At 73.8% G+C, this 41,142-nt stretch carries 38 protein-coding genes and 1 pseudogene; 20 read left to right on the top strand and 19 right to left on the bottom strand.

From position 1 onward, the window contains the following. Positions 1-307: 307 nt before the first annotated feature. Positions 308-1,351, bottom strand: coding sequence for a glutathione S-transferase family protein (locus OO54_RS35120; protein ID WP_033210768.1), 1,044 nt, complete (start codon positions 1,349-1,351; stop codon positions 308-310). A gap of 99 nt (positions 1,352-1,450) precedes the next feature. After that, positions 1,451-2,011: a SixA phosphatase family protein gene (locus OO54_RS35115; protein ID WP_051787558.1), complete on the bottom strand. Its 561-nt coding sequence runs from the start codon at positions 2,009-2,011 to the stop codon at positions 1,451-1,453. 445 nt (positions 2,012-2,456) lie between these two features. Here OO54_RS35115 and OO54_RS35110 point away from each other — a divergent pair, with 445 nt between their 5' ends. After that, positions 2,457-3,788: a DUF1254 domain-containing protein gene (locus OO54_RS35110; protein WP_033210765.1), complete on the top strand. Its 1,332-nt coding sequence runs from the start codon at positions 2,457-2,459 to the stop codon at positions 3,786-3,788. A gap of 75 nt (positions 3,789-3,863) precedes the next feature. On the opposite strand, the gene OO54_RS35105 is transcribed toward OO54_RS35110, so the two are convergent. Then, complete coding sequence (locus OO54_RS35105; protein ID WP_017240750.1) at positions 3,864-4,085, bottom strand: helix-turn-helix domain-containing protein; 222 nt, start codon at positions 4,083-4,085, stop codon at positions 3,864-3,866. Beyond that, positions 4,085-4,555: a DUF2975 domain-containing protein gene (locus OO54_RS35100; RefSeq protein WP_033210762.1), complete on the bottom strand. Its 471-nt coding sequence runs from the start codon at positions 4,553-4,555 to the stop codon at positions 4,085-4,087. Before OO54_RS35100 ends, OO54_RS35105 begins: the two co-directional genes overlap by 1 nt. A gap of 420 nt (positions 4,556-4,975) precedes the next feature. On the opposite strand from OO54_RS35100, the gene OO54_RS48900 reads away from it, so the two are divergent. The 5 genes from OO54_RS48900 (at position 4,976) to OO54_RS35075 (ending at position 11,644) form a co-directional block, all read left to right on the top strand. Next, positions 4,976-5,209 carry a hypothetical protein gene (locus OO54_RS48900; protein ID WP_157856561.1) on the top strand — a complete coding sequence of 78 codons (234 nt, stop codon included), beginning with the start codon at positions 4,976-4,978 and terminating at the stop codon, positions 5,207-5,209. A 238-nt stretch (positions 5,210-5,447) separates the two neighbouring features. Beyond that, positions 5,448-6,842: a hypothetical protein gene (locus OO54_RS35090; RefSeq protein ID WP_157856560.1), complete on the top strand. Its 1,395-nt coding sequence runs from the start codon at positions 5,448-5,450 to the stop codon at positions 6,840-6,842. Continuing rightward, positions 6,835-9,534, top strand: a complete 2,700-nt coding sequence (locus OO54_RS35085; protein ID WP_033210757.1) for a hypothetical protein — start codon at positions 6,835-6,837, stop codon at positions 9,532-9,534. Before OO54_RS35090 ends, OO54_RS35085 begins: the two co-directional genes overlap by 8 nt. A 3-nt stretch (positions 9,535-9,537) precedes the next feature. Next, a complete protein-coding gene (locus tag OO54_RS35080) occupies positions 9,538-10,926 on the top strand; it encodes an MFS transporter (RefSeq protein ID WP_342450946.1) in 1,389 nt (462 codons plus the stop codon). A 181-nt stretch (positions 10,927-11,107) separates the two neighbouring features. Beyond that, positions 11,108-11,644, top strand: a complete 537-nt coding sequence (locus tag OO54_RS35075; protein ID WP_078905508.1) for a TetR/AcrR family transcriptional regulator — start codon at positions 11,108-11,110, stop codon at positions 11,642-11,644. A 26-nt stretch (positions 11,645-11,670) separates the two neighbouring features. On the opposite strand, the gene OO54_RS35070 is transcribed toward OO54_RS35075, so the two are convergent. Further along, entirely contained in the window at positions 11,671-11,952 is a 282-nt protein-coding gene (locus tag OO54_RS35070; protein WP_033210749.1) for a hypothetical protein, read from the bottom strand. 216 nt (positions 11,953-12,168) lie between these two features. Between OO54_RS35070 and OO54_RS35065 the strand changes: the two genes are divergently transcribed. Next, positions 12,169-13,140: an acetylxylan esterase gene (locus tag OO54_RS35065; RefSeq protein ID WP_033210746.1), complete on the top strand. Its 972-nt coding sequence runs from the start codon at positions 12,169-12,171 to the stop codon at positions 13,138-13,140. Between the two features lie 156 nt (positions 13,141-13,296). Here OO54_RS35065 and opcA read toward each other — a convergent pair whose 3' ends face one another. Further along, on the bottom strand, positions 13,297-14,211 hold the full coding sequence (opcA, locus tag OO54_RS35060; RefSeq protein WP_033210743.1) for a glucose-6-phosphate dehydrogenase assembly protein OpcA: 915 nt from the start codon (positions 14,209-14,211) through the stop codon (positions 13,297-13,299). Between the two features lie 85 nt (positions 14,212-14,296). After that, entirely contained in the window at positions 14,297-14,848 is a 552-nt protein-coding gene (locus tag OO54_RS35055; RefSeq protein WP_033210741.1) for a DoxX family membrane protein, read from the bottom strand. 171 nt (positions 14,849-15,019) lie between these two features. Here OO54_RS35055 and OO54_RS35050 point away from each other — a divergent pair, with 171 nt between their 5' ends. The 3 genes from OO54_RS35050 (at position 15,020) to OO54_RS35040 (ending at position 17,684) form a co-directional block, all read left to right on the top strand. Then, positions 15,020-16,396 (top strand): dipeptidase, encoded by a 1,377-nt coding sequence (locus tag OO54_RS35050; protein ID WP_033210739.1) that lies wholly within the window; start codon positions 15,020-15,022, stop codon positions 16,394-16,396. A 51-nt stretch (positions 16,397-16,447) separates the two neighbouring features. Beyond that, positions 16,448-17,062, top strand: a complete 615-nt coding sequence (locus tag OO54_RS35045) for an HdeD family acid-resistance protein (protein ID WP_033210736.1) — start codon at positions 16,448-16,450, stop codon at positions 17,060-17,062. Positions 17,063-17,261: 199 nt separating this feature from the next. Beyond that, positions 17,262-17,684, top strand: a complete 423-nt coding sequence (locus OO54_RS35040) for a DUF350 domain-containing protein (RefSeq protein ID WP_017240762.1) — start codon at positions 17,262-17,264, stop codon at positions 17,682-17,684. 40 nt (positions 17,685-17,724) lie between these two features. Here OO54_RS35040 and OO54_RS35035 read toward each other — a convergent pair whose 3' ends face one another. Together OO54_RS35035 and OO54_RS35030 are read right to left on the bottom strand one after the other, a co-directional pair. After that, the gene (locus tag OO54_RS35035) at positions 17,725-18,219 is read right to left on the bottom strand and encodes a hypothetical protein (protein WP_033210732.1); all 495 of its coding nucleotides are present in this window, start codon (positions 18,217-18,219) and stop codon (positions 17,725-17,727) included. Then, positions 18,216-19,649, bottom strand: coding sequence for a WGR domain-containing protein (locus OO54_RS35030; RefSeq protein WP_033210781.1), 1,434 nt, complete (start codon positions 19,647-19,649; stop codon positions 18,216-18,218). Before OO54_RS35030 ends, OO54_RS35035 begins: the two co-directional genes overlap by 4 nt. A gap of 184 nt (positions 19,650-19,833) precedes the next feature. Between OO54_RS35030 and OO54_RS35025 the strand changes: the two genes are divergently transcribed. Then, entirely contained in the window at positions 19,834-20,838 is a 1,005-nt protein-coding gene (locus tag OO54_RS35025; protein WP_051787552.1) for an SPFH domain-containing protein, read from the top strand. Between the two features lie 8 nt (positions 20,839-20,846). Beyond that, entirely contained in the window at positions 20,847-21,995 is a 1,149-nt protein-coding gene (locus OO54_RS48425) for a M23 family metallopeptidase (protein ID WP_051787549.1), read from the top strand. A gap of 13 nt (positions 21,996-22,008) precedes the next feature. On the opposite strand, the gene OO54_RS35015 is transcribed toward OO54_RS48425, so the two are convergent. The 4 genes from OO54_RS35015 to OO54_RS35000 all read right to left on the bottom strand — a co-directional run bounded on the left by OO54_RS35015 (position 22,009) and on the right by OO54_RS35000 (position 26,550). Continuing rightward, positions 22,009-22,881, bottom strand: a complete 873-nt coding sequence (locus OO54_RS35015) for an alpha/beta fold hydrolase (protein ID WP_033210730.1) — start codon at positions 22,879-22,881, stop codon at positions 22,009-22,011. 125 nt (positions 22,882-23,006) lie between these two features. Next, the gene (locus tag OO54_RS35010; protein ID WP_017240766.1) at positions 23,007-23,714 is read right to left on the bottom strand and encodes an ABC transporter ATP-binding protein; all 708 of its coding nucleotides are present in this window, start codon (positions 23,712-23,714) and stop codon (positions 23,007-23,009) included. 81 nt (positions 23,715-23,795) lie between these two features. Further along, a complete protein-coding gene (locus OO54_RS35005; protein WP_033210728.1) occupies positions 23,796-25,265 on the bottom strand; it encodes an ABC transporter permease in 1,470 nt (489 codons plus the stop codon). 76 nt (positions 25,266-25,341) lie between these two features. Then, positions 25,342-26,550, bottom strand: coding sequence for an ROK family transcriptional regulator (locus OO54_RS35000; RefSeq protein WP_033210726.1), 1,209 nt, complete (start codon positions 26,548-26,550; stop codon positions 25,342-25,344). A gap of 80 nt (positions 26,551-26,630) precedes the next feature. Between OO54_RS35000 and OO54_RS34995 the strand changes: the two genes are divergently transcribed. Beyond that, positions 26,631-27,203 (top strand): winged helix-turn-helix transcriptional regulator, encoded by a 573-nt coding sequence (locus OO54_RS34995; protein WP_033210723.1) that lies wholly within the window; start codon positions 26,631-26,633, stop codon positions 27,201-27,203. Further along, positions 27,200-28,126 (top strand): ketopantoate reductase family protein, encoded by a 927-nt coding sequence (locus OO54_RS34990; RefSeq protein WP_033210721.1) that lies wholly within the window; start codon positions 27,200-27,202, stop codon positions 28,124-28,126. The genes OO54_RS34995 and OO54_RS34990 overlap by 4 nt, the downstream gene beginning before the upstream one ends. A 100-nt stretch (positions 28,127-28,226) precedes the next feature. On the opposite strand, the gene OO54_RS34985 is transcribed toward OO54_RS34990, so the two are convergent. From OO54_RS34985 to OO54_RS34970, 4 genes are all read right to left on the bottom strand, one after another. Further along, complete coding sequence (locus tag OO54_RS34985; RefSeq protein ID WP_051787547.1) at positions 28,227-29,480, bottom strand: serine hydrolase domain-containing protein; 1,254 nt, start codon at positions 29,478-29,480, stop codon at positions 28,227-28,229. A gap of 204 nt (positions 29,481-29,684) precedes the next feature. After that, positions 29,685-29,915, bottom strand: a complete 231-nt coding sequence (locus OO54_RS34980; protein ID WP_033210719.1) for a hypothetical protein — start codon at positions 29,913-29,915, stop codon at positions 29,685-29,687. Between the two features lie 81 nt (positions 29,916-29,996). Further along, complete coding sequence (locus OO54_RS34975; protein ID WP_033210716.1) at positions 29,997-30,554, bottom strand: hypothetical protein; 558 nt, start codon at positions 30,552-30,554, stop codon at positions 29,997-29,999. A gap of 134 nt (positions 30,555-30,688) precedes the next feature. Continuing rightward, a complete protein-coding gene (locus OO54_RS34970; protein WP_033210714.1) occupies positions 30,689-32,443 on the bottom strand; it encodes an FGGY family carbohydrate kinase in 1,755 nt (584 codons plus the stop codon). 111 nt (positions 32,444-32,554) lie between these two features. On the opposite strand from OO54_RS34970, the gene xylA reads away from it, so the two are divergent. Further along, positions 32,555-33,724, top strand: coding sequence for a xylose isomerase (xylA, locus tag OO54_RS34965; RefSeq protein ID WP_033210712.1), 1,170 nt, complete (start codon positions 32,555-32,557; stop codon positions 33,722-33,724). A gap of 60 nt (positions 33,725-33,784) precedes the next feature. Here the strand turns inward: xylA and OO54_RS34960 are convergent, their stop codons facing one another. Then, on the bottom strand, positions 33,785-34,849 hold the full coding sequence (locus OO54_RS34960) for a LacI family DNA-binding transcriptional regulator (RefSeq protein ID WP_051787545.1): 1,065 nt from the start codon (positions 34,847-34,849) through the stop codon (positions 33,785-33,787). Positions 34,850-34,943: 94 nt separating this feature from the next. Further along, positions 34,944-35,264, bottom strand: a complete 321-nt coding sequence (locus tag OO54_RS34955) for an L-rhamnose mutarotase (RefSeq protein WP_033210710.1) — start codon at positions 35,262-35,264, stop codon at positions 34,944-34,946. 159 nt (positions 35,265-35,423) lie between these two features. On the opposite strand from OO54_RS34955, the gene rhaI reads away from it, so the two are divergent. From rhaI to OO54_RS34930, 5 genes and pseudogenes are all read left to right on the top strand, one after another. Then, positions 35,424-36,590 carry an L-rhamnose isomerase gene (gene rhaI, locus OO54_RS34950; protein ID WP_033210771.1) on the top strand — a complete coding sequence of 389 codons (1,167 nt, stop codon included), beginning with the start codon at positions 35,424-35,426 and terminating at the stop codon, positions 36,588-36,590. A gap of 44 nt (positions 36,591-36,634) precedes the next feature. Further along, positions 36,635-38,680 carry a bifunctional rhamnulose-1-phosphate aldolase/short-chain dehydrogenase gene (locus tag OO54_RS34945; protein WP_033210708.1) on the top strand — a complete coding sequence of 682 codons (2,046 nt, stop codon included), beginning with the start codon at positions 36,635-36,637 and terminating at the stop codon, positions 38,678-38,680. Continuing rightward, positions 38,677-40,167 (top strand): rhamnulokinase, encoded by a 1,491-nt coding sequence (locus tag OO54_RS34940; RefSeq protein WP_033210706.1) that lies wholly within the window; start codon positions 38,677-38,679, stop codon positions 40,165-40,167. The genes OO54_RS34945 and OO54_RS34940 overlap by 4 nt, the downstream gene beginning before the upstream one ends. Beyond that, the gene (locus OO54_RS34935; RefSeq protein WP_033210705.1) at positions 40,167-40,883 is read left to right on the top strand and encodes a (Fe-S)-binding protein; all 717 of its coding nucleotides are present in this window, start codon (positions 40,167-40,169) and stop codon (positions 40,881-40,883) included. The genes OO54_RS34940 and OO54_RS34935 overlap by 1 nt, the downstream gene beginning before the upstream one ends. A gap of 71 nt (positions 40,884-40,954) precedes the next feature. Further along, positions 40,955-41,142, top strand: a pseudogene (locus tag OO54_RS34930) ((4Fe-4S)-binding protein); the annotation flags it as partial.

Below are 41,142 nucleotides of genomic sequence, written 5' to 3'. Positions count from 1 at the left end.
TCCTTATCCGACAGGATCAACTCGGCCTTCGGCCGCCCCGTACGTGCCATAGGGCAAGCCTATACATCTGAACAGAATTCCTGACTCAGAAGACTAGGGCCTGTCTGACAATTCGCGTCGGATCAGGCCGGGTCGTTCGGTGCATGCGATCGGCGTGCGGCCGGGGCGCCCTCGTAGCGGAGCTACTGGGGCGTTTCGGCCGTGCGGCGAGCGTGCGTGCCGGGCGGGCCGGACCCGACAGGAATCGTCAGACAGGCCCCAGGCCCTGATCCGCCGGACAGGCCCTAGGGCTGACCGGGGCCCGGAGCTACGTGGCCGACCTGCGGCAGCGGGGTCCGGTGGCATCGAGATCCGTATCGGATTCCGGGCCGAGCGGCGGCACGCGCTCGGCCGGGGGCGGCGGCCCGGGCGGGGTGCCGTCGCCGAAGGGCCGGCCGCCGAGTTCCTCCCGGTGGTGCGGCGCGAGCCAGGCGCGGACGTCCGGGCCCCGGGGGACGATCCCGGTCGGATTGATGTCGTGATGGACGACGTAGTAGTGCGCCTTGATCTGCGCGAAGTCGATCGTGTCCCCGAAGCCGGACGTCTGGAACAGGTCCCGCGCGTAGGCCCAGAGGGCCGGCAGTTCGCTCAGCTTGTGCCGGTTGCACTTGAAGTGGCCGTGGTAGACGGCGTCGAAGCGCACGAGGGTCGGGAACAGGCGGACGTCGGCCTCGGTGAGGGTGTCGCCGACCAGATAGCGCCGGCGTCCGAGCCGCTCCTCCAGCCAGTCCAGTCGTTCCCACAGCCTTCGGTACGCCCGGTCGTACGCCGCCTGGGAACCGGCGAAGCCGCACTGGTAGACGCCGTTGTTGACGTCCCGGTACACCTTGCCGGCCACGTCGTCGATCTCGTCGCGCCACCTCTCCGGATACAGCTCCGGCGCCCCGTCCCGCTGATGGGCCGTCCACTCGCCGCCCAGGTCGAGCGTGATCCGCTCGAAGTCGTTGGTCACCACCCGGCCGGTCGGGACGTCGACGATCGCGGGCACGGTGATGCCCTTCGAGTAGCCGGGTGAGCGCGCCACGTACGCCTCCCTCAGCCACTCGATCCCGAGGACCGGATCCCGGCCTCCGGGGTCGAGGTGGAAGCACCAGCTCCGCTCGTCGTGCAGGGGTCCGGCGATCCCCATCGGGAGCACGCCCTCCAGTCCCATCAGACGGCGAACGATCGCGCTCCGGTTCGCCCACGGGCAGGCCCGGGCGATGATCAGGCGGTAACGCCCGGGCTCCACCGGATAACCGTCCCGTCCGTCGGCCGTGATCCGGGTCGTGATGTACGCACGGTCGCGCTCGTACGAGCCGTCACCGGTCATCGTTCCGCACCCTCCTCCTCGTGTGCGGGGCTCTCGCCCGCCACGGCACCGCCCACCCGTCGACGGAACCGGCCGGACCGCCCCTCCGGGCCGGCGGGATCAGTCGGCCGGTGACCAGCAGGCGATCACCCTTCCACTGTCGGGAGACAGCCGCTCCCAGCCGCCGGGCACCTCGATCACCACCACTCCCGAGGTCGGGAAACCCGCCCTCACCCGCTCCAGCAGGTCAGGAGGGCCGCTCCCGCACAGGCCGACGGCCAGCTCGTGGATCCCCGGGTTGTGCCCGACGAGGGCCACGGCACGAAGGCCCGGGCCCCGCTCCGCCAGTACGGAGACCAGCTTGCTCGGCGGCGCGTTGTAGAGGCGGTCGTCATAGACGACGGGCGGCGGGTCGTCCAGCGCGGGGGCCGCGAGCCGCCAGGTCTGACGGGTCCTGCGCGACGGAGAGCAGAGCACGAAGTCGGGCCTGGGACCGGACTCCGCGAGCCAGTGGCCGGTCCGGGGCGCGTCGCCCCTCCCCCGCTTGCTCAGCTCGCGGTCGAAGTCGTCGATCCGCCGGTCCTTGCGCACGGCCTTCGCGTGGCGCACCAGCAGCAGGCGGACCCCGTCGGCGCCGTCACCGCCCGGTGACGCCCGCCGGGATCCGTACTCCAGGGACATGGCGTCTCCTTCCCCGCGCGTACCGCTCCGGGTCGTTCCGGAAGCTGCGCCTACCCCGTCTCGGTGGCCGCACGCACCGGCGCGGCGGCGCCGCGCCCCGCCGGTGGCCCCGGCCGGCCGGACGGACGAGCGCGGCCGGCACCGGTGCGACGCCGTCCTCCGCGGCGAGGCCGTCGGCCGACGCGCGGGCGGCGTGCGAGCGCGGGCGGCGTGCGAGCCGTCCCGCGCCGCCCGGCGCAGGGCGTCGGCCAAGGACCCGGACGTCAAAGCGGGCGGGCTGGTGGTCCCCCACCGCCTCGAAGGCGAGGCCTGCCGCCCGGAGGGCGAGGCCGAGGTACACGGGCCCGCCGCCCGCAACCCGTTCGGCGGACCCGCCGGGCGGCGGAGGGGCCGGGCTCATAGCGTCGGGCCCGAACGGGGGTCGTCCACACACCTGGAGTAGCCGATGACGGATGAGTCGATGGAGAAGCTGGCCACGGAGGCATGGCTGTACGGGTATCCGCTGGTCACGGCAGCCGTGACGAAGGGCAACATGACGGCGGTCCCGGCGCGGGACGACGCGCGTCGGAAGGCCCCGGTCAACCAGTTCTGCTACATGCGCACCACCCCGGACTCCTCCTTCACCGAGGTCGTCTCGCCGAACGCCGACACCCTGTACTCCAGCGCCTGGCTCGACCTGTCCGACCAGCCCCTGGTGCTGACCCTGCCCGAGTTCGGTGAACGGTTCTGGATGGTTCCGATCCTGGACGCCTGGTCGAACGTCTGCGCCGTCGTCGGCCGGCGCAGGAACGGCCCCTCGGCGGGCCCGTTCCTGATCGCCGGCCCGGCCTGGTCCGGAACGGTTCCCGACGGCCTGACCCTGCTGAAGTCCCCCACCGCCGTGAACTGGATCATCGCCCGGTACGCGACCAGCGGCCCCTCGGACTTCCCGGCCGTCAACCGGCTCCAGGACGCCACGCGGCTGATCCCGCTGTCGCAGTGGACCGGCGACCCCGACGCCTACTCCCCTCCCACCGACGTCCCGGTACCCGCCGGCGCCGACACCACGACGGCGCCCGTCGACCGGGTCCACGCGCTCAGCGGCCGCGACTACTTCACCCTTCTCAACCGGATGATGGTCGACAACCCGCCCGACCCCGCCGACGCCCCGTTCCTGGGCAGCCTCGCCAAACTCGGCATCGCGCCCGGCGCGAGCCTGGACGACCTGTCCGCCGAGGAGCTCGCCGTCCTGGACGCGGCCGCACGACGCGGCCCGGAGACCCTGGACGAACTGCTCGCCCGGGCCGAGGCCGCGAAGACCAGCGGATGGGCCGTGCACCGGGGACTGGGGGACTACGGAACCGACTACGCCAAGCGCGCGGTCATCACCCGGTTCGGCTACGGAGCCAACCTCGACGCCGACGCGCTGTACCCGCACGCGACCACCGACTCCGAAGGCCGGCCCCTCGACGGTGCCCACGCCTACGTACTGCACTTCGAGGCCGGGAAGACCCCGCCCGTCGACGGCTTCTGGTCCCTCACGATGATGAACGAGCATCAGCTCTTCGCCGACAACCCGCTGAACCGGTACGCGATCGGCGACCGCAGCGGCATGCGGACCAACCCCGACGGATCCCTGGACATCCACGTCCAGCACGACGACCCCGGACCCGAGCGCGAGAGCAACTGGCTCCCCGCCCCCGCCGGAAGCTTCAACGTCTTCCTGCGCCTGTACTGGCCCGAGGCGCCCGCCCTCACCGGCGACTGGACCCCGCCGGCCCTGCGCCGCACCGACTGAACCCCACACGCCCAGGGCGGGCCGGGCCACAGGCCGGCCCGCCCTGGGCGTCCGGCACCCCGACGTCCCGACCCTTCACCCGTCGGCGCCGTCCTCGGCCTCCCACCGCAACAGGTCGCCGGGCTGGCAGTCGAGGGCCTCGCAGAGCGCGGCGAGCGTGGCGAACCGCACCGCCTTGGCACGGCCGTTCTTCAGCACCGCCAGGTTGGCGGGCGTGATCCCCACACGGTCGGCCAACTCCCCCACGGACATCTTCCGTCTGGCCAGCATCACGTCGATGTCGACGGCGATCGGCATCAGATCACCTCGTCCAGCTCGGCCCGCATCCCCGCCGCCTGCGCCAGCAGCATCCGCAGCACGAGCACGACGAGCGCCACCCCCAGGATGGCCACCCCCACCCCCGCCATGATGACGGTCACCCCCGGGTCCTCCCGCTGCCCCGGCGCGTTCACCGCCGTCACCGCGAACCACAGGAGGGCCGCCGCCACGATCGCGCCGATCACCCCGTCCACGTACCGGAAGGCGGCGTGCGAGAACACCGTCCCCTTCCGCACCATCGCCACCAGCCGCCACACGCAGACCAGTGCGACCTGCGCCGCCACCATCCCCAGGAGCACGATCACCCGCAGCGCCGTCAGCGGCATCGATCCGTCCTCGGGATCACTCCCGCTCACCAGCACCCACATCATCAACGCCTGCACGAACACGGTGCCGACGAGCACCACCATGAGCACGGCGCGCAGCGCCTGCACGGTCAGTTTCCCCATAACCCACCCTTCCATCGATTTACGATGGGAATCTATCGATATTCGATAGCCCCGACAAGAGTGGAGCAGCCCGTGACCGAGCGACCCTCCAGTGCCGAGCAGCAAACCGGGCCGAGCCGAGCCGTACGACACCATGTCGTCGAGGTCGCCGGGGGGAGTCCCGGGAGGTGGGAGTTCGAGGTGCTCGACGAGGCTCGGTGGGAGGGGCTGGCGGAGGAAGAGCGGGCGGTGGAGCGCCGGAGGGCCGTGAAGCGGCGGCAGAACCGGCGGCGGGCGCGGCGCCTGCAGGAGAACGGGCCGCGGGAGAGGTACACGGTGGGGCAGGTCGGGGACCGTGACGCGTGGCGGTGTGCGATCTGCCGGGGCCCGGTGGAGCGGGGGTTCCGGGCGCCGCACCCTTGCGCTCCGAGTGTCCATCACGTGGTCGAGGTGGTGGCAGGGGGGACGGACACGCTGGACAACGTGGCCCTCGCCCATCTGTTCTGCAACAGCGACTCGTACACCTGGGGGCCGAGGACGCCGGAGGCGGCTCTGCGGCGGTTGGCGGACCGGGTGAGGTACGGCAAGCACGGGCCTGGACGACGTGACCGGTCGCCCGACGCGGAGGCCGTCGCCCTGGCCGACGCGATCTTGGAGGGTCTCGAGGGGGGTTAGGGGGCGTCTCGCCGAGCCGGCTTGCCGTCGAAGTCGAAGTCTGCGTCGGCGTCGGCGGCCTGATGGGCAGGACACCCCCTCGGGCCGGGAGGAGCGGGGGCGGGGGTGCGTCAGAATTGCGGCGGAGGGGCCGTCGGGGGTGGAGGCAGTGGTGGGGGTCGTGGTGGGGCCGGGGTGGAGCCGGGCGGGGCTCGATGTCGCGGCGGGGCGGTATCCGCTGTCGGTGGAGCGGCATGTGATGCGGATGGTCGATCGGCTGGTGCCGGGGGTGACGGCGGTGACGCCGCACGCGCGTTACTACGCGTTGCACGGCCTGGTCGCGGCGCACGCCGAGGCGGGGGGTCTGGACGCGTCGGCGGCTCGGACGCTGCTGCGGAGGGCGGAAGTGGCGTTGGCGACGGTGTCGTTCGCGCATCATCCGGAGGGACTGGAGTGGCTGCCGCGGGCCCATGGGGTGGACGCGATGGCCGGACGGCTGCGCGCCGGGGCGGTCGCGGTGGGCGAGGCCGAGATGCCGGGCAAGGGCGGGTACGTAAGCAACTCGTGGGGGTTCTGGGGGCCGTACGCCGGATCGGAGGTCGCCCTCGGGGTGCTCGGCCCTGGCCCCATGCCGGTGCCGGGACCGCGGCTCGACGCGGTGGCCGTGCGGGACGGACTCGGCGGGCTCCTCGAACTGGCGGCCGAGGAGACGCTGCACGTGGCCGAGCTGGCGTCGTTCGGCGACCGGCTGTGCGTGTGCGCGGGCGGCGACAGCGCGGACGGGGCGTGGCTGGCGGACCTGATGTGCGGGGCCGGATCGGAGGAGCGGGGCTCGCGCGCGGAGACTCGGCGGCAGACGATCCGGTTGCTGGCGCGGGTGGTCGGCGAGCGGCCGGTCGCGCATTTCACCCGGGACGTCGGGCGGGTCTTCGCCTTCGGCGACTTCCTGACCACCGATCCCGTGACGAGCGGCATCGACGCCGCGGCCGCGTGGCGTGGCGTGGTGTTGCGTAACCACTCCGTCGGAGCGTGGCGCCGGCTGTGGTCGTGGCTGGTGGCGCGGGTCGAGGGGCTGACGCCGGTCGACGAGTTGGCCGATCGCTTCGCCGACGAGATGCCCCGCGGCATGACGGTGGACGCGTTCCTGTCCTCTCTTCCCGCAACGCGCAGCACGACCGGTGCGCCGCTGCCCGCTGAGCTCGAACTGCGGGGGTCCGGCGAGGCGTCGCCGCTCGCCGAGCTGCGGGTGCTCGCCGTGGGCGCGCGCCGGGTGGACGAACTCGACGGGCGGGTCCGGGACGCGTTCCTCGGGCAGCGCGGTGTCGAACTCGGTCCGGAGTGGGTCGGGCGGCGGCTCGACGAGGCACGGCCCCTGCAGGTGCGCGATGTCGCCCGGCGGCTCACGTACGACCTGGTGGCACGGTCGCAGCGGATCGCGCTGGCCAAGGCGCGTCGTCGCTCCGACGGTTCACTGTGGCTGCCGACGCGGCTGCACGAGCGCGACGGGCTGCTGTACCGGACCAGTCAGGAAGGACGCGGTGACGTCGGGCTGCGGCTGGACCAGCTCGGGAGCGTCCTGGCCACCTGCGGTGTGCTGCGCCGCGACGACGAGCGCTGGTCGGTGACCGGTGACTGGAGGGCTCGCCTTGACTGAGACGGCACCCGAGCCGGCGACCGCGATCGCTTCCCCGCTGGGTCTGGTCCTCGACGAGGAACGCACCGGCGGACAGTCCCTGGAGGAGGCGCTCTTCCTCAGCTTCACCGCCGATCTCGGCTTCTTCGAGGAGGTCGCCCTCGGCGTCACCCAGGCCACCGGAGCGCGCGTCACGGTCGCGGGGGACGTCGCCATGGCCAGGAACGATCCGCGGTCCGTACGGCGGGCCGGCCGCAGCTACGTCGCCGGGCTGGCGTACGCGCACGGCGCCGCGTTCCATCCCAAACTGGTGGTCCTCGCCGGGCCGGAGCACGCCACGATCGCCCTCGGGTCCGGCAACACCACCCTGGCCGGCTGGCAGTCGAACGCCGAGCTGTGGACGGTCCTGCGGGTGGAGGGCGACCGGAGCCCCGCCGCGCTGCCGGACCTGTCGGCGTGGCTGCGCGACCTGCCGGGGAAGGTGCGGTTCTCCGCCGGTGTGCCCCAAGCACTGGGGCGGGTCGCCGCACTCCTCGACCGGCTCCACCGCCACAGGACCCCCGCGGCACCGGGGGTCCGCGTCGTCAGCAGCCTGCACGCGCCGATCATCGAGCAGCTGCCGCACGGACCGGTCGACGAGCTGGCCGTCTTCGCGCCCTTCCACGACCCGCACTGCCGGGCCCTGCGGCAGCTGCTCGACCGCTTCCGTCCGCGCCGGTTCACCCTCGCGTACCAGCCGGGACTCACCGACCTCGACGGCCCGTCGGTCGACGACCTGGTGCGCGCGTACGGCGGCCGTGTCATCAGCGACAACGACCAGCGGTACCGGCACGGGAAACTCGTCGAATGGGCCTCCGACGGGCAGCGATGGGCGCTGACCGGCAGCCCGAACCTCTCGGCGGCCGCCCTGCTGCTCCCCCAGGGCGCGGGCGGAAACTGCGAACTCGGCGTCATCACCCCCGTCTCCGCCACGCTCCTCCCCGAGGGCACCGACGAGCCCGCCGCCCGGCTGCGCGCGGCCACGCCCCTGCCCCGTCCCGCGGCCGGCGGCGTGCCCCTGCTGCTCGGCGCCCTCCGCGTGGTGGACGGCCTGGAGATCACCCTGGCCCGACCCCTGTCCGAGGCCGCCCGTCTGGAGTCGTCCCCGGCGGCGGCACCGCCGGAGGCCTGGGAGTACCTCGCCGACGTCCCGCCCGGCCGGGACACGCTGGTGACGGGCCCGGCGGACGCGGGCAGCCGCGTACGCCTGGTCGGCGTCGACGGCGACGGCGTGCCGCGCTTCGGGAACGTCGTGTTCGTCGTCGGTCCGGATCGCGCGCTGCGCCGCATGACACCGGGTCGGTCCCAGGCCCCCACGACGCGGCCCTTCGACCTGTTCGGGGACCCTCGGCTGGCCGAGCGGTTCCTGGGCGACCTGGAGGCTCTCCGTGCGGAACTGCCCTCCGCTCCGGCGGGCGCGTCCCCGAGCAGCGGGACCGGCCGCGCGGTCTCGACGGTCCCGGTGGGCGACGACGCCGGCTGGGAGCGCTATCTCGACGAGTGCGCCGGGCGCCTCGGGCACCCGCTCACCCGCTTCGCGCTCGGGCTTCCGCTTCCCGCCGACGACGAGCACTTCCAGGACCTGCTGCCGGTCTCCTGGGACGAGCGGTTCACCGACGACGTCGAAGCGGGCCTCGACGAGGACGACGCCGAGGACGTGGCGGCGGAACACGACCCCGGCGCGGGCCGGCCGGGAGCGGACACCGCCGCACTGCCCGACCTCCGGCAGGCCGACAGGGAGGTCCGCCGCCGGTATCGGCGCCTGGTGGAGCGCGTCGTCGCCTTCGCTTCCGAACTGGCCCCTCCGGAGCGCATGCTCGTCGTCCGGCTGACCCTGTGGATCGTCGCGGCGGGGGCCTGGCCTCCGGGCGACATGGGCTGGCCGCCGCTGCTCTCCCGCGCGGTGTGCGCGCTCGACGGGAAGGATCTCCCGGCGCGGATCGAGCCCCGGGTCGGCAGCCTCGCCGCGGTCGCCCTCGCCGTGCTGCGGAGCCATGCGCCGCGCTACGAGACCACTCCCGAGACCCTCGCCTTCAATGAGGCCTCCGGGGCGGTCCGCCACCTCCTCGCCTCCGTGGATCCCGCGTACGTCGCGGAGTACACGGCGCTGCTCGACACGGCGTTCGGCCCGGCCGTGGACCGGGCCGCCGTGCTCGACGTCGCGTCGGACGTCGTCAGCGACGATCCGCTCGCGGACGCCGTCTGGTCGCTCGTCGAGAAGGGCCGGGACGTCCACCGCCACGGCGCTTCCCTCCTCCACGTCACCGGCCGTTTCAGCAACCCCGCGCTCGTGGCCCTCGAAGCGGTCGGGGCCGCCGAGGAAGCGCCCCTCGTCGGAGCGTGGGCCGGCTCGGGCCCGGAATCGGGCGCTGATGCGGCGCCGGGCTCGGATGTGGTGTCGGGCGCGGGCTCGGACTCCGGTGCGGGGGCCTGGGCGTTGGTCGTCTGGCGGCGGCCCGACCTCGTCGTGGTCGATGCCCGCCGGGCCGTGCCGCTGTGGCGCCACTACCGGCTCACCGGTCTGGTCGGACCTCGGGCGCTCGCGGCACAGCGCGGCTTCGGATCCGCGGCCTCCGTGTCCCACGGCCCTCGCAACCAGCCTTTCGAACTGGCTCGTGACGTCCTGTCGGACCTCTCCCTGACCGGGCCTCGACCGCCGCGCTGCGAGCCGTAGCCCTTGGGCCTCCAGGGGGCCGGCCGATGCCGGCGGCCCCTCTTCAAGGCCGCCTCATTGAATAGACGCAACGTCCAGTCTAGAGTTCGGGCCAGACGCAACGCCTCGTCCAGTCCGGGGCGACGTCGACGACCCCGCGTCTCTCGTCGAAAGGCCGACTCCATGCCGTACACGACCGACCGCGCTCCGACGAGCGGGGAGACCTCGCCGCGGCAGCGGCGCTTCGGGGCCGCCGCCGTGGCCTTCGCGTTCTGGGTGACGATGGCGGGGACGACCGCGCCCACGTCGCTGTACCCGTTGTACGGCGAGCGGTTCGGGTTCTCGCCGATGACGGTCACCGTGATCTTCGCCGTGTACGCGATGGGGGTCGTCGTCGGCCTGCTGGCGTTCGGGCGGCTGTCGGACCAGGTCGGCCGGCGGCCCGTGCTGATCGCCGCGACGCTGCTCGCGGCGGGTGCGGCCGGGGTCTTCCTCGCCGCCGACCAGGTGGCCTTACTGCTGGTCGCGCGGGTGATCTCCGGGTTCTCCGCGGCGCTCGTCACGGGGGCCGCGACCGCGGCGCTCACCGAACTGCTCCCGCAGGGCGGCAGGGTACCGGCGCCGATGGTGGCGCTGTTCGCGAACATGGGAGGTCTGGCCTGCGGGACGCTGCTGGCCGGGATACTGGCCGATGCCGCCCCGGACCCGCTGCGGACGCCGTGGGTCGTGATGCTCGTGCTGTCGGTGACCGGTCTCGCCGGTGTGGCGGCGACTCCCGAGACGGGCTCGCGCGGGGCCGCGTTCACCCTGCGCCTCCCCCGTCCGCGCATCCCGTCGGACATCCGGTCGGACTTCCTGCGTTCGGCGATGACCGCGGGGGCGGGCTTCGCGGTGCTCGGTGTGCTGACCGCGGTCACCGGCCTGTTCCTGAGGACGGTGCTCCACGAGTCCGGTCACGCGCTCGCGGGGCTCGTGGTCTTCGTCGCCTTCGCCTGTACGGCCCTCGGGCAACTGGCGGTCCGTCGGTTCAGGCCGGAGGTCGCCCTGCCCGCGGCGTGCCTGGGACTGATCCTCGCCGCGGCGCTGATCGCGACGGCCATGGCGACCGAGACGCTCGCCCCGCTGCCGGCCGCCGCGGCCGTGAACGGCCTGGCGACCGGTGTCGCCCTCGGTCACGGCGTCGGCGGCATCGCCACACGGAGCGCACCGGAGCACCGTGGCGCGACCGTGTCGACCTTCTTCGCCATCCTCTACTCGATGCTCGCCGTCCCCGCGATCGGCGTCGGCGTGCTGATCCGGGCGACGGACCTGCGTCCGGCCGGAGAAGTCTTCAGCGCCGTGGTCGCGCTGCTCGCCCTCGTCGTGCTGATGAGCCTCGTCCGCACCCGGGGGACGGACGGCGCGCGCCCGTGAGCGGGCCGGTGGCGCCGCATCCCCGCGTGCCAGAATCGCGGCAGATGCACGAAGCGAGGAGTGAGCGACCATCAGTGCCGCACGGAAGACCGACGCAAGGCCCGGGACCGAGAGCGGACGCGCCCCGTCCGCCGTCGTCAGCCGCACGGGCCCCCGGCGCAGCGAGAGCATCCGCCTCGCGGTGCTGAACGCCGCGGACGATCTGCTCGTGGAGCAGGGGTTCGCCGCGACGACGATCGAAGGCATCGCGACGCGGGCCGGTGTCGCCAAGCAGACGATCTACCGGTGGTGGAAGTCGAAGGTCGACATCCTGCTCGACGCCCTCGCCGACGACGCCCGCGAGGCACTGGCCTGGGCCGAGCCGGCCGGTACGCCCTCCGACGACCTCACGGCGCACCTGCACCGCGTCGGCGCGTTCTTCGGGGAGCCGGCCGGGCAGGTGTTCCAGGCGCTTCTCGGCCACGCGCAGCTCGACGAGGACACGGCCGTCGCGCTGCGCGAGGGTTTTCTGCTCGAGCAGCGCGAACGGGACGCGGCGGGTCTCGGGGCGCTCGTCGAACGCCACGTGGGCGAGGCGCCGGACCGGGAGACCGTCGACCGGCTCGTCGATCTGCTGCTCGGCCCGATCCACTACCGGATCCTCGTCCTGGGCAGGCCCGTCGACGACGCACTCGTCGAGGCGACGGCGCGGGCCGTCCTGGAGGAGGCGGCGGGCTGATCGGGCACCCGCCCCCGTTCGTGGGTTCAGGCGCTGTTCACATCCAGGAGCCGGTGGGTGCGGGGGCTCGCGCCGCCGAGGGAGAGGCGGATGCCGAGGCTCGCGCACATGCGGTGGGTACGGGCGAGGGCGCTGAGGGTGGCGGGGGTGGGATCGGCGACCGGGAGCTCGATGACGACCCGCGCGGGCCGGTGCGCCTGGACGAGCGCCTGGATCTGGAGGGCCGCGGCGGCCCGGTTGGTGACGTCCAGGTCGGAGTGGAGGGTCACTTGGAGGACGTCCGTCCCCACGGTGTGGCTGATGAGCATGGAGTCCCTCCGCGCAGGACGAAGCAGGCCCACGGCTGTATACGGTGTGGGCGGTTCGTCCGAGGATGTCACGCGTACCGTCCCGGCGGTGTTCTGACGGAACCGGACACGCATGATTCACGTATATGAATCAGGTGTGTCCGCGGCTAGGGTGGGCAGGGCCGGTGGTGACCGGTCGAGATCCCGAACGCGACCCTTACCCACCAGGCGGTTCACATGACGCAGTTCGACCTGCCCGTCGACCAACTCCGCACCTACCGCAGCGCCTCCGTGGAGCCGGAGGACTTCGACGCCTTCTGGACGAAGACCCTCGACGAGGCCCGCGCGCACGAGCTGGGCGCCCGCTTCGAGCGGGTCGAGACGGGGCTCGCCACGGTCGAGACCTTCGACGTGACGTTCAACGGCTTCGACGGGCAGCCGGTGAAGGGCTGGTTCGTGGTGCCGGCCGGCACCGCCGAACCGCTGCCGGTCGTCGTGGAGTTCCTCGGGTACGGCGGCGGGCGCGGCCTGCCGCACGCCCACCTCCTGTGGGCCTCCGCCGGGTTCGCGCACTTCGTGATGGACACGCGCGGCCAGGGCAGCACTTGGGCCACCGGCGACACCGCCGACCCGGTGGGCAGCGCGCCGTCGTTCCCCGGTTTCATGACGCGGGGCGTCGAGGACCCGTACGCCTACTACTACCGGCGGCTCTTCACCGACGCGGTCCGTGCCGTGGAGGCGGCCCGCTCGCACCCGCTGGTGGACGCGGGACGCACGGCGGTGACCGGCGGAAGCCAGGGCGGCGGGATCACCCTCGCGGTGGCGGGCCTGGTACGGGACCTGGTGGCGGTGGCGCCCGACGTGCCGTTCCTGTGCGACTTCCCCCGTGCGACGACCGTGACGGACCGCAACCCGTACCGCGAGATCGGCAACTACCTGAAGACCCACCGCGGCCGCGTGGAGCAGGTGCGGAACACGCTCGCCTATTTCGACGGCGTCCACTTCGCGGCCCGCGCCACGGCCCCCGCCCTGTTCTCGACGGCGCTGGAGGACCAGACGTGCCCGCCGTCCACGGTGTTCGCCGCCTTCAACGCGTACGCCGGGCAGGACAAGGCCATCGAGGTCTACGACTTCAACGACCACGAGGGCGGCGGCCCGTTCCAGGAGGCGGCCCAGCTCCGCTGGCTGCCGGGACGGCTGCGCGGGTAGCCCCTTTCCGCGGCGGTGCCGGTACGGCTGCGCGGAGAGACCCCTCCGCGGCTGTCCGGGACAGCTGCGCGGGTGGACCCTCCGCAGCGGTCCCGGGACGGCTGCGCGGGTGGACCCTCCGCGGCGGTGCCCGTACGGCGGCGCCGTGCCGGTGCGTCAGGCGCGGCCTCGCAGGGCGGACGCGTAGGCCTCGTCGGGGTCGAGGCGGCGGAGTTCCTCGGCGATCAGCTCGGCGGTGGTGCGGACCTTCAGGGCGAGGACGCGACTGGGCTGGCCGGGGATGGCGAGCCGGGCGACCGGGCCCTCGGGCCGGTCGATGCGGATCTCGCCGTCCACGGTGTCCATGCGGACGGCCGTGACCACCGGCCCGTCGGTGACGACCCGGTCGACGGGGACGCCGAGGCGGACCTCGAACCAGCGGGCGAGGAGTTCGGCGCTGGGGTTCTCCGCCTCGCTCTCGACGGCGGCCGACGTCACGGCGGATCGAGGTGCCTGGTCCAGCGCGGCGGCCAGCATCGAACGCCAGGGCGTGAGCCGGGTCCAGGCGAGGTCCGTGTCGCCGGGGGCGTAGGAGGCGGCGCGGGCCTCGAGGGCGGCGAGGGGGTCCTCGACCGCGTACATGTCGGTGATGCGGCGCTGGGCGAGCGAGCCCAGGGGGTCGCGGGAGGGGACGTCGGGGGCGTCCACGGGCCACCAGACGACGACCGGGGCGTCCGGCAGGAGCAGCGGCAGGACCACGGAGTCGGCGCGGGCGCCGAGTTCGCCGTGGAGCCGCAGCAGGACCGTCTCGCCCGACCCGGCGTCGGTGCCGAGCCGGACCTCCGCGTCGAGCCGGGTCTCCTGCCGCCCGCGGGGCGACCGGTTGTGGCGCTTGATGACGACGAGCGTGCGGGAGGGGTGCTCCCGGGAGGCATCGTTGGCGGCCTTGACCGCGTCGTAGGCGTTCTCCTCGTCGGTGACGACGATGAGGGTGAGCACGGCGCCGACGGCGGGTGTGCCGACGGCTCTGCGGCCCTGCAGGATCGCCTTGTTGATCTTGCTGGAGTCCGTGTCCGTCAGATCGATCTTCATGCGCGGCGCCCGTCCCTTCCTTCTGCGGCGAGCCTAACCCTCCCGCGCGGGGGGCGCGTGCGGGTCCCCCGGCTTCCCGGCAGGGTCAGGCCGACTCCGGGTCCGTGCCCGGGTCCGCGTCCGGCTCGGGCTCGGCCTGCTCCGCGGCGCGGCGGCCGACCACGGCGGCGGCGGCGAGGGCTGTGCCGATGAAGGCGGTGGCGACCACCCAGGGCCGGTCCAGGACGTGCCCGGTGGCGTGGTCGAGGGAGTAGCGGCCGGCGCCCGCGATGCCGATCGCGGCGGCGGTGAAGCCGAGGAACGCCGGGTACTCGTAGCCGCCGCCCTGGGCGAAGAAGCCCGCCGGGGCGTGCACGGCGACGGCTCCGGTCATGGCGCCGGCCGCGGCCGCGCCAGCGGCGGGGGTGGCGAGGCCGAGGGCGAGCAGGACGCCGCCGCCCGCCTCGCCGAGCCCCGCGGCGATCGCGCTCTCGCGGCCCGGGTTGAAGCCCATGGCCTCCATCGCCCTGGTCGTGCCTTCGAGGCCGCCGCCCCCGAACCAGCCGAGGAGTTTCTGCGTGCCGTGCGCGGCGAGTACGGCACCGGTGCCGACCCTCAGCACGAGCAGCCCGAGGTCGCGTCGGTTGGGGTGGCCCATGAGGTTCTCCAGATGCGGGAGGCGGAGGCGTACGCGTCCACTCTCCTTCGGCTCGCTCCCCGGCGCCCCTCGAACCGCACGCCGAATAGTCCACTTGAGTCATGTTTTGCGGCTCTTGCCCACTGTTGCTTGACTGAATGGGCTTTCGACCTCCGAGGGAAGTGGGTACGCATGACCGCCGAGGCCACCGAGACCGCAGCCCTGCGCGAGAAGGTCCGGGCCCTGATGCCCCGGGCGAAGCAGGACCTGACCGAACTGGTGTCGATGCGCTCGGTCGCCGACCCGCGCCAGTTCCCGCCCGAGGAGTGCGCGAAGACCGCCGACTTCCTCGTCCGGGCCTTCACGGAGGCCGGCCTGCGCGACATGCGGCGGGTGACGACCCCGGACGGCACGGACGCGGTGGTCGGCCACGCGCCGGGGCCCGAAGGGGCCCCGACGGTCCTGCTGTACTGCCACTACGACGTGCAGCCGCCCCTCGACGACGCCGCCTGGAAGACCCCGCCGTTCGAACTGACCGAGCGCGACGGGCGCTGGTACGGGCGCGGTTCGGCCGACTGCAAGGGCAACATCGCCATGCACCTGACGACACTGCGCGCGCTCGGCGGCCCGGAGGGCCGGGGGTTCCCCGTGCACATCAAGTTCGTGGCCGAGGGTTCGGAGGAGCAGGGCACCGGCGGCCTGGAACGACTGGTGCCGCTCCAGCCCGAACTCTTCGCCGCCGACACCCTGTTGATCTGCGACACGGGCAACTTCGCCCTGGGCCTGCCGACCACTACCACCTCGCTGCGCGGGCTCACCAACGTCGTCGTCACCGTCTCCACGCTCAAGGGCGAGATGCACTCCGGCATGTTCGGCGGCCCGGCGCCCGACGCGCTCGCCGCGCTCGTCCGGATGCTCGACGGCCTGCGCGACGAGCACGGCAACACGGCGATCAAGGGGCTGGCGGGCGACGGCGTCTGGGAGGGCGTGGACTATCCGCCGGAGCAGTTCCGCGCCGACGTGGGCGTCCTCGACGGGGTCTCCCTCGTCGGCACGGGCTCCGTCGCCGACGAGCTCTGGGCCCGGCCGGCCGTCACCGTCCTCGGCATCGACTGCCCGCCGGTGGTGGGCTCTTCGGCGGCCGTCCAGGCGAAGGTGCGCGCCCGGGTCAGCCTGCGGGTGCCGCCGGGGATCGACGCCGAGGTCGCCCTGAGCGCCCTCACCGACCACCTGACCTCGACGGCCCCCTGGGGCGCCCGGGTGGAGGTGGAGCCGGAGAGCGCCGGGCAGCCGTTCCGGGCGCGCACCGACGGCCCCGCCTACCGGGCGCTCGCGGCGGCGCTGCGCGAGGCGTACGGGAAGGACATGGTCCAGTCGGGGCAGGGCGGGTCCATCCCGCTGTGCAACGTGCTGGCCGAGCAGTTCCCGGACGCGGAGATCGCGCTGATCGGCGTGGAGGAACCGGGGTGTCTCATCCACGCGCCGAACGAGAGCGTGGACCCCTCCGAGATCGAGAACATGGCGCTCGCCGAGGCGCTCTTCCTGAGCTCCTACGCAAACCCGCTCTGACCCTCCCTCCCTCCCATGTCCGCCAACCGTCCGCGACGAAAGGTCCGGTCCATGACGCAGACTCACGACCACCCGAACGACTCATCACCGCGGCGGGACGTGCCGCCCGGGCCGCTCACCATGCTGGCGGGTGTCGCCTGGCAGGCGCTCCTGGTGGCCGGACTCGTCGCGGTGGTCCTCGGTGTCATGGTGCTGGCCTGGCCGGACGCCTCCCTCGCCGTGGCCGGGGTCCTCTTCGGGCTGTACCTGTTGTTCAGCGGTGTGATGCAGCTGGTCACCGCGTTCGGCACGCACGCCACCACCGCGCTGCGGGTCATGGCGTTCATCAGCGGCGCGCTCTCGATCCTGCTGGGCCTGTTCTGCTTCAAGGGCGCGATGCAGTCGGCCCTGCTGCTGGCGCTGTGGATCGGGATCGGCTGGCTCTTCCGGGGCATCACCCAGACCGTGGCGGCGGCTTCCGATCCGGCGATGCCGGCGCGCGGCTGGCAGATCTTCCTCGGCATCGTCAGCGCACTGGCCGGGATCGTGCTGATCGTCTCCCCGCTGGAGTCGGCCGCCGTGCTCACGCTCCTCGGCGGCATCTGGCTGATCGCCGTCGGCGCGGTGGAGGTGATCACGGCCTTCGTGATCCGCTCGCGTGCCAAGGACATCCCGCCGGGAGCCTGACGGCACCGAACCACCCCCGTCCGGCCGGCAGTCGCCCGCCCCGGCACCCGCGTCATGGGCAGCCGTCCGCCGACCGACCACCCACCGCCGTCCGCCCGATCTCCGGGCGGGCGGCGGTGGCTGTTGACGCGTGCGCTACATTTTGCCGGTCCTTGACCACCGATCCCCCGTGATCGCGATCTTTCGGAGCCGGCACCCCATGAGCGACATCGTCAACGGCCTCGGCCGGGCCGGCGCCTACGGCGCCCTGGGCGTGGTCCTGTTGATCCTCGGCATCGTCCTCGTGGACGTGCTGACCCCCGGGAAGCTCGGGCGCCAGATATGGGAGGACCGCAACCGCAACGCCGCGATCCTGCTGAGCTCGGCCCTCCTCGGCATCGGCGGGATCGTCTTCACGTCGATCTGGACCACGTACGACGACTTCGGCAAGGGGCTGCTCTCCACGGCCGCGTTCGGACTCCTCGGCCTGGTGATGATGGCCGTGGCCTTCCTGGTCGTGGACCTGGTCACGCCGGGGAAGCTGGGCGCCACCCTGGTCGACCCCGAGCCGCACCCGGCGGTGTGGGTGACCGCCTCCTGCAACATCGCGGTCTCCGCGATCGTGTCCGCCTCCATCGCCTGACCTCCGGAGCCCGGTCCGATCCCGTTCGGCTCCGGCAGGTTCAGTCCGCCATCGGCTCCACCTCCAGGAAGCGGCGTCCGCGCGGGCCCTTGTAGAGCAGGGCCTCCCAGCCCAGCCGCGCCAGTGCCGGCACGCAGGAGCCGAGTGCCGCCGCCTCCTCCCGCGCGGCGCCCGAGCCCGGCGGGCCGAGCCACTCGACGACGGCCGTGCCGGGCCGCTCCCCCGCGGTGACGCGGTATCCGGTGCCGACGCGGCCGCCCGACGCGTCGGCTGACGAGGGCGCGAGCCCGCCGCTCTCCAGGGCGAGGGCCACCGCGCGCACGGGCTGCCGCCGCTCCCAGTCGGCGGGCGCCGCCTTCGGATCGCGGCCCTGCCGCCCCGTCAGCCTTCTGATCTGGAGCAGCCCGTCGAGGGCGGCGCGGATCTCGCGCTGGCGCTGCTCGGCGTCGGCCGGGGGCAGCGGCGGGCCGTCGCCCGTGGCCGCCTCGAAGGCGCCGCCCCCGCCGGCGCCTCCCGGGCCGTGGCCGCCCGTCACAGCAGTCGCCGGATGTCGCCGCGGACACGGTAGAAGCCGCCGGCGGCGGGGTGCAGGGAGTCCACCACGTACCGCGCGCCGGGCTCCCTGATGGCCCGCGGGAACTGCACGTTCCACCCGGAGTCGTAACCGGCGGAGACGACCCGGACGCGGGTCCTGCCCGACTCGGTCACGCACTCCACGACGACCGAGCCGGCCGGGGCGTCGTGGACGGCGGTCACCGCGGTGACGTTCGTCGCCGGCTCGTACACCGGCAGGGCGGCGGCCAGTTTGACGTCACGGGCGACCGGGACCGTGCCGCCCTTGGCCGCCTCGATCGCGGCCTCGCTCGCGTCCACGCACACCAGCGAACCGTCCGTGGTCACGAGGTAGAGCCGCTCGTCTCGGTACTGCATGGAGAGCGCCGACCCGCCGCCGGTGCCGAGCTTCCACAGCCGGGTGCCGTCCTCGGCGAAGCAGTAGACCGAGGAGGCCGAGTCGGCGGCGAAGACGAACCGGCCGCCGGGCGAGGTGGCGCAGGAGTAGACCGGGCTGTCGCAGGAGTACACCGCCTCCACGCGCCCGTCCTTCTTCGCGAGCCGCTGGACCTTCTTGCGGGACGTGCCCGCGTAGACCGCGGTGTCCTCCTGCCAGCCGAAGAGGACGCCGCCCTCGGTCGCGGTGTGCCAGAGCTCGCCGCCGCCGTCCGGAGCGTGGGCGGCGACGCCCCGGGTGTCCCCGTAGTACACGGCGTCGCCGTCGGCGCGGATCATCCAGGCGTGCTCGCCGAGGCCGCCGCGCGCCCACTGGTGCTCGTCCTCGTGGTCGATGACGGTGAGCCGGCCGGAGCGGTCGGCGACGTGCAGGACGCCCTCGTGGATGTCGAGCCAGAAGATGTCGACGTCGGTGGCGATGTCGTAGGCCGCGAAGGGGAGCTTGGACGACAGGTCGTACACCTTGCCGTCGTCGCAGCCCGCGTAGATCCAGAAGTCGTCGGCGACCAGGCACTTGACGCCGTCCGGCAGGCTGAAGCGGGCCTGCACCTCGCCCGTGCGGTCGAGGGTGAACACGTCTCCCGCCTGGTTGCCGACCCAGCAGCGCTCCTCGTCGACGTGGATGCCGAAGGCCGCGGAACCGGTCCGGAAGCGCCAGAGGACGGGGGCGACGGCCCGGGCCGTGGAGGGAGCGGAGGTCACCTCGCGGCGGGTCACGGCGCGCGCGGCGCGCTGTCCCCTGACCGCCGGGGCGTACCCCTTGCGGACCTTCTCCCCTATCTTCTTGGCCGCCGCCGCCTGAGCCTTCGCGGCGGTCGGGAAGGTGGAGCGCTGGGTCTGTCCGTCCGCTCCGATCCGGCCGTAACGGACCGACACCGTCAGGTCGTCGACGGTCACTTCGTAGAATTTGTGGGCACCGCCGCCGTCCTGCGACAGCTCCAGATAGGTCGTCGTCATGGGGAAAACGGTAGGGGCACCCACTGACAACGGCCCTTCGTGAAGCCTTGGCCAATGGACCAAAGTCCCGGACATCCAGGACTTTCGTCGCGGCATTTCGGACATTCACCCCTGTAACGATGGTGCGTGAAGATCATCCGACGTGCCGTCACCTCTCCCCCGGGGTGCGGCCGGAAGGGCCACCTTGACCGAGCAACTGAAGCGGCCCCTGCCCGTTCGCGTGCGCCGGCAGCCGGACGGCATGCCGATGGACGACCTCTTCCGGTCGCGCCCCGCGCAGGCGACCCTCCTCCGCCGCCGTCCACCGCCCGAGGAGCCCGACCTCGTCGAGCGGCCGGGCCCCGCCGTGTCCGGCTGGGTGGCCGTGCCGACCGGCCTCGCCGCCCTCGCGGGCGCGGCGGCGGCCCTCTGGCGGGCCGGGCCGCCGTCACGCGGGGTCCAACTGCCGCCCTGGGAATGGGCCGCGCTCGCCGGCTGCGTCGTCGTCGCCGTCGTCTCGTTCGGCGGGCTGACCCGCGGTCGCACCGGATCCGCCTGGGTGCTCTCGCTGTTCGGCCGCTACCGGGGCACCGTGCGGCGCACGGGCCTCGTCTGGATCAGCCCGTTCGTGCTGCGCCGCAGGATGGACGTACGGCTGCGGCACTGGCGCAGCGAACCGATCGCCGTCGTCGACGCCGAGGGGTCCGCGCTGCGCGTGGTGGTCCTGGTCGTCTGGTCGGTGCGGGACACCGCCCGCGCGCTGCTCGCCGTCGACGACCACCTCGGCTATCTGCGCGAGCAGGTGGAGGCGGCGGTCGCCCGGGTGCTGTCGCAGCTGCCGGCGGACGCCTTCCGCGGCGACACGCCGACCCTGCGGAACGCGGAGGCGGTCGGAGACGCGCTGACCCGCATGCTCGCGGCCGAGTGCCGGGCCGTCGGGGTCGCCGTCTTCTCCGCCCAGCCGACCCGGATCGAGTACGCCCCCGAGGTCGCCGCCGCCATGCAGCGGCGTCAGCTCGCCGTGCTCGACGCCAAGCACCGCGACTCCGTGCTGACCGGCGTGATCGACGCCGTGGACGACACGGTGACGCGGCTGACCTCGCGCGGGCTCGTCGAGCTCGACGACTTCGAACGCCAGGCCCTGGTCAAGGACCTGACCGTGGCCTTCTACACCCGGCGTGGCGGCCCGGCCCCCCAGTATCAGGAGTGACGAGGATCGTGGAAACCACCCCCGACGGCACCGGCCCCGACGGCACCGGCCCCGGCATCACCGGATCCGACGGCGTCGCCCCCGGCATCACCGGATCCGACAGCACCACCCACGGCATCACGGGACCCGGCGGCCCCCGCCCCGACCGCACCGCACCCGACGGCAGGACACCCGACGGCGCCGCACCCGCGCCCGTCGCCCCCGCGGCGGCCCTGCTCGAACTCGCCGTGCCCGGCTTCACCGACGACTTACCGCTGGACTGCGCCTGCGCGGGCTGCGCGGAGGCCGCCCGCCTGGGGGTCGGGAGCGGCCGGCGGACGGGGGCGGCGCTGCACGGGGTGCGGCGCGCGGTCGTCGCCACGGTGGGCGCGGTCGCCCTGGCCGGGGCCGCGACGGGTACGGCGGCCGCCGAACCGGCCCCCGCGCACGCGGGCTGGGACGGTTCGAGGTACTGGTTCCGCAACGCGGCCGGCGAGTGGCGCTGGACCGCCCACCAGGCCACGTACGCCCAGCGGACGGGCGCCACGATGGGCGCGGGGCAGCGGATCGCGGGAGGCGGGGGCCGCGCCGGGGAACCGGTCTTCCGGGGGCGGCAGGGCTGGGACGCCCAGGACCGCGTCTACTGGTACCGGTACCGCGGCCACTGGTACTGGACCGGTCACGCCTGGAAGTACGAGCAGCGGACGGGTCGGCCCGGGAAGGCCTCGAAGCCGACGGCTCCCGTCGCGCCGAGCGCCCCCACCGGCTCCTCGCGGGCCTGGACGACGCCGGTCTCCTCGTACGTCTTCACGGGGTACTACGGGCAGCGCGGCCCCTGGTCGAGGGGCTACCACACGGGGCAGGACTTCGCGGTGCCCACGGGCACGACCGTGCGCGCGGTCGGCCCCGGGCGGGTGGTGGCCGCCCGGTACGGCCGTTCGTACGGCTACGAGGTGGTGATCCGTCATCCGGACGGCCGGTACACCCAGTACGCCCATCTCTCCCGCGTCGACGTGACACGGGGGCAGAGCGTGTCGGCCGGGCAGCGGATCGCGCGGTCGGGGGCGACGGGCCGGGTGACGGGTCCGCACCTGCACTTCGAGGTGCGGACCGCGCCGTTCTTCGGTGCGGACGTGAACCCGCTGGCGTATCTGCGGGGCCACGGCGTGCGCGTGTAGCGAGGTGGGGGGCTCAGCCCGCCACGCGTTCGATCCAGGCGGTGAGGTCGGCGACGACCTCGTCCCGGTTGGTCTCGTTGAGGACCTCGTGGCGGGCGCCCTCGTAGCTGCGGTACGTCAGGTCGGTGAGGCCGGCGTGGCGGTAGCGGGAGACCAGCAGGTCGGAGAGGGTGAGCCGGGCGTTGAGGGGGTCGTGGTCGCCGACGAGGACGCAGACCGGCAGCGCGGCAGGGATGCCCTCGGGTGCGGCGAGGCGGCCCGCGGCGGCGCCCATGTCGGCCATCCCCCGGCCGTCGGCGCCGAATCCGCAGAGCGGGTCGGCGAGGTACGCGTCGACCTGCTTCTCGTCGCGGCTGAGCCAGTCCGCGTCCGTGCGGGTGGGCGCGAAGGCGGCGTTGAAGGCGTCGAAGACGCCGCCGCCCTCGTCGCCCGCCTCGGCGGCCCGCCGGGCGGCGTCCGCGAGTCCGGCGAAGAGGCCGTCGAGGGCCGTGGTGCCGGAGAGCGCCACGCCGTCGACGAGGGCGGCGTGGTCGAGCAGGTACTGCTGGGCGGCGAAGGAGCCCATGCTGTGGCCGACGAGGACCACGGGGACGCCGGGGTGGCGGTCGCGGGCGATCCGGGTGAGCGCGGCGACGTCCTCGACGAGGAGGTTCCAGCCGTTCTCGCCGAAGTGGCCGGGGCCCGCGTGCATGGAGAGGCCGTGGCCGCGGTGGTCGCCGGCGTAGACGGCGAAGCCGAGCCCGGCCAGGTGGTCGGCGAGCGGGGCGTAACGGGCGGCGTGCTCGCCCATGCCGTGCGCGATCTGGACGACGCCGCGCGCCTCCCCCTCGGGGAGCCACGTGTGGACGTGGATGACGACGCCGTCCTGGGAGGTGAAGGTGAACATGGCGGCTCCTGACTCCTGTCTGCCGACTGCCGCCACCGGGCCCGTGGTCGCGGCCCGGTGGCATCGCCGTCACCGTAGTGGCGTTCGGCATTGCCGAACACGGTCAGGGTGGAGTGATCCACGTCTCAGCCGACGGGGGGCCCGGCCACGGTGGCGGAGCGGTTCTCCTTGATCGTGATCCGTCCCTTGCGGAGGGTGGCCAGGCGGGGCGACCGGCGGGCGACGGCGCTGTCGTGGGTGACCATGACGAAGGTCAGGCCGTGCTCCTTCCACAGCCCTTCGAGCAGGTCGACGATCTCGTCGCGCATCGACTCGTCGAGGTTGCCGGTGGGTTCGTCGGCGAGCAGCACCTTGGGGCGCTTCACGAGCGCGCGGGCGATCGCCACGCGCTGCTGCTGGCCGCCGGAGAGCTCGGAGGGCAGGTGCCCGAGGCGCTCGCCGAGGCCCACCGACTCCAGCGCCTCGGCGGCCCGGCTCCGCCGCTCGGCGGCCTTGACGCCGAGCGGGACGAGCGCGGTCTCGACGTTCTCCTGGGCGGTGAGCGTGGGGATGAGGTTGAAGCTCTGGAAGACGAAGCCGATGTTCTCGCCGCGTACGGCCGTCAGCCGGCGCTCGGAGAGTCCGGCCAGGTCGACGCCGTCGAGCAGGACCCGGCCGGAGGTGGGGCGGTCGAGGCCGCCGAGCATCTGGAGGAGCGTCGACTTGCCGCCGCCGGTGGGTCCCTGGATGACCAGCCGGTCCCCCTGCTCCAGGGTGAGGTCGATCCCGGCGAGGGCGTCGACTCTCTCCTGCCCCCGCCGGTACTGCTTGGTGACGCCGATGAGTTCGTACATGGTGCGACTCCTGTGGTGCGTGCGTGAGGGGGTTCGGGCGCGTCCAGCGCATCAGGGCCGGACGCGCCCCGGGGCGGTCTGCTACTCGACGCGGCGCAGCGCGTCCGCGGGGCGCAGCCGCGAGGCGCGCCAGGCGCCGAAGGCCCCCGCGACGAGGCCGCCGCCGAGGGCGAGGAGGACGGCGAGGCCCACGGTGGTGACGCTCACCGGGGCGGTGAGGGCGATGTCGACGGTCTTGCCGACGGCCGTACGGGCTCCGCCGGCCGGGCCGCCGAAGGCCATGCCGCCGCCCCGTCCGCCGAACCCTCCGGCGCTCGCGCCGAGTTCGGCGGTGAGCGTCGGGCTGACGGCGGTCACGGCGTACGCGCCGGCGAGACCGATCGCGATGCCGAGGGCGCCGCCGATGACGCCGTTGACGAGGGCCTCGCCGACGACCTGCCGGGTGACCCGGCCGCTCTTCCAGCCGAGGGCCTTGAGCGTGCCGAACTCGCGGACGCGGCGGCCGACGGCGGAGGAGGTGAGCAGACCGGCGACCAGGACGGCGGCCAGCAGTACCGCGTACGAGAGCCACTTGCCGACGTTCGACGCCAGGCCTGCGGCGGTGTCGAGGGAGCCGGAGACCGTCTGGGCGAGGTCGGCCGAGGTGGTGACGGTGGTGCCGGCGACGTTCTTCCGGATGGCGGTCTTGACCGCGTCGATCCGCGTCGAGTCGGTCGCCTTGACGTAGATCGTGGTGATCTTCGCGGCGGAGGAGGAGAGCGTCTGCGCCTGCTTCAGGGGCAGGTAGACCTGGGCGGCGGACTGGCCGCTGTCGGCGGTGGCGATGCCGATGATCTCGAACTTCACGCCCTTGACCGTCAGTTCGCCGCCGACGGCCAGGCCTTCCTGCTGGGCGTAGGCGCTGTCGAGGACGACGGCCTTCGCGTCGGTCTCGGTGGTCTTGAACGTGCGGCCCGCGGAGATGGTGGACGTGGTGAGGGGGCCGAGGTCGGGGGCGGTGACGTCGGTGCCGTAGAGGGTGAAGGAGTCTACGTCGAAGGCCGCGCCGCCGCCGGTGACCGTGTCGCCGGGACCGGAGCCGCCGTTCCCGCCGCCGGGGCCGCCCGGCTGTGCCTGACCCTCACCACGCTGGATCTCGCCGCGCTTGAACTCGCCGTTGATCTTCAGGTTGACGAGGCTCAGACCGCCCACCGCCCGGTCCACGCCGGGCTGCTTCGCGACCGTGGCGACCGTGGAGTCCGCGAGGGTCTGGAAGCCCTGGACCATCAGCCGGTCGCTGCTCTGCTCCGCCCCGTCGTCCTTCCCCTGGAACTCGAACCGCGGCCGCTGCGCCTGCCCGCCGCTCTCGGGCCGCTCCTGGGCCTTGGTCACCGTCAGGTCCGTGCCCAGGCCGTAGAGCGACTCCAGGACCTTGCCCTGCGCCCGACTCATTCCGGACGAGACGGAGTTGACGACGATGACCAGCGCGATGCCGAGCGCGAGCCCGGAGGCGACGACGAGCGCCGCCTTTCTGCGGCGGCGCAGTTCGCGCCGGAGGTAGGTGAAGAACATGAGCGCGAAGGTAGGGGCGGCGCGTGATGAGGGGATAAGGCCCGCGTGAGAGCCGGATGAGAGCGGGCCGTGGGGTTCAGTCGTCCGTCGCGGGGGCGTAGGCGAGGGGGTCGGCGAGGACGTCGTGGAGGACGAGGGCGGCCGCGCCGCGCGAGGCGTCGGTGGCGGCGGAGGCGGGGCGCAGGCGACCGGCGTCCGGGGTCCAGAGGCCGGAGACGACGCGGTCGGCGAGTTCGTCCGCGAGGGCCGGCGCGAGCCACGGCATCAGTCGCGGGTAGATGCCGCCCAGGACGACGGCCTCGGGGTCGAGGAGGTTCACGGCGCCCGAGAGGGCGCGTCCGAGCATGCGGCCCGCGTCCCCGAGGGCCGCGAGGGCGCGCGGGTCGGCCGCTTCGGCGCGCCGCACCAGGTCCGGGACGCCGGTGGCACCGGCCGCACCGACGAGGGCGGCCTGGCCCGCGTACTGCTCCAGGCAGCCGCGGGAGCCGCAGCGGCAGCGGGGGCCGTCGGCGTCCACGACCAGGTGTCCGATCTCGCCGGCGAACCCGTGGGCGCCGCGCAGGAGTTCGCCGTGGACGACGATCGCGCCGCCGACGCCGATCTCGCCCGTCAGGTGCAGGAAGGTGCGGAGGTCGCCGTGCGTGCCGAACCACAGCTCGGCGAGGGCGGCCATGTTCGCCTCGTTGTCGGAGGTGAGGGGAAGGCCCTCCGTGCCGGGGCGGAGTGCGGCGAGGGCGTCGCCGAAGAGGCGTTCGGCGTCGACCTCGTTCCAGCCGAGGTTGGGGGCCTGGCGGACGGCGCCGCCGGAGACGAGTCCGGGCAGCGCGAGTCCGGCGCCCGCCGGGGCGAGCCGCAGTTCGGCGGCCGCGTCGAGGGCCTGGGCGGCGATCCGGGCGGCCCGGGTGAGGACGTCGGGGGCGGCGGCGCGGTTGTCGAGGCGTTCGGTGTGCCGGACGCGGTCGGTGCCGGTCAGGTCGACGACGCAGACGGTGACGTAGTCGACGTTGATCTCGACGCCGAGCCCGGCGGATCCGGTGTCCGCCGGCTTCAGTACGGTGCCGGGCCGGCCCGCCTGCCCGCTGAACGTCTTGCCCGACTCGACGAGGAAGCCCAGGTCGAGGAGTTGTTCGACGAGGGACGAGACGGCCGGGCGGGTGAGCCCGACGCGGGCGGCGACGGCCGCGCGGGTCGTCTCGCCGGCCTCGTGGACGGTCCGCAGGACGAGGCTCAGGTTGTGCCGGCGCACTCCCGACTTGTCGGCCTTGGGTTCCGTGGGCTGGTTCATGGTGAGCGAGAGCCTAGTCGTCCCTTTCGCTCTCGCGAAAACAGTTCGGTCACCGAACTGTCGTGGGCTAGGCTCCGGGCATGACGCTTCCGCGTGACTACCGCGGGCAGACCTGCGCCCTGGCCCGCTCGATGGAGATCGTCGGCGAGCGGTGGACCCTGCTGATCCTGCGCGACGCCTTCCACGGGGTCCGCCGGTTCGGGGAGTTCGCCGCGCACCTGGCCGTGCCCAGGGCCGTCCTCACCGACCGGCTCACCACCCTCGCCGAGGCGGGCGTCATGGAGCGCCGCGCCGAGCCGGGCACCGGCCGCCGCGAGGTGTACGGGCTGACGCCCAAGGGCGTCGCCCTCTGGCCGGCCGTCCGTGCCCTCACCGCCTGGGGCGAGGAGTTCTACGCGGCGGAAGGCGGCCCGCGGCGCGTCTTCCGGCACGCCGCCGACGAGGCCCCGCTCACCCCCGACGGTCGCTGTACCGGCTGCGGTGACGCCGTCCCGGTCTCGGACGTCCTGGTCACCCCCGGCCCCGGACTCGCCCCGCCGGGCCCGGACGCCGACCCCGTCACGGCGGCGCTCGCCCGCCCGCACCGGTTGCTGCGCCCCTTGATCACCACCACCGCGTCCCCGAGGCGTCCCACGAGAGGTCCACAGTCATGAAGATCCTGGTCGTCGGCGCCGGTGCCACCGGTGGCTACTTCGGCGCCCTGCTCGCCCGCGCCGGACAGGACGTCACCTTCCTCGTCCGCCCGGCCCGTGCGGCCGCGGTCCGCGCCCGCGGGCTGCGGGTCGCGGGGCGCGGCGAGCAGTGGCTGCTGACACCCGACCTGGTCACGGCCGACGAGCTGACCGGCCCGTACGACCTGGTCCTGCTCTCGGTGAAGTCCACCGGGCTCGACCGGGCCATCGAGGACATCGCCCCCGCCGTCGGACCGGACACCGCCGTCCTGCCCCTTCTCAACGGGCTCGCCCACATCGACGCCCTCAACGCCCGCTTCGGCGAGAAGGCCGTCCTCGGCGGGGTCGCCAAGGTCGTCACCACCCTCGACGACAACGGCGACATCCAGCGGCTCGCCCCGCTCGCCCACCTGGCCTTCGGCGAGCAGGACGGCGCCGTCTCCCCGCGCGTCGAACGGATCCGGGCCGTCCTCGACGGGGCCGGGATCGACGCGCCGGTGCCGGACCGCATCATCACCGCGATGTGGCACAAGTGGGTGTTCATCACGACGTTCGGCGCCGTGACGAGCCTGATGCGCGGCACGGTCGGCGAGGTGTTCGACGCCCCGGGCGGCCCCTCCCTCGCCCCCGCGGTCCTCGACGAGGCCGCCGCGATCGCCGCCGCGGCCGGGCACCCGGTACCGGAGTCCGAGCGCGCGGCCACCCTCGCCGTGGTCTCCGTGTCCGGTTCGCCGATGGTCCCGTCGCTCTACCGCGACCTCGCCGGCGGCCGCGCCACCGAGGTCGAGCACCTCTTCGGCGACCTCACCGACCGGGCCCGCGCCCTGGGCGTGGCGACCCCGCTCCTGGACCTGGCGACACTGCACCTGCGCGTCCACGAGCGGCGGATCGCGGCCGGGTCCTGAGGAACCGGGCCGGCCGGGACATGAACGCCCAGGGCCCGGGGCCGTGGCCCCGCATCAGGGCCCGGCCCCGGGTTCCCGGGTTCCGGGTGGCCGGGTCGTCTCAGGTGATCGACAGCGGGACGCCCGGGGCGAGTTCGGCCGCGATGCGCTGCGCGACGACCTCGGCGGTGTTGCCGTCGGGCGTCGTCGCCGTCTTCGTCGTCGAGACCGCGATGGCGAGCCGCTTCGACGGAAGGTACGCCTGGATCGCCGCGTAGCCCGAGAACGACGGGTTCTGGAGGACCCAGCCGTTCACGACGATGACGCCGAGGCCGAAGTGCTTGGCGGGGGTCTGCTTCAGGCAGATGGACGCCGGGCAGGTGGGGCTCTGGCCTCCGAGGCCGACCGTGCCCGGGTTCAGCAGGGTGCGGTAGGCGCGGGGCGACAGGAGTTCACCGCTGCCGATGCCCTCGGCGGAGCGGGCGAGGTCGCAGATGTGGGTGGTGATGACGGCGCCGGGCGCGGTGGTCCACGACGGGTTCCAGAAGGTGGACTCCTCGTAGAACCCCCGGTCGGAGGTGAAGGCGTGCAGGACCGGGCGGGGGATGTCGGGGGTGAAGTTGTTCCGGGTGTCGCGCAGCCCGAGCGGTCCGGTGACCCGCTCCTTGACGAACTGTTCGATGGGGACGCCGGTGATCTTCTCCAGGGCGGCCACCAGGAGCAGGTAGTTCGCGTGGGAGTAGCTCCAGCTGGTGCCCGGCTCGTACCAGAACGAGTGCCGCAGAGGGTAGGCGAGCAGCTCCTGCGGGGTCCACGCGCGGAACGGGTGCGGCTCGAGCTCGGCCAGGAACGCCGGGTCGGTCACGTAGTCGTGGAGGCCGCTGGTGTTGGACGCCAGCATCCGCAGGGTGATCCGGTCGGCCTTGGGGAGGTCCGGCAGCCAGCGCTCCACGGTGTCGTCCAGGCCGACCTTCCGCTCCTGGACCAGCTGGAGCAGGGCCGTACCGATGTGGGCGAAGGCCACGGAGCCGGCCCGGAAGTGCATGTCCGGCTCGGCCCGGACGCCGGTCATGGACTCGCCGAGCGCGTCCGTGACGACCTCGCGGCCGTCGACCGTGACCCGCAGCTCCACGGCCTTCAGCCTCAGGTCCTTCTTCGCCTTGCGGGTGATCTCCAGGACCTTGCGTGCCTGCCCGTCGAGCGGGCGTTCGGTCCGCACGCAGTCGCGTCCGCCGTGGCCGCCCGGCCCCTCGGCGGACGCCGGTACGGCGGCGGTGGACTGCGCCACGACGGTGAGCAGCGCGGCGCACAGGAGCGCCCTGCGGGTGCCCGTACGGGCACGTGGCCGCGTACGGAGGAAGGAAGTGCGTGTCATGGCCCGCACTATGTCCGGAAGGCGGGCGTCATCCCGCCCGAACACACCGTGGACGGGACCAGACCCGCCCATGTGGGGCAGGGTGCGGAGGCGTTAGGGCCCACCGGGGACGGAGCTCCGGGCCAGGGTCTGTCCGACCCTGATCCGCCGGACAGGCCCTGTGGGGTGTCTTGTCGGCCGACCTGCCCGGCAGCGGGACACGCCTCAGGGCCGGCGCTCGCGGCGGCTGTACGTGTCGCTCGCCGTGGGTACGGAGTTGTGGACGGCGGCGGCGCCGAAGGAGACACGGTCGTGGGCGGCCTGGCGCAGGGCCTCCTGCTCGACCAGCAGGCCCTCGGCCGTCTCCGTGCGGCGGGCGCCGCGGCGCATCAGGGTGACCGTCATCAGCGCCCCGGTGCCGCCGAGCACTCCGAACAGGATCAGTAGAGCGACCATCGTTCCTCCCCCGTGGATTCCGTCAGGGTAACCCGTGCACCCGACTCCCGTCCCGGGAAGCGCGGGCTTGTTCCGTGTGTGTCAACGGTAGTCGTCCGGGTGGTCCTGCATCCACGTGTTGATCCGGTCGCGCGTGCCGACCAGCATGGCCTGGTGCTTCTTCAGGTTCTCGAAGGAACGGTCGCCGCCGAGCTCGCCGTTGAGCTCCTGGATCAGGGCGATCGGCTCCGGGAAGTGGCCGGGGCCCTTCGGGTCGGCCTTCATCGCCCGGTCCATGGACTGGAGTTCCTCGTGGACCCGTCCGAGGAAGTCCGGGCAGTCGGCGGGGACGTCGCAGGATTCGTTGAGCGTCGCCTGGAGCCCGGCGAAGGCGTCGCGGACCTTCTCGGGCGCGGTCTCCCCGGAGTCCGGGAGCGGGGCCGGCGTTCCCGTGCCGCCCGCGTCGGCGGGGGGATCGGCGGTCTCCGCACCGGTGGGCGGCGCCGTGTCGGCCGGATCGGTGGTGGCGGCCGGGGCGGCCGTACCGACCTTCGCGGTCGTGTCGCCCGTGTCGTTCCTGTCGGTCGTGCCGCAGGAGACGGTCAGCGCCGCCAGGACGACGGCGGCGAACACCGCGCCCGGGACCGTGGACTTGTACATGGACTCCCCCTCGATCGCCCGATCAGTCGACCCTAGAGCAGCCCCGTTCCGGCCAGGGAGGCGGGCGGTTGCGTGGCCGGATACGGACGGCACGCGCGGCAGGGCGGACCGGTCGGCGCGGCGGGGTCGCGCCGTCAGCTCAGCAGGGTCGGCGCCGCGGCGGTCAGAACGGCGTCGATGCGCTGCCAGGTGGCGTCGTCGCGGGTGAGCGGGGGCAGGACCTCGCCGTCGCCGGTGCCCCAGGCGGCGGCCACGGCGACGGGGTCGGTGCCGGTCACGGCGCCGAGGGCGAGGGCGGCGGCGCCGAGCGCGACGAGTTCGTCGGCGGCGGGGACGACCAGCGGACGGCCGGAGAGGCGGCGGACGGTGTCGGTCCAGGCCCGGCCTCGGGCGCCGCCGCCGATGAGGCGCAGGGGGCGGTCGCGTACGGCGGGGTCGGCGGGGTCGAGGCCGCAGGCGGCGAGGAGTCGGTCGAGGGCGCGGAGGACCGTGAAGGCCGCGCCCTCGTAGGCGGCGCCGAGGATCGCGCGGGGGTCCGTGCCGTGTCGGAGGCCGGTGACGAGCCCGGCGGCGTGGGGCAGGTCGGGGGTGCGTTCGCCGTCGAGGTACGGCAGGACGACGACGCCGTCGCCGGGCCGGGTGTCGTCCCGGTCGAGGCCGAGGAGCGTGGCGAACCGGTCGACGGCGAGGGTGCAGTTGAGGGTGCAGCCGAGCGGGAGGTACGTGCCGTCGGTCGCGGCGAACCCGGCGAGCCCGCGGTCGGCCGGGCGGGCCCCGGTCGCGGCGAAGACCGTGCCGGACGTGCCGAGGCTGACGACCGGGTGGTCGAGCAGCCCCGCGCCGCCGAGTCCGAGACCCACGGCGGCGGCCATGTTGTCGCCGGTTCCGGCGGCCACGACGACGGTACGGGGCAGGCCGAGCGCTTCGGCGGCGGCCGGGGTGAGCGTGCCCACGCGGGTGGCGCCGGAGGGCGCCACGGTGGGGAGCAGGGCGGCGTCAAGGCCGAGGAGGTCGAGGATCTCGGGGTCGTAGGCGCCGCCCGCCGCACCCGCGCGGTCACGGCCGTCGGAGCCCGCCGCACCCGTGCGACCGGGGCCATCGGAGCCCGCCGCACCCACGCGGTCACGGCCGTCGGAGCCCGATGCCGGGGGACGGCCGCGGCCGTCGGCGCCCGCCGCACCCGGACGCCCCTCGCCAGAGGCATCCCCCGTACCGCCCTCGCCGGAAGCGCCGCCCGGGCCGGCCACCGTGTCCGGGCTGCCCGCCGGGCCCGCACCGCCCGAGCCGTGCGCACGCCCCGCGCCGCCCGGGCCTGGTCCCGTGCCGTACCAGCACGTGCCCGAGGCGTCGCCGGGGTCGGTGACGGCGAGGCCGGTGAGGCGTTCGGTGAGGTGGTCGTGCGGGAGGCGGACGCCGGTGGCCGCGGCGGCGTGGGCGGGTTCGTGTTCGCGGAGCCACTGCCATTTGGCGGCGGTCATGGAGGCGACCGGGACCGAGCCGGTGCGGTGCAGCCAGGAGGCGGGTCCGCCGAGCCGGGCGGCGAGGGCGGCGGCCTGGGGGGCCGAGCGGGTGTCGTTCCAGAGGAGGGCCGGGCGCAGGGGGCGGCCGCCGGGGCCGAGGGTGACGAGGCCGTGCTGCTGGCCGGCGACGGCGATGGCGGTGACGGAGGCGGCGGGGACGCCGGCCTCCCGTACCGCCGCGCGGACGGCCGTGGCGAGGGCGGTCCACCACTGCTCGGGGTCGCTCTCGCGGGCTCCCCCGGTGCCGGTGACGGTGTGCGGGGCGCGTCCCACGGCGAGGAGTTCGCCGGTCTCCGCGTCGACCGCGGCGGCCTTGGTGGACTGCGTGGAGCTGTCCACGCCGATCACGACGGAGCGGTTGGCGGGCACGTCCTCACCTCATCTCTCGGCTTGTCGGGTCTGGCGCCGGGCGGCCCCGTCCCGTATTAGTTATCTCAGAAAACAAATCCCACGGCCAGAGCAAGGACGCAAGGAGACACCATGACGGAGCCCTTCTCGCCCACCCCCGACGACCGGTTCACCTTCGGGCTGTGGACCGTCGGCTGGCAGGGGCGCGACCCCTTCGGCGAGGCCACCCGCCCCGCCCTCGACCCGGTCGAGGCGGTCGAGCGGCTCGCCGGCCTCGGCGCGTACGGCGTCACCTTCCACGACGACGACCTCATTCCCTTCGGCGCCGCGGAGGCCGAGCGCGACACCGCCGTCAAGCGCTTCCGGGCCGCGCTGGACCGCACCGGCCTCGCGGTGCCGATGGCGACCACGAACCTCTTCACCCACCCCGTCTTCAAGGACGGCGCCTTCACCGCCAACGACCGGGACGTGCGCCGCTTCGCCCTGCGCAAGACCGTCCGGAACATCGACCTCGCGGTCGAACTCGGTGCGACGGTCTACGTCGCGTGGGGCGGCCGGGAGGGTGCCGAGTCCGGCGCGGCGAAGGACGTCCGGGTCGCGCTCGACCGGATGAAGGAGGCCTTCGACCTGCTCGGCCAGTACGTCACCGAGCAGGGCTACGACCTGCGCTTCGCGATCGAGCCCAAGCCCAACGAGCCCCGCGGCGACATCCTGCTGCCCACCATCGGGCACGCGCTCGCCTTCATCGAACGGCTGGAGCGCCCCGACCTGGTCGGCGTGAACCCGGAGACGGGCCACGAGCAGATGGCCGGCCTCAACTTCCCGCACGGCATCGCGCAGGCGCTGTGGGCGGGCAAGCTCTTCCACATCGACCTCAACGGCCAGTCGGGCATCAAGTACGACCAGGACTTCCGCTTCGGTGCGGGTGATCTGCGCCAGGCGTTCTGGCTGGTCGACCTGTTGGAGACCGCCGGGTACGAGGGTCCGCGGCACTTCGACTTCAAGCCGGTGCGCACGGACGGCCACGACGGGGTGTGGGAGTCCGCGCGGAACTGCATGCGGAACTACCTGATCCTCAAGGAGCGCGCGACCGCCTTCCGCGCCGACCCCGACGTCGTGGCGGCGCTCGCCGCGTCCCGGCTGCCCGAGCTCTCCGTCCCGACGGCCGCCGACGGTCTGGCGGGGCTGCTCGCCGACCCCACGGCGTACGAGGCCTTCGACCCGGACGCGGCCGCGGCGCGCTCGATGGCCTTCGAGCACCTCGACCAGCTGGCCCTCGAGCACCTGCTCGGCGTGCGCTGAGTCGGCCTCCGGGGCCCGTCGGCGCGGTCCGGTCAGGGCTGCGCCGGAGGGAGCCGGGCGTCAGCGGCCGGCGAGGGTCGAGCGGCGGACGACCAGCTCGGGCTGGAGGACGACGTGCTCGTGCCGGTGGTCGGACGCCTGGTCGCCGGTCTCCTCGAGGAGGAGTTCGGCGGCCTTGGCGCCGAGGGTCAGGGCGGGTTGGCGTACAGAGGTGAGGGGGACGGTCGCGGCGGCGGCGAACTCGATGTCGTCGTAGCCGACGATGGCCATGTCCTCGGGGACCCGGACGTTCGCCGCGTACAGCGCCTGGAGGACTCCGAGGGCCAGCAGGTCGTTGGCGCAGAAGACGGCGGTGGGGCGGGTGGACAGGCCGAGCAGGCGGGAGCCGGCGTCGCGCCCGGAGGCGACGTCGAGGCGCTCGGCGGGGAGTTCCTGGAGCGCGGAGGCGGGCAGTCCGGCCTCGGCGAGGGCGAGGAGGGCCCCCTCGCGCCGGTCGCGGACCTGCTGGAGGTGGGAGGGGCCGCTGACGTAGGCGAAGGAGCGGTGGCCGGTCGCGGTGAGGTGGCGGATCGCGAGGGAGCCGCCGACGACGTCGTCGACGGAGACCGAGCAGCCGGCGTCCTCGCCCGCCACGCGGTCGACGAGCACGGACGGGATGCCGTGGCGGCGGAAGTCGCGCAGGTTCGCGCCGCTGGGGTCGGCGGGGGTGATGAGGACGCCCCGGACGCGCTGCTCGGCGAAGAGCGAGAGGTAGTCGGCCTCGTCGCCGGCGTTCTGGTCGCTGTTGCAGACCATGACGCCGAGCCCGGCCGCGCGCGCGGTGCGCTCGGCGCCGCGGGCGATGTCGACGAAGAAGGGGTTGCCCATGTCGAGGACGAGGAGCGCCATGATGCGGCTGCGGCCGGCCCGCAGCTGGCGGGCGGACTCGCTGCGCACGTAGCCGAGGCGGGCGATGACGGCGCGCACGTGCTGGAGCGTCGCGGGCGAGACCCGGTCGGGCTGGTTGATCACGTTGGAGACGGTGCCGACGGAGACTCCGGCCTCGCGTGCCACGTCCTTGATGCCGACGCTCCCGGGGCTCCCGGCGGAGCCGCCCTTCCCGATCGTCCGCGCGGTGTCCGTCATCCGTCCCACCTGGTCCGTCCTGCCTCTGCCGCCCTGTCGTCCGTACGAGGCCCGGCCCCGTCTTTCATCCTAAGCGGCCCCGCCGTCCGCCCTCTCACGCCAGGTGGAAGACCTCGGTCAGCGGGCGCATCGCGGCGTCGGGCGCCCGCCCGTCGAGCTCCTCGAAGAAGTCCGCCATCTCGGCCTGCCAGCGGGCGTTGACGTCGGCGGCGTCCATGGCGGCGCGCGCCCGCTCGAAGTCCGGGGTCTCCAGGTAGCCGACGAGCAGTCCGTCCTCGCGCAGGAAGAGGGAGTAGTTGTGCCAGCCGGCGTCGGAGAGCGCCGTGAGCATGTCGTCCCAGACGTGGGCGTGACGGGCGCGGTACTCGTCCACCCGCTCGGCTTTGACCTTGAGCAGGAAGCAGACCCGCTGCACGTCCGCCCTCCGTTCGCGTCGACTGAAATGTTTCATTTCCGTGGGGTCAGGACGCTAGGGCGCGAGCGCTCGCATGGTCAAGAGTCTTGACGGCACCACCCGCGATGGCTAGCTTCCCCCACGTACTGAATCGATTCATTTCAAGGCTCCGAGGTGGACATGCCCGACATCGCTGCCGTGAAGGCCGCACTCGCCGCCCAGCGGATCGAAACGCCCTCCTGGGGCTACGGCAACTCCGGGACCCGGTTCAAGGTGTTCGCCCAGCAGGGGGTCCCCCGCGACCCGTACGAGAAGCTGGACGACGCGGCGCAGGTCCACGCGTACACCGGCGTCGCGCCGAAGGTCTCGCTGCACATCCCGTGGGACCGGGTCGACGACTACGCCGCCCTCGCCGCGTACGCGAAGGGGCGCGGGGTCGAACTCGGCGCGATCAACTCCAACACCTTCCAGGACGACGCCTACCGGCTCGGCAGCGTCTGCCACCCCGACCCGGCCGTGCGCCGCAGGGCCGTGCGGCACCTGCTCGACTGCGTCGACATCATGGACGCGACCGGGTCCGCCGATCTGAAGCTCTGGTTCGCGGACGGCACCAACTACCCGGGGCAGGACGACGTCACGGCCCGGCAGGAGCGGCTCGCGGAGTCCCTGGCCGAGGTGTACGCGCGGCTCGGCGACGACCAGCGGATGCTCCTGGAGTACAAGTTCTTCGAGCCCGCCTTCTACACCACCGACGTGCCGGACTGGGGCACGGCCTACGCGCACTGCCTCAAGCTCGGACCGAAGGCGCGGGTCGTCGTGGACACCGGCCACCACGCCCCGGGCACCAACATCGAGTTCATCGTCGCCCTGCTGCTGCGCGAGGGCAGGCTCGGCGGCTTCGACTTCAACTCGCGCTTCTACGCCGACGACGACCTGATGGCCGGCGCCGCCGACCCCTTCCAGCTCTTCCGGATCATGCACGAGGTCGTCCGCAACGGCGGCCTCGCACCCGCGGCCGGCATCGCCTTCATGCTCGACCAGTGCCACAACGTCGAGGCGAAGGTCCCCGCGGTGATCCGCTCGGTCTGCAACGTCCAGGAGGCCACCGCCAAGGCGCTGCTCGTCGACGGCGACGCCCTCGCCGCCGCGCAGCGGGACGGGGACGTCCTGGCCGCCCACGCCGTCCTGATGGACGCGTACGACACCGACGTACGGCCCCTGCTGCGCGCGCTGCGGGAGGAGCGGGGCCTCGACCCGGACCCGGTCGCCGCCTACCTCCGCTCCGGCCGGCAGGAGCGGATCGCCGCCGAACGCGCCGGCGGCGACCAGGCCGGCTGGGGCGCGTGACCCGCACCGACCGCCGTCCCCACCACGCCCGAAGGAAGATCCCCATGACCTCCGCCACCCCTCCCGAAGTCACCTCCCTCCTCGGCCGGTCCCACCGGCTCGGCGCCGACCCGCGCACCACCAACTACGCGGGCGGCAACACCTCCGCGAAGGGCACCGTCACCGACCCCGTCACCGGCGGCGAGACCACCCTGATGTGGGTCAAGGGCTCCGGCGGCGACCTGGGCACGCTCACCGAGGACGGGCTCGCGGTGCTCCGCCTCGACCGGCTGCGCGCCCTCGCCGACGTCTACCCGGGCGTCGAGCGCGAGGACGAGATGGTCGCGGCCTTCGACCACTGCCTGTACGGCAAGGGGGGCGCGGTCCCGTCCATCGACACCGCCATGCACGGCCTGGTCGACGCGGACCACGTCGACCACCTCCACCCGGACGCGGGGATCGCGCTCGCCTGCGCCGCCGACGGCGAGAAGCTGACCGCGGAATGCTTCGGCGACGCGGTGGCGTGGGTGCCGTGGCGCCGTCCCGGCTTCCAACTGGGCCTGGACATCGCGGCCGTGAAGGAGGCCAACCCGCGGGCGATCGGCTGCGTCCTCGGCGGTCACGGCATCACGGCCTGGGGCGCGACCTCGCAGGAGTGCGAGCACAACGCGCTGCTGATCATCCGGACCGCCGAGGCCTTCCTCGCCGAGCGGGGCCGACCGGAGCCGTTCGGACCGGTCGTCGAGGGGTACGCGGCGCTGCCCGCGGCCGAGCGGCGGGAGCGCGCCGCCGCGCTCGCCCCGTACGTACGGGGGCTCGCGTCCCAGGACCAGCCGCAAGTCGGCCACTTCACCGACTCCGACGCGGTGCTCGACTTCCTGGCCCGTGCGGAGCACCCGAGGCTCGCCGCCCTCGGGACCTCGTGCCCTGACCACTTCCTGCGCACCAAGGTCCGTCCGCTCGTCCTCGACCTTCCGGCGGGCGTGCCGCTCGCGGAGGCCGTCGGCCGGCTGCGGGAGCTGCACGCGGCCTACCGCGAGGAGTACGCGGCCTACTACGCGCGGCACGCCGTCGAGGACTCCCCCGCGATGCGGGGCGCGGACCCGGCGATCGTCCTGGTGCCCGGCGTGGGCATGTTCTCCTTCGGCCGCGACAAGCAGACGGCGCGGGTGGCCGGCGAGTTCTACGTCAACGCGATCAACGTGATGCGGGGCGCCGAGGCGGTCTCGGCGTACGCGCCGATCGAGGAGTCGGAGAAGTTCCGCATCGAGTACTGGGAGCTGGAGGAGGCCAAGCTGCGGCGGATGCCGAGGCCCCGGCCGCTCGCCACCCGGGTGGCGCTCGTGACGGGCGCGGGCAGCGGCATCGGGCGCGCCATCGCGCACCGCCTGGTCGCCGAGGGCGCCTGCGTGGTCGTCGCCGACCTGAACGCGGAGAGCGCGGCCGCGGTCGCCTCGGAACTGGGCGGTCCGGACCGGGCGGTGGCCGTCGCCGTGGACGTCACGTCGGAGGAGGAGATCGGCGCGGCGTTCCGCGCGGCGCTGCTCGCCTTCGGCGGGGTGGACCTGGTCGTCAACAACGCCGGCATCTCGATCTCCAAGCCGCTGCTGGACACGACGGCGCGCGACTGGGACGTCCAGCACGCCATCATGGCCCGCGGCTCGTTCCTGGTCTCCCGGGAGGCGGCGCGGGTCATGACCGCCCAGGCGCTGGGCGGCGACATCGTGTACATCGCGTCGAAGAACGCGGTCTTCGCCGGCCCGAACAACATCGCGTACTCCGCCACCAAGGCCGACCAGTCTCATCAAGTGCGGCTCCTGGCAGCCGAGTTGGGCGAGCATGGCATCCGCGTCAACGGCATCAACCCGGACGGCGTCGTGCGCGGCTCGGGCATCTTCTCCGCCGGCTGGGGCGCCCAGCGGGCCGCCACGTACGGCATCGCGGAGGAGGAGCTCGGCGCGTTCTACGCGGGGCGGACGCTCCTCGGGCGTGAGGTGCTGCCGGAGCACGTGGCGAACGCGGTCTTCGCACTGACCGGCGGCGACCTGAGCCACACCACCGGCCTGCACGTGCCGGTGGACGCGGGCGTCGCCGCGGCCTTCCTCCGATGAGCGGGCCGCACGGCGTCTTCGCCGCGGTGGACCTCGGCGCCACCAGCGGGCGCGTGATGCTGGGCCGCGTCGGGTCCGGCCGGCTCGGCCTCACCGAGCTCCACCGCTTCCCCAACACCCCGGTCCCGCTGCCCGACGGCCTGCGCTGGGACGTCCTCGGCCTCTTCGGGGGCGTCCTGGAGGGCCTGCGCGCCGCCGCCCGCTCCGGCGGGGTCGACTCCGTCGGCGTGGACTCCTGGGCGGTGGACTACGGGCTGCTCGACGCCGACGGTGCGCTGCTCGGCTCGCCGTACCACTACCGCGACCGGCGCACCGAGGGCGTCGCGGAGGCGGTGCGGGACAGGCTCGGCGCGGCCGAGCTGTACCGCGTGACCGGGCTCCAGCACCTGCCGTTCAACACCGTGTTCCAGCTCGCGTCGGCCGCCGGGACCGCACAACTGGGGGCGGCGCGGACCCTGTTGATGATTCCGGACCTGATGGTCCACTGGCTGACCGGGACGGTCGGCGCCGAGGAGACGAACGCCTCGACGACGGGGCTCTTCGACACCCGCTCCGGCGCCTGGTCAGAGGAGCTGGCCGCCCGGCTCGGCCTGGACCCGGGGCTGCTGCCGGCGCTGCGGTCCCCCGGCGATCCGGCGGGCGGACTCCTCCCGCGCGTGGCGGAGTTCACGGGGCTGCCGGCCGGGACACCGGTCACGGCGGTCGCCTCGCACGACACCGCGTCGGCCGTCGTCGCCGTTCCGGCGACGGCCCCGGGCGCCGCCTACGTCTCCTGCGGCACCTGGTCGCTCGCCGGCCTCGAACTGGACGCGCCGGTGCTCACCGAGGAGTCCCGGGCGGCCGGCTTCACCAACGAGCGCGGGATCGACGGCACCGTGCGCTATCTGCGCAACATCATGGGGCTGTGGCTCCTGGAGGAGTGCCGCAGGACATGGACGGCGCGGGGCGTGCCGGCCGGCCTCGACGGCCTCCTCGCCGACGCCGCCCGCGCGGAGCCGTTCGCTTCGGTCGTCGACCCGGACGCGCCGGAGTTCCTCGCACCCGGCGACATGCCGGAGCGGATACGGGCCCACTGCCGACGCACCGGCCAGCCGGTCCCGGGCAGCCCGGGGGCGGTGGTGCGCTGCGTCCTGGAGAGCCTGGCCCTGGCCCACCGGCGGACGCTGCGGCGGGCCGGCGAGCTGGCCGACCGGGAGGTGAGCCGGATCCACCTGGTGGGAGGCGGAGCCCGTAACGAACTGCTCTGCCGGATGACGGCGGACGCCGCCGGACTTCCCGTGGTCGCCGGTCCGGTGGAGGCCACCGCGCTGGGCAACGTCCTCGTCCAGGCGCGCGCCGCCGGGCTGGTCGGCGGCCTCGCCTCGATGCGCGCGCTCGTGGCGCGTACCCAGGCGCTGCGCCACTACGTGCCGCAGAATGACCCTGCCGCCCGTGCCGCCTGGGACGCGGCCGCCGCCCGAGTCGAGCCGTCCCCGAGGAATCCGTGATGCGCGTCGCCCTGTTCGTCACCTGCGTCAACGACGCCGTGTTCCCCGCGACGGGCGTGGCCACGGTCCGGCTCCTGGAACGGCTGGGCGTGGAGGTCGACTTCCCCTCCGCGCAGACCTGTTGCGGACAACCGCAGTTCAACACCGGCTATCGTGCGCGGACCGAGCCGCTGGTGCGGCGCACGGTCCGGGCCTTCGAGGGGTACGACCACGTGGTCACCCCGTCCGGTTCGTGCGCGGCCATGGTGCGCCACCACTACCCGCGGTTCGGCGAGGAGGCGGCGGGCCTCGCGCCGCGCACGTACGAGCTGACGGAGTTCCTCGTGGACGTGCTGGGGGTGACGGACGTCGGCGCGTACTTCCCGCACAGGGTCACGTACCACCCGTCCTGTCACGGGCTGCGGATGCTCGGCCTCGGGGAGCGGCCGCGGCGGCTGCTGGAGGCGGTGAAGGGTCTGGAGCTGGTGGAGCTGCCGGGCGCCGAGGAGTGCTGCGGCTTCGGCGGCACCTTCGCGGTGAAGAACCCGGACGTCTCGGCGGCGATGGGTGCCGACAAGATCGCGAACGCGCTGTCGACGGGCGCCGAGGTGCTCTGCGGCGCGGACAACTCCTGTCTGCTGCACGTGGGCGGGATGATCGGACGGCAGGGGGCGCCGCTGCGGGCGCTGCACCTGGCGGAGATCCTGGCGAGCACGGAAGGGGAGCCCTGGCAGTGAGTGACAAGAAGGGGCGCGCGTCAGCGCTCGACGAGGGGCGGTGGTCGGGCGACGGGCGGGCCTTCGTCGGCATGCCGTCCTTCCCGAAGGCGGCGCGGGCGGCGGTCGGCGACACGACCCTGCGGGCGAACCTCCGGCACGCCACGCACACGATCCGGGACAAGCGGGCGCGGGCGGTGGCCGAGCTGGACGACTGGGCCGAGCTGCGCGAGGCCGGAAAGGAGATCAAGGACGACGTCCTGAGGAACCTCGACACCCA

Origin of the sequence: Streptomyces wedmorensis, assembly GCF_000716445.1 — a bacterium.
Classification (GTDB): domain Bacteria; phylum Actinomycetota; class Actinomycetes; order Streptomycetales; family Streptomycetaceae; genus Streptomyces; species Streptomyces wedmorensis.
This window is presented reverse-complemented; position numbering and strand designations above follow the sequence as displayed.

What these genes read in the sequence shown, in the direction of transcription:
- OO54_RS35120 (WP_033210768.1), bottom strand. Translation starts at nt 1,351, where the DNA reads ATGACCGGTGACGGCTCGTACGAGCGCGACCGTGCGTACATCACGACC.
- OO54_RS35115 (WP_051787558.1), bottom strand. Translation starts at nt 2,011, where the DNA reads ATGTCCCTGGAGTACGGATCCCGGCGGGCGTCACCGGGCGGTGACGGC.
- OO54_RS35110 (WP_033210765.1), top strand. Translation starts at nt 2,457, where the DNA reads ATGACGGATGAGTCGATGGAGAAGCTGGCCACGGAGGCATGGCTGTAC.
- OO54_RS35105 (WP_017240750.1), bottom strand. Translation starts at nt 4,085, where the DNA reads ATGCCGATCGCCGTCGACATCGACGTGATGCTGGCCAGACGGAAGATG.
- OO54_RS35100 (WP_033210762.1), bottom strand. Translation starts at nt 4,555, where the DNA reads ATGGGGAAACTGACCGTGCAGGCGCTGCGCGCCGTGCTCATGGTGGTG.
- OO54_RS35090 (WP_157856560.1), top strand. Translation starts at nt 5,448, where the DNA reads ATGCGGATGGTCGATCGGCTGGTGCCGGGGGTGACGGCGGTGACGCCG.
- OO54_RS35070 (WP_033210749.1), bottom strand. Translation starts at nt 11,952, where the DNA reads ATGCTCATCAGCCACACCGTGGGGACGGACGTCCTCCAAGTGACCCTC.
- OO54_RS35065 (WP_033210746.1), top strand. Translation starts at nt 12,169, where the DNA reads ATGACGCAGTTCGACCTGCCCGTCGACCAACTCCGCACCTACCGCAGC.
- opcA (WP_033210743.1), bottom strand. Translation starts at nt 14,211, where the DNA reads ATGAAGATCGATCTGACGGACACGGACTCCAGCAAGATCAACAAGGCG.
- OO54_RS35055 (WP_033210741.1), bottom strand. Translation starts at nt 14,848, where the DNA reads ATGGGCCACCCCAACCGACGCGACCTCGGGCTGCTCGTGCTGAGGGTC.
- OO54_RS35050 (WP_033210739.1), top strand. Translation starts at nt 15,020, where the DNA reads ATGACCGCCGAGGCCACCGAGACCGCAGCCCTGCGCGAGAAGGTCCGG.
- OO54_RS35045 (WP_033210736.1), top strand. Translation starts at nt 16,448, where the DNA reads ATGACGCAGACTCACGACCACCCGAACGACTCATCACCGCGGCGGGAC.
- OO54_RS35040 (WP_017240762.1), top strand. Translation starts at nt 17,262, where the DNA reads ATGAGCGACATCGTCAACGGCCTCGGCCGGGCCGGCGCCTACGGCGCC.
- OO54_RS35030 (WP_033210781.1), bottom strand. Translation starts at nt 19,649, where the DNA reads ATGACGACGACCTATCTGGAGCTGTCGCAGGACGGCGGCGGTGCCCAC.
- OO54_RS35015 (WP_033210730.1), bottom strand. Translation starts at nt 22,881, where the DNA reads ATGTTCACCTTCACCTCCCAGGACGGCGTCGTCATCCACGTCCACACG.
- OO54_RS35010 (WP_017240766.1), bottom strand. Translation starts at nt 23,714, where the DNA reads ATGTACGAACTCATCGGCGTCACCAAGCAGTACCGGCGGGGGCAGGAG.
- OO54_RS35005 (WP_033210728.1), bottom strand. Translation starts at nt 25,265, where the DNA reads ATGTTCTTCACCTACCTCCGGCGCGAACTGCGCCGCCGCAGAAAGGCG.
- OO54_RS35000 (WP_033210726.1), bottom strand. Translation starts at nt 26,550, where the DNA reads ATGAACCAGCCCACGGAACCCAAGGCCGACAAGTCGGGAGTGCGCCGG.
- OO54_RS34995 (WP_033210723.1), top strand. Translation starts at nt 26,631, where the DNA reads ATGACGCTTCCGCGTGACTACCGCGGGCAGACCTGCGCCCTGGCCCGC.
- OO54_RS34990 (WP_033210721.1), top strand. Translation starts at nt 27,200, where the DNA reads ATGAAGATCCTGGTCGTCGGCGCCGGTGCCACCGGTGGCTACTTCGGC.
- OO54_RS34985 (WP_051787547.1), bottom strand. Translation starts at nt 29,480, where the DNA reads ATGACACGCACTTCCTTCCTCCGTACGCGGCCACGTGCCCGTACGGGC.
- OO54_RS34980 (WP_033210719.1), bottom strand. Translation starts at nt 29,915, where the DNA reads ATGGTCGCTCTACTGATCCTGTTCGGAGTGCTCGGCGGCACCGGGGCG.
- OO54_RS34975 (WP_033210716.1), bottom strand. Translation starts at nt 30,554, where the DNA reads ATGTACAAGTCCACGGTCCCGGGCGCGGTGTTCGCCGCCGTCGTCCTG.
- xylA (WP_033210712.1), top strand. Translation starts at nt 32,555, where the DNA reads ATGACGGAGCCCTTCTCGCCCACCCCCGACGACCGGTTCACCTTCGGG.
- OO54_RS34960 (WP_051787545.1), bottom strand. Translation starts at nt 34,849, where the DNA reads ATGACGGACACCGCGCGGACGATCGGGAAGGGCGGCTCCGCCGGGAGC.
- rhaI (WP_033210771.1), top strand. Translation starts at nt 35,424, where the DNA reads ATGCCCGACATCGCTGCCGTGAAGGCCGCACTCGCCGCCCAGCGGATC.
- OO54_RS34945 (WP_033210708.1), top strand. Translation starts at nt 36,635, where the DNA reads ATGACCTCCGCCACCCCTCCCGAAGTCACCTCCCTCCTCGGCCGGTCC.
- OO54_RS34940 (WP_033210706.1), top strand. Translation starts at nt 38,677, where the DNA reads ATGAGCGGGCCGCACGGCGTCTTCGCCGCGGTGGACCTCGGCGCCACC.
- OO54_RS34935 (WP_033210705.1), top strand. Translation starts at nt 40,167, where the DNA reads ATGCGCGTCGCCCTGTTCGTCACCTGCGTCAACGACGCCGTGTTCCCC.